Below are 57,671 nucleotides of genomic sequence, written 5' to 3'. Positions count from 1 at the left end.
CAATTCGCAGCAATAATAAGGCTCTAATGTTTACAAAGCACGCTTCCCCATCGACCTTTGTCTTATCTGCTATTTCAGCAAGTATTATGATGGCAAGCATGTCAGCAAATGCAGGTGATGCAATTACTTCTATTGGAGTAACTGAAGCTTCACCAGCACTAACTCAGTTAAAAGTAGACTTCGAAGGTAAGCCTAGCCTTCCCCAAGCTTATCAGCTTGATAATCCATCTCGCTTAGTACTTGATTTTGCAGAAGTTGAAAATGAGTTGCCAAGTCGACAGACTACTATTGGTCAGGGTGCAGTTAAAGAAGTTACCTCTTTAAATGGTGAGAGTACAACTCGTTTAATTATTGGACTGGATGCCCCTTCAAGTGATGCTAATACATATGCCACACAAATTGATGGTAATTCTCTACTATTAAATATTATGCCTTTAACAACACCAGTTGCTATTGAGTCACCTGTTATACCGGCAGTTGCTATTGATACACCAGTAGTTATTGAAAATTCAGCAGCACCAGTAGTGGTACAGCAGACGACTGTGGATGAAGTGGTACAGGTAGAAAAGAATGTACCAGAGCAAACAATGGTAGTTAAAGTTAACCCTTTATTGAATCCTGCGGCTGCTTCAACAGTATCACGTCAGTATAATTATGATGGATTATCTTCATTAGATTATAATGGTAATGGACAAGGTGGTGGGAATGTTAATATTGTCCTAGCTAATGAAAGTGTTCCTATCGATCTTCAGCGTCAGGGAAGTAAACTTGTTATTCGTATGACGGGTGCAACTGTACCTAGAAACTTGGTGCGCCGACTTAATGTTAATGGTGGTTTGGTATCCTCCATTGATACAAAAAATCAAGGACAAAATGGTGTTGTTACCATTAATATGTCTCAAGACTTTGAGTATCAGGCCTATCAAACTGGCAATCAGTTGAATATTAGTATTGAGCAGCCTGAGCTTTTGCGTCCACCAACTTTAGAAGAAAAAGTATATACAGGTGAGCCAATTTCTTTTGAAATTCAAGATTTGCCAATTCGCTATGTTTTAGATTTACTTGCAGATGCAACGCAAATGAATATTGTGGCTAGTGATAGTGTTTCTGGTAATATGACTTTGCGTTTGTATAATGTTCCTTGGGATCAGGCTCTAGATATCATCCTAAAAAGTAAAAGTTTGGGGATGCGTGAGAACGGTAATGTTATCTTGATTGCACCAGCAACAGAGCTGGCTGAGCAAGAAGCGGCAGAGTTGGAAGCACAACAAAAAGTTGATACTTTCTTACCACTACGTACTGAGTATATTCGCCTGAGTTATGCGAAAGCATCGGATGTTCGTAATCTAATTTCTCAAGGTCGAGGCTCTAATGCAACAGTAAATGGTATCCAAGATACAGGCTCATTGCTATCTGACAGAGGGACAGTAACAGTAGATGAGCGTACGAATACACTGATTGTTCAGGATACAGCTGACAGTATTGAAAATATTCGTGAATTAATTACCCAAATTGATATTCCTGTACGTCAGGTAATGATTGAAGCGCGTATTGTCAGTGCAAATGACACTTTCAGTAAAGAGCTGGGTGTACGTTGGGGTATCTTGTCTAATGGTGCCGCTAATAACCGCAACTTATTGGTAGGTGGTAGTAACCAAACATTATGGGATCTGAAGAAGTTTGATGTTCAAACAACAACAATTAATGGACAACAGGTCTCTTATCCAAGCTATGATATCAGTCGTCCAGATAATCTTAATGTTGATTTAGGCGTGGCAAACCCAGCAGGACGTATTGCTTTTGGTTTGTTAAGTATGTCAGATTTGATGTTGGATTTAGAGCTGTCTGCTATGCAAGCGGATAACCGCGGTGAAGTAATTTCCACACCAAAAGTTTTAACTGCGGATAAACAGACTGCTAAGGTATCGTCAGGAACACAAATTCCATACCAAGAAGCATCTGCCAGTGGGGCAACAACAACAAGCTTTAGAGAGGCTGCATTAAGTTTAGAGGCAACTCCAAATATCACACCAGATGGTAAGATTGGTTTAGAGCTAGTAGTTAAAAACGGTACACCAACAACTTATAATGGAACAATTGCTATTTCTGAAGACTCTATCAGTACTAATGTTATTGTTGAAGATGGACAAACCATCGTTTTAGGTGGTGTGTTTAAAAATCAAGTTTCTAATGGCGTGGAAAAAGTTCCATTCTTAGGTGATTTACCTTATGTTGGTCGTTTATTTAAGAGCGACATTAGACGTAATGATAAACAGGAGTTATTAATCTTTATTACTCCAAAACTGATTAATGATGGTGTAAGTCGTATTAATTAGTGACAATATTGGTTCTTTAAGATGTTGGTCATATTGATTTGACTGGCATCATTAAGATAGTAGCGTATATTGTCCTTGTAGCCTTGAATATATAATAAAAAAGCAATCTATATATAGATTGCTTTTTTATGTTTGGTTGGTTCGAAAGTGATATTTTATTTTTTATCATCCTATTTTTAGTAATCTATCAAACATCTATAGAAACTTTCTAGTCTTTAAGGACATCTCGTTGTATTATGAGGTATTTAATTAGAGATAAAATTATGCAAGATGAGATGCCTTCTATTTTTATTATAGGTCCAATGGGGGCAGGTAAGACGACAATCGGACGTTTATTAGCAAAACAACTGGGTCGTGAGTTTGTTGATAGTGATTTATTTATAGAAGCTCAGACAGGTGCTGATATTCCTTGGATTTTTGCTAGAGAAGGGGAAGATGGTTTTCGTGAGCGTGAAAGTCGAGCTATTGATGTGTTAACGCAACGAGAAGGAGTCGTTTTGGCGACTGGTGGTGGTGTGGTTATGCGGGATTGTAACCGCCAGTGGTTACGTGACAGGGGAGTTGTTATTTATCTGAGAGCTAATGTAGAAACACAGATGCAACGCACCATGAAGGATAAATCAAGACCGTTATTGCAACAACCTAATCCCAAAAAAGTATTAAGTGATTTGTTTGATATTCGTGATCCATTATACCAAGAGATTGCAGATATTACGATTGTCACTGGACATGCGTATCCACGTCAGATGTTAACACAGATCATGGCTGAGTTAAGTAGGTTATATCCTTATCTGAATATATAGAGCTTTCTTAGGTATAAGGGGTCTATGAAGTAATATTGTTATACTACTATCTGAATGTATCAAATGATGATAGATAAGGTTGAGCAGGCTCTTTATAAGGATGTAATGACATGTGAGCATGTGGTTGGTATTTATTGTGTTATATGGTGCATTCTAGACTATTAGGTACATATTTTAGCTTTTAGTGTATTTATGCGTGTCATACTTTTTAAACTTATGTGTTTGTCGTTTGATTTTTTATAAGGAGTTTATACGGATATGTCTGATAAGCTGATTGTGGATACTCCCAGTCATCAGTATCCAATTTTCTTTGAATCTGCGTGTGATATGGCTGAGTGGGTTATGCCATTCATTCAAGGAAAACAGGTATTGATTGTTACGAACGAGACAGTCGAGCCTTTGTATCTTCAGGCTTTACAGACAGGATTGGCGGAGAGGTTTTTTGTAGAAGTTTGTGTGTTACCAGATGGTGAAGTGTATAAAACTCAGCAATATATTAATCAGATTTATGATGTGTTAATGGCACGGCACTTTAATCGTGATGTTACCCTAATTGCACTGGGTGGGGGTGTGATAGGTGATATGACAGGATTTGCTGCTGCAACTTTTATGCGTGGGGTTAATTTTATTCAAATTCCAACGACCTTGTTGTCTCAAGTGGATTCTAGCGTTGGTGGAAAAACAGGCATTAATCATCCACAAGGTAAGAATATGATAGGTGCATTTTGGCAACCACGTATGGTGTTGGCAGATATGCATACATTGAAAACTTTACCAAAGCGAGAGTTGTCAGCAGGTATGGCTGAAGTGATTAAGTATGCGTTAATCATGGATGTGTCATTTTTATCATGGCTTGAGGATAATATGTCTGCATTAATGCGTTTAGATATGCAAGTAATGAAAGAGGCAGTTGCTCGCTGTTGTCAATATAAAGCCAAGATTGTGGCAGAAGATGAACGTGAGTCTGGAAAGCGTGCTTTATTAAATTTTGGGCATACTTTTGGTCATGTGATTGAGACACATGAGGGTTATGGTAAATGGTTGCATGGTGAGGCTGTGGCAGTAGGTATGCTACAAGCAACGCAATTATCTTATAAAATGGGTTGGTTGTCTCAACAAGATGTTTTAAGAGTACGAAATATATTGCAAGCAGCTAATTTACCTATTGAGCCACCAAAAATTACAGTGGCACAGGCAAAAACGCTAATGAGTCATGATAAGAAGGTGAAGTCAGGACAATTACGTTTAATTTTGTTAAAATCACTAGGTAGTGCTGTGGTAACAGCAGACTTTGATGAAGCTTTACTTGATGAAGTATTGGATTCTACTCAGTAGGACGTTTGTTGATTTATGCTATGATGAAAGGGGTACAGTTATGCCACGATGTAGCATAAGTAAATGGTGCTGTGGTTGATCTCTATTTTCATTTATTGCTTCTATCTTTTATATTTATTTTAAATTTCATAGGCTGCTTTTTCTATGGCATCAAATCAAACCTCTCTTACATCAATGACAAAAGAAAGACAAAAACGCAGTCGGTACCGTCGTGTGCAGGTGTTGCTATGGTTAATGATGGCTTTAGTCATGGGGGCAGTTACTTTATTACTCTGGATGGCAGAAGCTTCATTTGCCTCACAGTCACCAAGTAATAGTCAGTCAGCCATTCATAACACCATGGCAACTGCCAAGTTTGATGCGCCTCTTGAGATTTCTGAGTTAAATGAGTTGAGTAAGGAAGTTGAGCCAATTACGTTTGATGCATTAGTACGAGATATGCGTCATTATCCTGATGAATTTAAAGATAAGCAGTTCTTGAAGAAAAACTCAGGAAAGTGGACAGTCCAAGTTATGGATGTTTCTGAGTATGATATTGTGACAGACTATCTAAATAGTCGTGATGATCGCAGTAAGTTTTCCTTCTTTCGATACTTAGATGAAAATGACCAGCCACGTTATATCTTACTTTATGATGTATTTCCATCTGCTCAGATGGCAATGGGTGCTTCTAAGTTGATAGATTTTGATTTGCCAGAAAATGTGCGTGTGATACCAGAAGAAATAGACCGCTATAATACTGTGATTGAAAACTATGAGCTGTCTGAGCCAATGCGAAGTGTCAATATTGAACGTGTTCGACAGGTGAAGCTACAGCCAACACGTCATGAAGTACCAGCTCGTCCACAAGTCAGTCCTAGTGAGACTGTCATTGATGCAACACCAGAGCAAAATTCTCAGGAGTCATCAGCGACAGAAAATAGTCATGTAAATACCCCTCCACCAAAACAGACGATTAAAGGTTCAGTCGATGATAAGGATACATTGGCTGTCAATGAGGCTCGTAGAAAAACGCCAGTGAATGAGGTGCCAGCGGCTACAGAGCCGAGTCAAAATAGTCGTGCTGAGTCAAACCCTCCATCTAATAATGCTAAGGTAAAACCAAAACAAGAAGGCGGTGGCACAAGCAAAGCTAATGAGTCTGTTGCTGAAAATAAACCAACTTCTGCACCTGCATCAAGTGCTAACAGTGGCAATAGTGGTGATAGTATCCGTGCATTGATTGAAGAGAAATCAAACTAATTTCGTTAATATTGTGTCACAGATATTGCGATAATTGACCAATATGTGACGGATAGTTCATCTATACACAAAAAATAAGACTGGATTTTACCTAACTCATTGTCTAATATGTGAGGTTGCCAGTGTTTTGTAGTGTGATGATAAGTATTTTCTTTATTGATGCTGATAGACGATGAGTATCTTGAAAGTTACTCTACTTATAAGATTGCCTATTTAACAGAAGTTTAAGTTTGGCACTGGTAGTATGAATGACTGTCGTCTTATTATGGTAATAATTTAATAGTGATAATAGTCATGCCGTAACTTGCGTGAAGACAATCTAAACAATGTTTAAATAATGTTTTTTGATAGTGCATCAGTAAGCTCTAATTTTAGAGGTGTATCTTATCGCTAAAAATAACAGCTTAAATGACATGTGAGTTCGCTGAAAGTTATGATTTATTTCTGCTTATCCATGTGTGATTTAAGATGCATCCATAACATCTATGTCTTAGGTATGCCCTTGCTTCCCAGATGAGATTTCATCAATAGACAAACAACCTGATGTTATAAACTCTAATGTTGTACTATAGTTTCCGCAAAGATAAATAGCCCGTTCTCACAGCAATAAACAGGCATCTGTATTTAGATGCTAGCCCCTGTAGCCCCATTTGTAAGGACAAGCCATGTCAATGATTTCGCAACACAGCCATTTGGCGACCCCAGAAGATTTTTCAGATAATTGTGGTTTTGGATTGATTGCTCATATTGAAGGCACACCAAGCCATGATTTGGTACAGACGGCAATTCATAGTTTAAGTTGTATGACGCACCGTGGTGGTGTTGCAGCAGATGGAAAAACAGGGGATGGTTGTGGTTTATTATTGGCAAAACCTGCTGATTTTTTCCAAGATATTGCAAAGGAATTAGATTTTAATTTAGCAAAAAACTTTGCTGTGGGTATGGTATTTGTTAATTTGGATGAATCTTTAGCAAAGCGTAGCCAAGAAGTACTCACTGAGCAGCTAGAAGCACAAGGATTAAGTGTGGCAGGCTGGCGTGATGTGCCAGTGGATTTGGATATCGTTGGTGAGATTGCTCAAGAGACACTGCCTCATTTTACTCATGTATTTGTTAATGCGCCAGATGATTTGGTGGCTGAAGATTTTAACCGCAAGCTATTTGTAGCACGTAGAAAAGCTGAAATCGCTTTGGCTGATGATGAGCTATTTTATGTGACATCATTAAACTGTCAAACCGTTATTTATAAAGGCTTGGTTATGCCAGCCGACTTACCTGCATTTTTCTTAGATTTACAAGACAGTCGTTTGGCATCACATATTGTTGTATTCCATCAGCGCTTTTCAACCAATACATTACCTCGCTGGCCATTGGCTCAACCGTTTCGCTATTTGGCACACAATGGTGAGTTAAATACGATTACAGGTAATCGTAACTGGTCAGTGGCACGTACGCCTAAGCTAAAGTCAGAAAAGCTACCAGAGTTAAATGAATTACATCCTTTAGTAAATCGTACAGGTTCAGATTCTTCTAGTTTGGATAATATGCTAGAAGTGTTGCTGTCTGGTGGTATGAGCTTATTTCATGCCATGTCGATTTTAGTGCCACCTGCTTGGCAGAATGTCGATAGTATGGATATGGATTTGCGAGCTTTTTATGAGTTTTATTCGCAACATATGGAAGCATGGGATGGTCCAGCAGGGTTGGTAATTCAAGATGGACGTTATGCAGTTTGTATGCTGGATCGTAATGGTTTGCGTCCTTCACGATGGGTAACAACAAAAAATGGCTATATTACTGTCGCTTCTGAGATTGGTACATGGGATTATGACCCTGCCGATGTGATTGCAAAAGGTCGTGTAGGACCAGGGCAGATGCTAGTCATTGATACCTATAATGGTGAGATGATGGACTCAAGTGTGATTGGTAATCGCTTGAAGAAGAGTAATCCTTATCGCAAGTGGCTTCGGGAAGAGGCGACTCGTATTCGTGATGATGAACGTTTAGAAGAGCAGTTAGAAGAGCAAGCCTATCGTGGTGAGCAGTTAAAAACATTGCAAAAAATGTTTAACATTACCAATGAAGAGCGTACAGAGCTGATTCGCCCAAATGCTGAGAATGGTCAAGAGCCAGTAGGCTCTATGGGTGATGATACTCCAATGGCAGTACTGTCAAAACAAGTGCGCCATATGGCAGACTTTTTCCGTCAGCAGTTTGCTCAGGTAACCAATCCACCAATTGACCCACTGCGTGAATCTATCGTGATGTCTTTGCAAACCTGTTTGGGTGCAGAGACAAATATCTTTAAGCCATCTGCTCGTGATGCACACCGTATTGTCTTGGCATCTCCAGTGCTGTCTGCCAGTAAAATGAGTCAGCTTGAGTCTATGGATGACCCTGCATTCCAGTCCCAGCGTATTGACTTAAACTATGAACAAAGCTTGACGCTGGATGAGGCAATTTATCAAATTTGTCATCAGGTAGAAGAAGCGATTGAAGCGGGTAAAACGCTGATTATTCTATCAGATAAAGCCGTTGAAAAAGGTAAAGTACCAGCCAATGCAATTATGGTAACAGGGGCGGTGCATCATTACCTGATTGAAAAGGGTATCCGTACCGATGCTAACTTAATCATTGAGACAGGTTTGGCTCGTGACTCGCATCAAGTGGCTGTGTTAATTGGCTTTGGTGCAACCTGTGTTTATCCTTATTTAGCTTATGATGTGATTACAGACTTGGTGAGTACTGGTGAGTTACTAGGTGACCCGTTACAGTCTAGAGCAAATTTCCGTAAGGGACTTGATAAAGGATTGTTAAAAATACTTTCAAAAATGGGTATTTCTACCATTGCTTCTTATCGTGGTGCGCAGTTATTTGAAGCCATTGGTCTGTCTGAAGAAGTGGTTAATCTTTGCTTTAAGGGTGTGCAAAGCCGAATTAAAGGCGCAAGGTTTGTTGATATTGCTCAGGATCAAGCGTTGTTGGCAAAAAATGCCTTTAGTCGTCGTACCCCTCTAGACCAAGGTGGTCTGCTGAAATTTGTCTTTAATAAAGAATATCATGCCTTTAACCCTGATGTTATCCGTACATTACACAGTGCAGTACGAACTGGTGAGTATGAAAACTATCAAGAATATGCCAATTTGGTCAATTCGCGCCCCATTGCGACATTGCGAGATTTATTACAGATAAAAACGGATAATAGTATTGATATTGAGGAAGTGGAAGGTATTGATAAAATCTTACCTCGCTTTGACTCGGCAGGTATGTCTTTAGGCGCTTTATCACCTGAAGCACATGAGGCAATCGCCTTGGCAATGAATACTATTGGTGGTCGTTCAAACTCAGGTGAGGGTGGTGAAGACCCAGTACGTTATGGCACGATGCGTAACTCAAAAATTAAGCAAGTTGCTTCAGGTCGATTTGGTGTCACACCTGCCTATCTACGCTCAGCGCAAGTGATGCAGATTAAGGTTGCACAGGGTGCAAAACCTGGTGAAGGTGGACAGTTACCTGGTGGTAAAGTGAACTCTTTAATCGCGCGTTTGCGTTATTCTGTACCGGGTGTAACCTTAATTTCTCCACCACCACACCATGATATCTACTCTATTGAAGATTTAGCGCAGTTGATTTTTGACTTAAAACAGGTGAATCCTGATGCTTTGGTATCAGTCAAACTGGTATCTCGCCCCGGTGTGGGCACGATTGCGACGGGTGTTGCTAAAGCCTATGCAGATTTGATTACTATCTCAGGTTATGACGGTGGTACAGCAGCATCACCATTATCTTCTATTCACTATGCAGGTTCACCATGGGAATTGGGGTTAGCAGAGGCGCACCAGTCGCTACGTGTTAATGGTCTACGTGACAAAGTGCGAGTACAAACAGATGGTGGTTTAAAAACAGGTCTTGATGTGGTCAAGGCAGCTATTTTAGGGGCAGAAAGTTTTGGTTTTGGTACGACGCCAATGATTGCTGTTGGTTGTAAGTACTTACGTATTTGTCATTTAAATAACTGTCCAACAGGTGTTGCCACACAGCAAGCACGTTTACGCGATGAGCATTTCATCGGTGAAGCAGAGATGCTGATTAACTTCTTTAAGTTTGTTGCAACAGAAACTCGAGAGTGGTTAGCTGTATTAGGCGTACGTACCATGGAAGAGCTGGTTGGGCGTACTGACTTGCTAGAAATTATCGAAGGGCATACTGAGAAACAAAAACAGTTAGACTTATCGCCTTTATTATATAGTCATCCTGCTGCTCAAGGGCGTCCTCAGACTTGCCAAGTGGAGCGTAATGAGCCGTTTGATAAAGGTCTGTTAGCTGAGAGAATGGTTGAAGATATGCTTGCAGATATTCGCCAAGGTAATGGTGGTGAGTTTAGCTATCGTATTGGTAACTGTGACCGCTCTATCGGTGCTCGTATTTCTGGTGAAATTGCTCAAGTTTGGGGCAATGTTGGTATGAGTGATAAGCCAATCAAACTACACTTAACTGGTACGGCTGGTCAGAGCTTGGGTGTGTGGAATGCTGGTGGTCTAAATATTGAGCTAGAAGGTGATGCCAATGACTATGTGGGTAAAGGCATGGCAGGTGGTGAAATTGTTATTTATCCACCACTTGGCTCATCATTTGCGACGCAAGACACAGCCATTATTGGTAATACCTGTCTGTATGGTGCAACAGGTGGTCGCCTCTATGCGGCGGGTACAGCAGGTGAGCGTTTTGCTGTTCGTAACTCAGGTGCACATGCTGTGGTAGAAGGTACCGGTGATCACTGCTGTGAATATATGACAGGTGGTGTAGTCACTGTCTTGGGACGCACTGGCTTAAACTTTGGTGCAGGTATGACAGGCGGTTTTGCCTTTGTACTAGATACGGAAGGCGATTTCTTTGACCGTTGTAACCATGAGCTAATTGATTTGCACCGTATTTCCAGTGAGCAGACAGAAGAGCATCGTATTTATCTGCAACAAATTATAGAAACTCATGTTGAAAAAACAGGTAGTGCATGGGCAAGACAGATTTTGGCAGACTTTGAGCATTACGTGCGTAAAGTCTATTTGGTTAAGCCAAAAGCCGCTAATATGGCGTCGTTATTAAAAAGTACGACCGCAGACCCACAATAAATATTGTGCATATAGCGCAGTTATTGAATGAGGTATCAGTCAAAAATCTATCATTGACAGCCAAGATGTTTAAGTATTTTTAGATAATTAGGCTGTCATGATAGCAACAGCATAGTCAACACAGAGACAAAACCCCCTTGCGGCAGGTGGAGTAGATGTAACAATGGCAAAGCATTGCCTAGTATTTAGGCAAGATAATGATTGGTGATATTTGTCATTGATTCAACACCTCCTCACCCACTTTAGGAGAATTTAGCAGAATGAAACGGTTACACAACAACTTTCAGTTTTTAGACGTGGCGCGCAGTGAGCCCGAGAAAAAAGATATTGTGACTCGTGCTACTGAGTTTGTGGAAATTTATCAACCGTTCGATAACCAACAAGCTGCTCAGCAGGCACATCGCTGTTTAGAATGTGGTAATCCTTATTGTGAATGGAAATGTCCAGTCCATAACTATATTCCCAACTGGTTAAAACTAGCAACAGAAGGGCAGATATTCCAAGCTGCTGAGCTGTGTCATCGTACCAATACCCTTCCAGAAGTATGTGGACGCGTTTGTCCTCAAGATAGATTGTGTGAGGGTGCATGTACGTTAAATGATGGGTTTGGTGCAGTCACAATTGGTAATGTTGAAAAATATATCAATGATACTGCTTTTGCTTTAGGCTGGCGTCCAGATATGAGTGATGTGATTTGGACGGATAAAAAAGTTGCAGTGATTGGTGCTGGACCTGCTGGCTTGGGCTGTGCGGATATCTTAGTGCGCAATGGTGTTAAGCCAGTAGTATTTGATAAACGCCCAGAAATCGGTGGTTTGCTGACCTTTGGTATTCCTGAATTTAAGATGGAAAAAGATGTCATGCGCAATCGTCGTGAGATTTTTGAAGGCATGGGTGTTGAGTTCCGTCTCAATACAGAGATTGGCACTGATGTCAGTATGGAGTCTTTATTAGCAGACTATGATGCAGTCTTTATGGGTATGGGAACATATACTTATATGCGTGGTGGATATGCTGGTGAAGAGCTAGATGGGGTATATGATGCACTCGACTTTCTGATAGCAAACGTCAACCGTTGTAATAATTGGGAAGAAAATGCAGAAGAATATATTGACCTAAAAGGTAAAAAAGTAGTGGTACTTGGTGGTGGTGATACGGCTATGGACTGTAACCGTACCAGTATTCGTCAGGGTGCTGAACGGGTTATTTGTGCTTATCGCCGTGATGAAAGTAACATGCCCGGTTCTCGTCGTGAAGTAAAAAATGCAAGAGAAGAAGGTGTTGAGTTTTTATTTAATCGTCAGCCAACTGAAATCATTGGACTCAATGGTAAAGTGAACGGTGTGCGTGTGGTAACAACACAATTGGGTAAACCTGACAACCGTGGTCGTCGTCGTCCTGAGCCAATTCCAAATTCGGAAGAAATACTAGCCTGTGATGCGGTAATTATTGCTTTTGGATTCCGTCCTAGTCCTGCTGACTGGTTTGCTGATTATGAAGTAGAGATGGATGATTCGGGTAGAGTTATTGCACCTGAGCAACAAACCTATAAATTCCAGACCAGTAATCCAAAAATCTTTGCCGGTGGTGATATGGTACGTGGTTCAGATTTGGTTGTGACTGCCATTTGGGAAGGTCGTCAAGCTGCTGAAGGTATTTTGGATTATTTAGAGGTATAAATAGGCACACAGTCTGATAAAATAGCAAGGTAACTTGTCATGATAATCACTTGAATCGTTTAACTTTAAGTGGTTATTGTGATTGATAAAGATATAATACATATATAGCCAGCCATATTATTTGCAACAGTTTCAGGGAATATTATCTTGATGACTGACTGCTAATAGTAGGCTGGTTCTCTTTTTGTCTAAAATAAATGTGAGAATGGTTGTGAAACGTTCTTTATCCAAGATAGCGATGCCACTTTGGCAACGTTTACGTGCGCCATGGGTTGAGCCATATTCTCGCTATCAACACAGCACTATCCTACATAGTTTGCGTTTAGGCTGTTCTATTATTGTGGCATTGTTATTTAACCAAGTGACTCATTTGCCACATGGTGAGTGGACAGCGATTACAGTTTTTATTATTTTGGGATTGCTACAGTATCAGGGCGCTATTTATACCAAGGCTTATGAGCGAGTATTAGGAACAGTTTGTGGTATTATTATTGGTGGTGTTTTATTGTGGTGCTACCATCATGGATTAAGTCAGCTACCCATTTTATATTATTTATTGGTGGGTTTGGTTAGTGCTGCTATTGGCTATATGGCTGTCAAAAACTTGGGCTATATTGGGCTATTGACTGGTATTACGATGTGTATGATTATTTCTTTACCAGAAAATGCTGGCTCAGATGGGATGATTCGTGCGCTTAATGTGCTTATTGGTACAGTGATAGCCGTTTTAGCGACTATTATTTTGCCATTAAAGTCAACGCTGATGTGGCGGTTTTTATTGGCACAAAACTTAATGGCATGTAGTGATATTTATTCTGGTATTCATCACCACATTGAGCAGCAAGAAGAAGTCGAAGATAGGGTGGATAAGCTGTCTAGCTATATTCCTGAGACATTATTACCACATGATATCCCAGCAGATAGTCGTCAGCGTCCACTAGACTCACCATTATCAACGCCAGTCAATGCGACACTGATACAAGCACTGCGTCAAATTAATAAGAGATTATTACAGGTGAGGTCTCATATTGCTGCAACAGCAAAAGAGACGGGTATTAGTGAAGATGAGCTTGAGCATATTCAGCATACTCATCGCAATATTATTGGAACGATAGACTTATTGTTATCGGCTACTCCACGATTAGCAACTACTGCTTTAGATAGTGATAATCAGCAGTTGCTTATTCATTATCAAAAAGAGCTAAATCAAGCGATGCGTCATATTGCTGCTGTCCTACAAAGCCCGAGTGATGAGGTCTTTCGCCCCATTACTCGTATTCAAGTTTCTGAGTACCCTAGTATTCATCACCTTGCTTTTGAGTGGCAGGGATATTTTTGGCTGACACAAACGCTACAGGTACAATTGCAGACTTTAAGTGATGCTTTGCAACATACCAAACCACTATGGTACAAAGCATCTGGTTTACGCTATCAACGCCGAGAGCAGAAACGCGCTCAGCGGAGCATAGAGAGCTAGTCTTTGCGATAGATTAAGTCCCAGACACCATGACCTCTATCAATTCCGCGTTTTTCAAACTTGGTCATGGGGCGGAAGTCTGGGCGTGGGGTGAAGTTTCCTTGGCCGGCAGTGTTACTCAAGCCATCGAAGTCATCTAGGACTTCTAACATCCAAAAGGCATAATGTTCCCAGTCTGTAGCGGTATGAAACCAGCCTCCCTTTTTTAGACTACGAGTGACGATTTGCATACGCTCAGGGCTAACAAAACGGCGCTTGTGATGGCGCTTTTTTTGCCATGGGTCAGGGAAGTATAGTTGAATACGGTCTATATGATTTTCAGGCAGTTGTGCCAGTAATTTAATGGCATCTCCATTGATGATTTTGATATTTTTAAGTTGATGCTCATCAGCCATATAAGCACATTTACCAATACCTGGCTCATGTACTTCGATACCGACAAAGTTACGAGTAGGCTCGGCAATCGCCATTTCAATCAGTGAGCTACCCATTCCAAAGCCAATTTCTAAGGTAAGCGGGGCATCTATCCCATTGGGTGTTTGCTCTGTATCTGCAAATAATGCGCGTAAATCTTGAATACCTTCAATATTTGCATCACTGTCATTGACTAAATAGCGCTGAAATTTGGGGTCAGAAAGGGCGAGTTCAGCCTGCTTATTCATATGTGTGCGTCGCTTCATAAAGGTATTAATAAAGCGAGGATGTTGAGGTGGTGTCTTGGTCGTATTTTCAGTCATGGTATCTGTTGTTTCTGTGGGATGTTTGGTGTTGGTTTGATTCATGGTGGTGTTCATATACAATTAAAAAAAGAATAAGTAAATAACCTATTTAAAAAGATAGCAAGTCGCTTCATTCACTTGCTGTACTGATAAAAAATAAAATATGGCGTATTATAACGATAATCCTACTAAAAGACAGGGCATTACAGAATGAAGTGCAATAGAGTTTAGTTTGCTTTAGCCATGATTTTGATAGTGCGTGTTCTTATTATTGTGGCTAGTTGCCACTAGAGCAGAGAGTATCATGCTATTTATTGAAACAACATCGCCACCGCCATTTTATCAGTCACAACTGACACCCGCACAGCGTACCCAGTTGGATAAGTGGTTTATTGGTAATCGCTCACAGGCTTATTACCTCAAACGTTTTGAGCAGTTCGATAAGCAGGGATATTTGTCTCCCAAATGGCACTGGGCTGCTTTTTTTATGACGTTTGGCTGGCTATTATATCGTAAGCGTTATTTAGATTCGATTGTATATAGTGTTGCTGGTTGGTCTTTTATCCAGCTAAATATCACCATTATCTTAGTGGCGTTTGAGTTTTTGGCGATGCCATTTGTACCTGAGCTATACCAGATGCCAACACGGATTGTGATTGCTCTTGCGGTTTGGTTGTTTTGGTCGGTGATGGTCGCACGTTGGACAGATGCTTATTATTATCGTATGGCTCGTCGAGAGATTGCTGATGCCATTGAGATGTATCCTCGTCAAGAAGAAGCACAAAAAGCCCATTTACAAAGAGAGGGTGGGGTAAGTCAGTTTGGCTTGGCTTTGGCATTTGCTTTGTTTGCATTTGCACTATTTATTATTCAAGTACAGTTTTTACCTTTATATGCAAAGCCAAAAGCGCAAGCTATTTTGTATGAAGCATACAATATGACACAAGGGGCAAAAAATCGAGTTGAGCTGATTTACCAACAAACAGGACATTGTCCTGTAGATTTACCATTGACAACAGCAGAGCAAAAAGTCCGTTTAAATGTGCAAACACAGGCAGATGGTGTGCCAGCATCTTCTTGTATGGTGGTAGCAACGGTACAAAACATCTCATTTCCTAACCGTTATTTAAATGGTCAGACCCTCATTATGTATCGTATTGAGCCGACAGACACACAGACAACGGCAAGATGGGGCTGTGTGTCATCTTTAAATAAAAAACAAATTCCTAAACGCTGTGTAGAAAATTGATTTTTCTCATTATTTTATAATGAGCTACTTTGATAATGAGCTATGTTGATGAGTTATTTTGAAACGTCAGTAGGTTTGCTTAAGCCAACGGCTGTTTCAATTTCTTCAAGGTCAATCTTTTTGGCGACTGTGTGGTCTTCATCAAACAGACTTTCTAACTCAAGGATAGCCGACTGTACAGACTCAATCAGTTGTGCTTCATCATCAAAAATGGCTTGTTGTTTTTCTATCAGCTCATCATCATATTCACGGAACATCTTGACGGTATCACGGGCTTTTTCTGGACTGATACCAAGTACCTGTAATGCTTCACGAGACATATCCAAAGAAGACAGGTAAGTCTCACGCCAGATATGACGTACGCCAACTTCTCGAAGACGATAATAATGCTGACGGTCTTGTGCGCGTGCCAAGATGGTCAAATCAGGGTAATGTTGATGCAAATATTCTGCGGTGGTAATTGAGCGGTCAATATCATCAACAGCAAGGATAAAGAGGCGGGCGTTATTTATGCCTGCTGCTCTTAATATTTCAGGGTTTTTGGGGTCGCCATAATACACCTGATTACCAAATTTGCGCACAAAATCAACACGGTGAGCAGATTTCTCAATAGCGGTAAACTCAATATTGTGCATGCGCAAGACCCGTCCGATAATCTGCCCAACCCGTCCAAATCCTGCAATGATGACAGGATGTTCATGGTCGGGAATGGTGTCATATTCTCGTTTGGGTGTACGCTTGGCAAAGATAGGTTCGCCTATCTTATCTAATAAGAAAAATGCCAATGGTGTCATTGCCATTGAGATGGTGACAATCAATGTGAGCGTATTAGCAAGCTCGGGACGCATTAGGTTTTGGGCGCTGGCAGAGCTAAATAGAACGAATGCGAACTCACCGCCTTGAGCCAGTGTTACCCCTAAGCGAATACTGGTCGGTAGACGATTGCCAGAGAGTTTGCCAATGATGGATAGAATACAAAATTTGATAAGCATCAGTGCTGCTGCACCACCGATAATCAGTAATGGCTCACTAGCAATTAGCTTGAGGTCGGTGAGCATACCAACAGACATAAAAAACAGCCCTAACAGCAAGCCTTTAAATGGCTCAATACTTGCCTCAAGCTCATGGCGGTACTCTGAGTCAGCAAGTAGCACCCCTGTTAAAAATGCCCCCAATGCCATTGATAGTCCAATCTGACCCATCAGTAATGACACACCCATAACAATAAATAATGCCACTGCGGTCAGCAGTTCAGATGCACCACTTGATGCGACAAATTTAAAAAATGGTCGTACAATATAGCGGCTAGCGATAATTAATCCAATAAAGACAGCAGCGACCTTGGCAAAGTAGATAATGTCATAAGTCTGGTCACGCACGCCCGATAAAAAGGGAATAACAGCAAGTAGAGGAATAACGGCAATATCTTGGAATAATAAAATTGTAAAGGCTTCGCGCCCATGCGTGCTGGCAAGTTGCTGTTTTTCAGTTAATATCTGTAATACAAATGCAGTCGATGATAATGCCAAGCCAAAGCCGACAATAAATGCAGTATCCAACTTAATGCCAAAAAACTGATAGGCGATGCCCATTAGCACCAGTCCTGTGACACCAACCTGTAAGCCCCCTAGTACAAAGATAGAGCGTCTTAATGCCCATAAACGGGAAGGTTGCAACTCAAGTCCAATAATAAACAGTAGTAACACAACCCCAAATTCGGAAAAATGCAGTAAAGACTCTGCATCACCGGCAATATCGAGTCCACTAGGACCGAGTATGAGTCCTGTAATCAAATAACCCAAGACAGTGGCAACACCCAAGCGTTTACCAAGGGGGACTAATAATAAAGCAGCGCCTAAAAAGATAGTCGCTTGTAACATAAGACCTGTCGAGCCGACAGCGGCGGCGAACATAATATTTCCTAATTAAGATAAGTGAAAAAATAAAGCTTAGAGTTTGTTGAGCTTTCACCCCATCAGGCTAATATCTACAAGGAATATAGCTGTTTTTTACTTTCGTGTAAAAACTGGCTAAATTTGCCTGCTGATGTGAATAAGTAGTGCGTTAATAAACTTGTTAATATTCTGCCTTGATATAAGCCATCAGCGTTCGTTGTCTTGATTAAGACACTATTTGTGAAAATTAGTATCTCAATTTTTCCTATGAAGATGAATGCTCAACAGACCCTAGTGAAAGGGTGCGAATTAGGCAAAAGGATAGTGAAAAATGGCGCAATGGTAAAGTAATGAATAGTAATAATCACACCATATTCACCAGTTTTTTTATGGCTATCAGCATACTGCTGATGAAGAAGAACAAATTTATTTTTTCTTATAGACTTTCCAAACCCCATTATCTGCAATGGGATTGCGATAAGCATCATTGCGACGCTTGCGTGGTTTTTGCCGACTGTCCACCACTTTAAAGTTGGGTAGGGCATGCACAATCAGCCCTGTGCGATAAAAGCGGATACGCTCAGGCTCAAGCATCTCCCCTTTATTATCACGACAAAACACATAGGCACGTAGGTCGATAAACTCACGATGTGCCACCAGTCTGGCTGTCTCATCTTTTTGTAAAGTGCTTTCCATTGCCATCATTTCAGCTTCTGTAAACTCACCGCATTTATCAACTAATGCACCGACTGAGCCAAAACTTTTGGACTCTTTGGCACGCGTTTTGGTGAGATGTAGCTTTTGTACATGAAATACAAACTGAGGTATCTCCAAGCTGGCAGGCAAGGGCAGATAATCAGGTGGCAGATAAGCGGCAGGATAAAAGCCAATGGCTCTATCAATAAGTGGTTGCCAACGCTGATGGTAGGCTTGCACTTCATCATGATTGCCTTGATAAATGGGCATGTCACGTATTTGAGTCAAAATATCTGGCGGAAACTGCTCATCTCGGAAGCTGGCAATATCTTCTTGTAGGGTGGATAGCAGTGCCTTTGCCTGTTTTTTTCCCTCTTTTGAGGTTGGGCTGTCAATATGGTCGGGGGCAACAAAAGGGGCAGAGCGTCTGGTCATGGTTTCGTTAGATAGTCTCGTTTGTGTGATTTAAAGAAAGGTTAGCTCTTTGACGATAGCATATGCATTGTACTATGACTCATTATGAATTGATAAGCAAGCTTCTATTGATTGGAGCAGGCAATATTAGCTAGCTACTACACGAATAAATATTTAACTTTTAGATTAAAATAATTTACCAATATCTTTAGTGCTAGGGTTTGATAGGGAGGACATTAAAACAATTGTTTTTATCTTATGTATAACAATTGCTGTGAGTGCGCACTTTACTTTATTAATAAAGACAAAGTTGCCTATTATTTAACCATTATATATCAAATTCTGGTTTCTAAGATCTCATATTGTACTAATAGGGTGAAACATAAAAATAGGTGGTGTGAGTAGATTTGGTTAATAAGTAGTCAAATGGTGTTAATAATATCTAATATGGATATTCACTGAAACGTCATATTTTCTTATTATTATTTTTAATGATTGATAGTTATCAATAAGATACTATCAAGCTGAGCCTTTTGAGGAACAAGAGTTTCACCAATATTTTCTATTTTAATATATGGGTGTTTTGTTTTAGGGTGGAGTTATTCTATTTTAAAAATAACAATATTGTTTTATTTGTTTGGTGAAAGGTGTTAATTTTGGGATATGTTATATTTTTAATAAATATTAACTTTATGCAGTTATTTTTTGTATAACTGGTATTTTGTTTTTATTTTGGTTTTTAATTTTTTTATTGATATTATTTATTATTTTGCTAATCATTTTTTTATATATTTATTTTATTTTTTATCAGGGTTTTTTGTTTTTATAGTTGTATTATATTTTTTAATATGTCTGCTTTTATTTAAAACCCTTTAGTTATCAGGGTTTTTGTTGTTTTGGTTGGAGTTATAGTTTTTAAGGTTTGGCTATATTATATTTAGTTGAAAATCGTCATTTTTTCTTATAAATAATAGGGTATATGGGTATTTTTAAGTTTTCGTCAATAGGTGTTTGAATACTTGTTATTCTGTATTTGTTAACTATTCTCATTTGTATTGTTGGTGATAGATGGTAGTATATAATGGTTATTCTGCCATCTAGAAAATATCATTATTAAAATAGTACATTTGTATTATTGATATTGGATAGAAGTTATAGAATAGTTTTATAGGTCTACTCAAAGAAAATTATTAATCATTTTACATTTATAAGCGTTAGTTAATTAGGAAGTTTTCAGAGTAGATATTTGAGTTGCATCATCTATAACTTATGGCTCTTTTATAAAGTAATCAAACTACCTTTTTATATAAGATATTCTTTATGTTGCATTAGATTATCTTATTAATAACTCATGGGCTTTGTTATGTGGTCAGTATTTACTAAATTATCTCGGTTTAAGTCACTCTTTTTATCATTATTGGCATTTCTACTGTTGATAGCTGTGGTGTTATTGACCAACTATTTTGTGTCAAATCAGGTAGAGCGTGACTCCGGTATTATTGATGCAGCAGGAGAGATGAGTGATCAGTTCTACAATCTTGCTTTGGATATCCAGCAGTTAAGCATTGTGCCAGATGATGAGCGTCAAGATATTATTGAGCAGACTATAGAGGCGCAACAAGAGATTAATACATTGATGTTATTGCTGGATACTGGTGGGCGCTATGATTATGGTGATGGTAGCTATATTGATGTGGCTCCGGTGAGTTCAGAGACCAGCCTTGAAGCTTTAGAGCAGTTACATGAAATTTGGAATGACTATCAAGTTAAGCTGATGCCAGTAGTAAGTAGTGATGCTAGTACAGTAAATGGTGGTATATCGTTAGCGCAGTTTGCATTTGATAATAAAGATACAATCTATGAAACCATAGATATGATTTATGTTGACCGTTTTGATAATAGTCAATACTGGGTAGCGCTGGCAAAGTATGTATTGATTGGAGGTATGGTCATTGCTGTCTTGTATTTTGCATGGTTTGTATTTTACTTTATGCGCAAGCTGTTACATTCAGAAAATAAGTTACAGGAATCGCGTCAACAGACACAAGATATTTTATCCACAATCAATGAAGGGTTATTTTTGGTTGATAAAGATTTGGTTATTGCTGGGCAGTATTCAGATCGCTTAGAAAGCTTGATGCAGACTCGTGATATTGCGGGTAGAAAGATGACGCAGTTGCTAAAAAATAATATCAGTGCAGAGGATCTGGAAAATACACAGGATTTTGTTGAACAGCTGTATAGTCCATGGGTGGTTGAGGAGCTAATTGGTGATTTAAATCCACTCAAACGTATTAAGGTTGCCAGTAAAAATGAGGATGGTCAGCCACAGTTTCGTTATTTAGATTTTAACTTTATGCGAGTAATGAAGCAGGAGGAAGTGGATAGGGTATTGGTTAGTGTTCGTGATGTGTCTGAGGCTGTCCATTTGGAGCAGCAGTTAAGCAAAGAGCAGGCGCAAAACTCTCGTCAGATGCAGATGATATCTAATTTGCTGTCTGTAGATGCTAAGTTACTTAACCAGTTTATGATGACAACATATCAGCGCTTAAATAATATTAATGATATTTTGAAAAAGTCTGGTTCAAAAGCAACGATGATGCAGAAAAAAGCACAAGAAATATTCCGACAAGTACATAGCTTAAAAGGAGAGGCTTCTGCGCTGAAGTTAACAACATTTGTGGATTTGGCTCATCAAACTGAAGAGCAGGTGAAGCCATTAATGCACAAAGAAGATGTGATGGGAAATGACTTTTTGAGTATGGCAGTGAGTATTGATTCATTATTTGAGCTGACTCAATTTGTGGAGCGTTTGGCAAAGCAGTTAAATTTGTCTGTGGAAACGACGACACCTCATACTAGTATAGGGACAGACACAGGGACTGTTAATACTAAGATACAGCAGATATCGTCAACGTCTACGAACAACTCTGTAAGTACACAGGACTTTGGCAGTAAAACGGAGCTGGATGGTGGTGATGAGATGTCATCCAGCGATGAAGAGCTGTATGGACAAGAAAATATTAGGCAGGTTGTTCCCATGTCAGAGGTAGAGGTGGATGAGGCACAGACATCATCGTCAAGCCTGCCAGCACATTTTGCTAGTTTTGTACAAGATATCGCAAGTAGACACCATAAGCAGGCACAGTTAGTGTGTTCAAACTGGGACGATGTATATTTATCTGACTCGCTAGCTTTGTCCATACAAGATATCTCAACCCAGTTACTGCGTAATAGTGTGGTGCATGGTATAGAGCTACCACAGGTACGTGAACAGTTGGGTAAGCCAGTAATAGGAACAGTGACATTAGAGTTGAAGCATGAGCCAGATAGTCATACTGTGTTATTGAGTTGCATGGATGATGGACAGGGGCTGAATCTTAAAAATATGATTAAGTCAGCAGTTGCTAATGGTATTTTGACACAGCAACAGGCACAATCTTTGACAAAAAAAGAAGCATTAAACTTGATGTTTTATGCTGGGGTATCTACTGCCAGCAGTACTAATGAAGATGCTGGACAAGGTATGGGTATGGATGTCATTAAAGCTCAAGTTCAGAGGCTGGGTGGCAAAATGTCTGGGCATAGTAAGTTGGGTCAGTTTACAAAGTTTGAGATTCGTATTCCTTTGTCATAAATATCTATGATAGATAAAGTAGGGTTTGTTGAATGTTCATCTGTATAGGAAAGTAGCTGTATCCCTTGTAGATACTTTCCTGATGGGAACAAACCCTAAACTGATAAGCAGAATTTTTATTGAGGTTTTAGGACATAATATGCATAAGCTGATGGTAGTTGATGATTCTAATATTATTCGTAATAGGATTGAACGCAGTTTTACAGCCGATAACATTGAAATTGTGGCGACTGCCACAAATGGCTTAGAAGCAATACAGCAGTTTGATATTCATCAGCCTGATCTGATTACTATGGATTTAACCATGCCTCATATGGATGGGCTAGAGTGTATTCGACGCATTGTGGCTAAGCAAACAGGTGTTAGTATTTTGGTTGTATCTGCACTATCAGATAAGGCAACCGCATTAAAAGCTTTAAAATATGGCGCTAGAGGTTTCTTATGTAAGCCATTTAATGAAGAGGCATTAACACAGGCACTCAATAAATTGCTCCAATATAAGGTTGTTAAGTAGTTGAGATAATATAAGAGGCATATAGATCGGACTGTATTCACTTGGGGCTAAATAGGATGACTATTTAGCCCCAGTTTACTTTGGTATGGCTACTTTCACACGTCTAGTGTATTGTCAGCTTTTATGAGGGGTTATTTTTATTGGTGTATCAGCATACAGGATTGATACCATTGTCATAGGTTGTTCACATTGACCCATGTCCGGAAGTATGGCTAAATAGAAAGAACGATGGATACCCACTTAATAAATGATAACAAGGAGAGAGCGATGTCAACCATTACGACCGATAAAACCTACCGTATCATGCGTGATAACTGTCAAGCAATGCTGATTGATGTGCAAGAAAAACTCACCCCGCATATTTATCGTCATCAAGAAGTGGTCGAAAATATTGTGACTTTAATTCAGGGATTGCAAGCATTAGATGTACCAATTATGCTCAATGAGCAGTATAAAAAGGGGCTTGGAGAGACAGTACCTGAGATTATGGCAGTATTAGAGAATACGCAAGGAAGGCAGTTTGAAAAGGTGAGCTTTAGCGTTTGTGATAATGATGAAGCGTGGAATTATCTGGCACAACAAAACCGCAATGCAGTTTTGTTATTTGGGATAGAAACGCATGTGTGTGTGATGCAAACTGCTTTGGATTTGCTAGATAATGGCATGCAACCCATTATTATTGCTGATGCGTCTGGGTCACGCAATACCTATGACCGTAAGCAAGCGATACGTCGTATGCGCCGAGCAGGGGCAGTGATTACCACGACTGAGGCAATACTATTTGAGCTATGTCGTAGCGCTAAAGACCCTGCATTTAAGACAATCAGTTATTTGGTGAAATAGATGTCGTCAGTTTCGGTGAATGGCAATGGATACACTAATAATAGTGTAGTAAATAATACCAAAGAAAATGGGGTGGATAGTGCGGATACAATGCACGATATCACCCAGTTTCTGCTACAGCTTGATGCTCTTAAACATATTGAACGGCGTAGCTATATCACAGGTGGCACTCGGCTTGAGAATTCTGCTGAGCATTCATGGCATTTGGCAATGGCATCTTGGGCGATAGCGACTTATTTTAACTTGCCCATCAATCATGAGCGTTTATTAAAAATGGCGTTGGTGCATGATTTGGGTGAGATTGATGCGGGTGATACATTTTTGTATGCACCTCAGCGTAGTGAAGCCCATCTTGCTGAGCGTCAAGGTGTGATGCGTCTGCAAAATCACTCAGGGCATGGCATCAGTGATTTAGTAGAGATATGGGATGCGCAAGAGTCTGGTGTGAGTGCTGAGGCAAAGCTGGTAAAAGTGGTTGATAGGTTGCTACCGTTTTTGCTGAATATCAGCACTCAGGGCAGGACATGGCAAGATTTGGGCGTTACTCGTACTCAGGTTGCAGGGGCGCATGCGTTTATTTCATCTGATTTTCCACCGATTCATCATTGGATACAAGCACAAATTGAGTATGCAACCAAAATGGGCTGGCTGATTGATAAGTAATGGTAGCGGATAAGTGATAAATCAGTGATGGATAAATAATAGACCTTCATAACGACAGGTGAGATGAGACAGTGATACCCACAGTGACAGCCACAGCCTTAAAGACTAGAGTGATTACTTTATTGCTTATGGTAATACTGAGTGTTGGAATTGGCTTGAGCATGGTGCAAACAGCGCAAGCAGACGTGGTCAGTCATGGTGAAAAACTGGCTTATGATGCCAAAAAACAAATTGGAGTCACTGTAGGCTATGACCCTGCGTATCGTAAGATAGAGTTTCCAAGAGGTGATGTTCCTCAGCATACAGGGGTTTGTACCGATGTGGTTATTCGTGCTTATCGCCTACAAAATATTGACCTGCAACAATTGGTCAATCATGATATGAAAAATAACTGGTCGGTTTATCCTAAAATCTGGGGACTAAGCCGAACTGACAGTAATATTGACCATCGTCGGGTACCAAACTTAGAGGTGTTTTTTGCCCGTCATGGACAAAGCCTATCACTGACGGATAAAGACAGCTTTAAAGCTGGGGATATTGTGACGTGGCGACTACCTAATGGTAATTTACCTCATATTGGGATTGTCTCTGATAAAAAGGCTTTAAATGGCACACCACTGATTGTTCATAATATTGGCAGAGGCACACAGGAAGATAATATCCTGTTTGCCTATCCAATAACGGGACATTTCCGTTATTAGTTGATTGGCTGTTAGTTTATTAACTATTAGCTGATTAACCGTCCCTAATCACTTGGCATTAGGTTTTTAACATTGTTTATAGATGCTTATTGTTCAGTGGTTCCTAAAAGCTGTCCCATTTGAACCACAGAGCCATGTTGTAGCTCATCTAGCCAGTGAGTGCCTGCCCCTTCTGGCATAATCACAATGGCAGTTGAGCCAAGATAGAAGCGTCCTAACTCGTCCCCTTTCTTTAGTACTAGCTCATGGGTTTGTTCTTGGATACCCTGCCCACGACTTAGCCGACCCGTAGCGACCGTCTCAATCCCTGCAACAATCATTGCACCCACCATTACCACAGCAGTCATACCATATTTGGTTTCAAATAGGCAGACCAATCTTTCATTACGGGCAAATAAATCCAGAACCCCATCAGCAGTGGTATTATTAACAGAAAAAAGTGTGCCAGGCATATATCGGGTTCGAACTAAGGTGCCATCAAACGGCATATGTACACGGTGGTAGTTACTGGGTGCTAGATAAACTGTTGCAAAGTTGCCGTTTTGAAAATATCTGCCGTCTTCATGTGAGGCGAGTAAGTGACCAATCTCATAGAGCCTACCTTTGGCTTGTAGCACTTGGTCATGGTCAATATGACCAATCTGTGAGATAACCCCATCAGCAGGTGAGGCAATACCATTATCAGTATTGTCTATTACTCGGGCATTGGGGGCAAGTTCACGAGTAAAAAAGTCATTAAAACTCTCATATTCATCAAGCTGTTTGCGTTGATATTCGTCTAAATGAATGTCGTAGGCTTTAGCGAAGGTATGCACAAAAGTCTTTTTAATAAGAGGGTTTGTGCTAGATGCCAGTTTACCAACCGCAGTGCTAAGTTTTTGCTGAGGTATGATGTGTTGCACAGTGGTAAAAATATTGGCTTTGGTGAGTCGAGATTTGATTTGCTGTTTTAAGGACATAAGCTTGAGGGTATAGTATTAGGATGGATTTTGGCATATTTTATCATGTTTTTACAAAAAAATAGATGAGGTCACTATGAAAGCAGTCATTCAACGGGTAAAACAAGCCAGTGTGAGTGTGGAGGGAAAAATCATTGGCGAGATTGAGCAAGGTATTTTGGCATATATTGGTTTGGGACATGAGGATACATTTGAAACTGCCAAAAAATTAGTAGATAAAATATTAACTTATCGTATTTTTGCAAATGAGGTGGGAAAGCTAGACAAAAATGTACAAGAAGTGGGTGGTGGCTTATTATTGGTATCACAGTTTACCTTGATGGCAAAGACCAATAAAGGTCGCCGTCCAGATTTTGCCCCAGCCATGCCCCCTAATGATGCTGAGGTGTTATTTGCTGAGCTAGTGCAGTATGCTCAGACACAATATTCACAAATAAAGACAGGGGAGTTTGGTGCGGATATGCAGGTCATGGCACTCAATGATGGTCCGATTAATTTTATCTTGGAAGTAGTGTAAAAGTGGTGTAGAAGTGACGTTGCAATTTGAGAGATAAATTAAAGGATAAAGTGCTTTGTCATATCTTTGTCATATTGATGCGTTGTAATATAACCGTCATAAAACGCCAGTATAGAAGGATAAAATATGAGTAATGATATGGTTTTAGTGGTGGAAGATGAACCTGCCATTCGAGAGATGATTACTACCACTCTTGAGATGGCAGGGTTTGACTGCTTGCAAGCAGAAGATGTGCAAACTGCACATCAGCAAGTGGTAGACCATCGTCCTGCTATTATTTTGTTGGATTGGATGTTAACAGGTAGCCAGTCAGGAATTGATTTGTGTCGCCGTCTAAAAAAAGATGAACTTTTAGCGGAGATTCCCATTATTATGCTGACTGCAAAAGGGGAAGAAGATAATAAAGTTCAAGGTTTGGATGCAGGTGCTGATGATTATATTACCAAGCCATTTTCTACTCGTGAGCTGATTTCACGTATCAAAGCCGTATTACGGCGTAGTAGTGCTTTGTCTGGAGATAAGCCAATAGAAGCTGAAGGCTTGAGTCTTGACCCAGTCAGTCAGCGAGTGTCAGCAAATGGCACACCTGTAGAGATTGGACCAACCGAGTATCGTTTATTGGCATTTTTTATGAGTCACCCAGAGCGAGCGTATACACGCACTCAGCTACTTGACCAAGTCTGGGGTGGCAATGTTTATGTTGAAGACCGTACTATAGATGTACATATTCGTCGTCTACGTAAGGTGCTAGAGCCTTATGATTATGCAGGATTTATTCAAACGGTACGTGGTACGGGATATCGGTTTTCAACTCAGTTGCACGGATAATGGTTATTACTGGTTATAATTAGTTGTAATCAATAAACCCTATAATAAATAGTCGCTATAAAATAGCGCTTAGAAACAGTTATTATAAATAAGTGATATCAGGCTACCCAGCAATAAAAATAGAGCATGGCAGAGAAGCAATGATGGATAAACAGTGATGATTAAATAATGATGGTTAAATAATGATGGTTAAATAATGATGGTTAAATAATGATGGTTAAATAATGATGAGCGATAAGCATACTAGCCAAAATTCCAGCCCAGATATCGCTGAAACATCTGTAAAAATAGAGCGTGGGCTACATAGCAAAAGTTTGTTTTGGGCAGACTTTAAGTGGTTACTTTTTTGGTTATGTATGGGTACTGTCTTGGGTGCTTATCTCAGTGTGACCCACAAAAGTTCGTTTGCTTGGGGGTTGGTTGCAGGCTTACTGATTTATTATGTGTGGCGACTGTTTGCGATGCAACAGTTTTATAATTGGCTTAGTCGTTCTTTGACTCTACCTCCCCCTGAGTTTTCGGGAGGACTGTCGTTTGTTGCCAGTGAGTTATACCATAGCAAAAAACAAGAGCAAATCACCCATCAAAAGATGATGGGATTAATCAAAAAAATCCGTAGCTCATTGTTAGCACTACAAGATGCTGTGATTTTATTAGATAAAGATGATTGCTTGGAATGGTGGAATCAGTCAGCAGAAAAGCTGTTACAGCTACGCTCAGAAAATCAAGGTAGTAATATTTTAGATTTGATTAAAGCTGATGAATTTTATGAATATTACACCACTGCTGAGTCCCCTAATGATGGCTTGCGTATCCAGTCGTGGCAAGACCCAGAGCGGTTTTTGCAATGTGAAGTGACGCATTTTGGTCAGGAAAAACTGCTAATAATCTATGATGTGACCCGTTTGCAACATTTAGAGCAGATGCGCAAGGACTTTGTGGCGAATGTCTCTCATGAACTGCGTACCCCATTGACCGTGATTATGGGTTATATCGAGACGTTTTCTGACCAGCCAGACCTTGACCCCAAGTGGCAACGAGGCTTTAGCTTAATGTCTCAGCAGACACGGCGGATGAATAGTATTATCAATGATTTATTATTATTATCAAGATTGGAAAATGAGGAAATTGCGCCAACAGAATGTGTAGATATGCCAAAAGTATTGGCACATTTATTTGATGATGCACAGGCTTATAATAAGGAATATGGGCATTTAATTGATTTACATATTGATTCGCAAAAAAATCTTTATGGCTCTGAGATGTACTTAAACAGTGCCTTATTAAACTTAGTCACCAATGCGATTAAATATACGCCAAAAGGTGGTGAAATTAGTATTAGCTGGCAGGAAGTCAAAGACGGTTGTTTGTTTGCAGTTAGTGATAATGGTATCGGCATTGCACCCGCCCATATTGAGCGGTTAACTGAGCGTTTTTATCGTGTTGATAGTGGACGTAGCCGAGCCACGGGAGGTACAGGGCTGGGTCTTGCCATTGTTAAGCATGTGTTGTATCAACATGATGCTACTTTAAAAATCGAATCAACTGAAGGACAAGGCTCTACCTTTAAGGTATTTTTCCCACTAGAGCAAGTATGCTGTGAAGGTAGTTGTCATGCTTCTAAAGATGGCACATGCCCTAAGAAGACTTAATTAGCAGAGGGTAGGGATTGACCGCTTTACCCTGAATATAAATACCATAATGAACATGTGTTGGCGTTCCCTTAGCATTGCCACTATCACCGACATAGCCAATAATATCACCTTGCTCTACCCAGTCACCTTCACGGATATCACCATATTCCTCAAGATGGGCATAATAATGCCCAGCACCACCCGGCCCTATGATACTGACTACATTCCCTCCCAATCTATCAATACCAACTTTACGCACAATACCGTGTGTGGTGGCATGAATGGGTGTGCCTCGAGGTGCAAAGATATCAATGCCTTCATGCTTGCGTCCGCCACTACGTGCTGCACCCCATGTATCGGTGAGGTGGCGAGAAGGTAAGGGGTTAGGTAGGCTATTTTCAGTTGGTAGGTCTTGTTGTAATAGCTGATGATATTGGCGTAAATGGGTGATTTGACTGATGGTTTGGTCAATATAGGGTAAGACAGTTTGCCGTATTGGTGGGACACTAAAGATAAGTATCGCCAGTAATGATAACCATAAAATAAGTTTGAATAAGGCAGTAAGCATCCGACCAATAAACGTTGCAGTTGCTTGGGTTAGGCTCATTGGTGGATGCTCTTTTCTACTTTTAAGTTAAACAAAGCTGTTAAGTTAAAAAAATGTTATTTACTCAGGATAATTAATCAAATAGTTTGCCTTTATTCATGATGCCATTGGGGTCAAATACCTGCTTAATTGCTCGTAAATATTCAATTTCTGTTTGGCTACGGCTGTAATGCAAATAGGGTTTTTTGGTCATACCCACACCATGTTCAGCAGAGACAGAGCCTTGATATTTTTGAACTACTTCAAACACATGGTCATTCACTGTCTGGCATTTTGCAAAGAAGTCTTCTTTAGAAAGTGACTCAGGTTTTAGGATATTAAGGTGTAAGTTTCCATCACCGATATGACCAAACCAGCAAATCTCAAAATCAGGATAATTGCTATTAACCACGCTTTCGATATCGTGGATAAAGTTTGGCACATGGCTAATCAGCACTGAGACATCATTTTTGTAAGGGGTAAAGACTGAAATGGTCTCAGAAATATACTCGCGTAATTTCCATAGCTCAGTAGCTTGAGCGATACTTTGGCTCATTACTCCATCAATGACCCAGCCATTTTCCATACAATGCTCAAAAATTTGCATGGCTTTATCCATAATGGGTTCATATGGTGCTTCAAATTCAATCAGGGCATAGTATTTTGTGCGAGTCTCAAACGGCTCTTGAACATGTCCCGTTGCCAAGACTTTATCAATAGCCACACTGTCAAAAAACTCAAAGGCAGTAAGGTCAATCTGTGCCTGAAAAGCAGATAGAGTTTGCATAATATGGTCAAATTCATCGACACCCAAGACCATCACTGTCAAATCTTGTGGCGCACGCTCTAACTTCACTTGTACCTGTGTGACGATACCCAGTGTACCTTCAGAGCCAATAAATAAATGACGTAAATCATAACCTGTGGCATTTTTTATCATTCCACGGTTAAGGTGCAAAATATCACCTTTACCAGTGACCACCGTCAAACCCAATATCCATTGACGGGTCATACCATAACGGATGACTTTGATACCACCTGCATTGGTGCCGATATTACCACCAATCTGGCTTGAGCCAGCAGAGGCGAAATCCACTGGGTAATATAAGCCTTGCTCCTCAGCAAACTGTTGTAGTTGTTCAGTGATAACACCTGCCTCCACCTCAACCATACGGTCAGCAGGATAAAACTTGCCAATTTTATTCATTTTATCAAGGCTAACGACCATTTCCCCACGAGACGCAACGGCACCTGCTGATAATCCTGTACGCCCACCGCTTGGGGTTAGGACGATATGATGTTCATTGGCAAGGCGAACAATAGCTTGTACCTGCTCGGTAGATTTTGGAAATAAAATCGCAGAGGGGGCAGGGGCAAAGTGCTTTGTCCAATCTTTACCCCAGTATTCTAGGCTGTCGGAGTCCGTTTTGATTTGGCTGTCATCAAAGCCATACTGCTCAGTTAAAGCCGTTAAAATAGACTGAATAGCAGATGTACTGACATTTGAAGTATTAGCGTCTAGTATGCTTGTCGAATTGTCATTAGTTGTATCGGTGTTAGCGTTTTGTTGCTCAGAAGCGTGGGTGCGCTCATGGGCAGGTTGTGGTGAATGTGGTGCAGATTGAGATTGTGTGGTCATAGAATTTCCCATCAAAGTCTTTTTTATATTGTGAGCTCAGATATTATGAGTTTAGTCATTTAACTAAAAAATATCTAAAAAACAAGAGATTATAGCGGATTATTTTGGTTGTAGATTAATCACCTGACCACGTACGCCGATACTGTCATCACTCATCAAGCACACATAACCTGCCATGATGTCTTCAGGCGTTTTTAAGGTCATTGGATTTTCACCAGGGTAAGCATGGGCGCGCATATTGGTACGGGTTGCCCCAGGATTGATACAATTAAAACGTAGGTTGGTGGTATTTTGCGTCTCTTGTGTAAAGATGTCACTCATACCCTCGACCGCTTGTTTGGACAGTGCATACGCTCCCCAAAATGCCCGAGGATGTGTGCCAACTGAGCTGGTGGTAAATACAACAGAGCCATGCGCTGATGACTTTAATAAAGGTAATAAAGACTGGGTCAGCATAAAAGTAGCGGTACAGTTTACCTTCATTACTTTGTTAAAAGTATCAGTATCATACATCTCAAGCGGAGTTAGCTGACCCAAAATACCAGCATTATGCAAGACACCATCTAAGGTGTTAAACTCTTTTTCAATCAAAGTTGCAAGCTGTTGCATTTCTGCTTGTGTTGCTGACTCAAGGTTCATTGGAAGCATGGCAGGTTGTGCGCCACCAAAACCTTCGATTTCATCATAGACATACTCAAGTTTACTGGTGGTTTTTCCCAATAATAATACAGTCGCACCATAGCGGGCATAAGTAAGTGCGGCTACTCGTCCAATACCATCACCTGCCCCTGTGACCAAAATATTTTTGCCTTTTAAACAATCTGTTGGTGCATCATAATGACGGATTTGTTCATGGGTGAATGCTGTTTGAGTTTTTATTGATGTTGATGATGCTGAGGTGGTGTTATCCATAAAGTTTTCCAAAATTTTTCTCAAAAATAAGTCTTAAAATAATCTATTTGCAACAAAACTATCCATTTCTTCAGGGCTATTGACAATAAAGTCTGCCCCCCAAACGCTTAAATCCTCTTTATCCTCAGGGGGAATATAGCCATAACTGGCAAGCACCGTTATCATACCTGCCCGATTGCCTGCCTCAATATCTCGGATATGGTCGCCTACATACACACATTGATTTGGCTCAACGCCCAACTGCTGACAGGCTAAGAATAACGGCTCAGGGTCAGGCTTGGTATTTTTAACATCATCAGGGCAGACTAATACACTACAGCGTTGGTTTAAATCTAGCTTTTCTAACAATAGCTCTGCTAAATATCTGGGTTTATTGGTGACAATGCCCCACGGTAGATTATCTAGCGCTTCGATGTTGTCTAACATCGAGGCTAACCCTGAAAATAACTGACTATCAACGCAAATATCTGCCTCATAAGTATCTAAAAACTCTTGCCGATATGCCAATAACTGTGGATTATCATTGGATATATCAGCAAACTTGTCGCCAAACATTAATCGTACCATTGCAAATGACCCTGCCGATACTTGCTCACGGATAGCAGTTTCACTGGGGCAGGGGTGTTGATATTTAGCGCACATTTTTTTGATGATACGAATAAAATCAGGTGCCGTATCAATCAATGTGCCGTCCAAATCAAATAAAATGGCGTGAATGTCTTTGGTATTTTTATCTTTAGTGTGCATTTATTTATCCCTAAACAACATCAAACAACATTCATAAATTAAGATGACTGCTCATCAGGCTTTTTAACCGCCATCATATAATTGACATCGACATTTTGTGCCAGCCAATAGCGTTTGGTAATGGGGTTATAATGCAAACCAATCAAATCTTGGCGATTAAAGCCAGCATTGACTGCCATTTTATCCAGCTCCGCAGGGGTGATAAATTTGCTATAGTCATGTGTGCCTCTATCTAATAATCGCAGTACATACTCTGCACCAATGATGGCAAATAGATACGATTTTGGATTACGATTGATGGTCGATAGTACAAAGACACCATTTGGCTTGAGTAACTGAAAACATGCCTGCACAATGGCAGCAGGGTCAGGGACGTGTTCAAGCATCTCCATACAAGTCACCACATCAAATTTGCCAGCATTTTCTTCAGCAAACTGCTCAACACGAATATGCTGATAACGCAGTCGGTCACTTAGACCACTTTGATCAGCATGAATTTGTGCTGCTTTAAGGTTTTCTGCACCCATATCAATACCAGTGGCATCTGCGCCACGTCTTGCCATTGACTCGGTCAAAATACCACCACCACAACCAACATCGACCACAGTTTTTCCTGTCAGTCCAGACCCCATACCTGCAATGACATTTTCTTCAATCCAGTTGAGGCGTAATGGATTAATCTGATGTAAGGTAGCAAACGCACCTGATTTATCCCACCACTGATTCGCCAGCCGTGTAAATTTGCTGATCTCACCAGCATCGACATTAATGGTATTAGTAGTATCTGTATTCATATTATTGTTGTATGGTTGAGTATGACTCATGATGACTCCAAGCTAAAAAAGCATAAATAAAAAAGGCATGTGATTGGGTGTATGATTTTAGCTGTTATATTAGCATGCTTCGAGGCAGGCATCATCAGTAAGATTTTTTGTGCATGTTACCTTAATGTTAACCAGAGCAAAATTTGCTCACATCGTCACAACGGTTATTTAAGATTGTATATAGGCTTCACGGTTCACATCACTAGGTTAAATAAGGTATGATATGGAGATGCTTAACTTTTAATTGAAAAGATGGGGGTATGAGCGCTGTCGTCAGACCCATTTTGACCATAATATTATTTAGGTATTGTCAACATTCAGACAATACAAAAAACAAGCATAAGTGACAAGCTACTGAACTGAATCGTCTGCTTATAAGGAAAGATTGATGAAAATTAACACAAAATATGGTTTTGCATTAGCAACACTTGCTTCTGCTGTTGGGCTAGCTTCTTTGCCAGCCAATGCCGCCCAGTTTAATGCTGGAACAGACTATACTGTCTTGGATAATCCAGAAAACATTACAGGCGATAAAATTATCGTTCGTGAGTTTTTTTGGTATGGTTGTCCACACTGTTATAACTTAGAGCCATATATGCAAAAATGGGCAGCAACTAAGCCTAGCGATGTTGTATTTATGCAAACACCAGCAGCACTGAACCCAGTTTGGGAAGCCAATGCTCGTGGATTTTATGCAGCACAGTTACTTGGCTATCAAGACAAAACACATGAAGCCTTATTTAAGGCCATTCAAGTGGATGGTAAGCGTCTATTTGACCAAAATTCATTGGCTGAATGGTATGGCTCACAAGGTGTTGACCAAAAGAAATTTAACAGCTTATATAACTCATTTGCAGTCAGTACTAAGATTGGGCGCTCAAAAGCAGGTGCAAAACGCTATCAGCTAACAGGTGTTCCTGCTGTGGTTGTACAAGGTAAATATGTAGTACAAGGTGAAGGCGAAAAAGTACCACAAGTGGTTGATTTCTTAGTCAATAAAGTGCGTGCAGAAAAACAAGCAAGCAAATAAGTACGAACAAATAAGTACAAATTCACTAATGAGCTGATATGTTGATTATTTTAGCTGTCTAAAATCATATTAGCGTCATATAGAATAGAAAGGCTGAGGTATTCCTCAGCCTTTTTTGTTCTTGGGATAGTTATATTTTGTAGAGAAAGAACATGTTAAGCTGTGAGCATAATATTTGAATTTAAGCTATCTAATAAACTCTTAAAGATAAATATAAGGAATGATAATGCTATTACAGCTTGTTTTATTTTCTGGATTTGCAGGCATTACTGTTTTTATTGGTGGGCTATTAGCCAGTACTTTTGAGCATTATTTAGGGAGTAATCCATTTAAACAGCAGATTGTGCATACACTGATGTCTTTTGGTGCAGGTATTATTTTATCTGCTGTTGCTTTAGTACTGATACCTAAGGGTTTAGAAGAGCTGTCATTAATGGGTATGGCAAGCTCATTTGTGGTTGGTGCAGTACTGTTTATGTTTATTGACCGTTATCTGCACCAAAAAGGTGGACAAACTTCAACATTACTGGCAATGATGATGGATTTTATTCCAGAGTCGATTGCATTGGGTGCGGTGTTTGCGATTGAGCCGAGCATGGCAACCTTATTGGCAGTGTTTATTGGGCTACAAAACTTACCTGAAGCGTTTAACTCTTTTCGGGATTTGGTCCACAGTGGCTATACTGCCAAAAAGGTTTTGGTTATATTCTTCTTCCTAAGCTTTTTTGGTATTATCTCAGCATTGATTGGGCATTTCTTTTTACGAGAGCATACCGATTTGACAGCTCACCTTATGACCTTTGCTAGTGGCGGAATTCTTTATCTATTGATAGAAGATATTATTCCTGAGAGTAGTGAAATTACAGATAGCCATTTAACCTCATTAGGGGCAACATTAGGATTTTTGGTGGGGATTATTGGAGAGAAAATCTTGTAGGTTGTCTTATAAATACCTCAGTCTCTCTAAATTATGGTTTATTCCATATAGTAAAAAATCTTAATTAACAGAGATATATTAATATATTTAATGTATTATTAATAATAAATGTTAAATAAAGTTATAATAAAAAGTCATAATGGATAAGTACATTATGACTTTTTAATTGCATGAGCTATTTACTCAACCACTTCAACCCCACTAACATTTTGAAAGCCTCTGGGTAGTTGACTGCCCCGATTGCCGCGTTTACTGGTGTAATTTGCCAAATCCATTGGTTTTAAGGTGACATGACGTTTACCTGCGGTGATGGTCAAACTGTCCTTATGGTGTAAGGTTGTTACAGCCACAACTTCTTCGCCGTCTTTTAGATTAATCAGTTTGTTACCTTTACCTCGAGCCTGTTCGGGTAGTTCCTCTAAATCAAAAATTAACAGATAACCTGCTGATGTCACCACAGCCACTTGGTCTTGAGCAGGAGCATTTGTTTCGTCCGACTCGGCAGTTGCGTCTTTTGTGTCGATTTTGCAGACAGTGAGTAGCTGTGCATCATCGGCAAAATTAATGATATTTTTCCCCGCTTTTTGGTTGGTATCAAGGTTGCCAAGCTGATTGATAAAGCCATAACCTTGTGAGCTGGCAAGAATAATTCGCTGTTTATCATCGCCTGCTAAGAGTTGTTCAAATCTTGCACCTGCGGGTGGTTTTAAAATACTGGTCAAAGGGTCGCCTTGTCCCCGAGCTGAGGCTAGAGTATGTGCGTCAATACTATAACTGCGTCCTGTACTGTCTAAAATATAGATTTTTTCATTGGATTTGCCATTGACGTGGGCTTGATAACTGTCGCCTGAGCGGTAACTCATACCTGCTGCGTCCACATCATGTCCTTTGGCCGCCCGTATCCAGCCTGCTTTGGATAAAATAGCGGTGATGGGTTCACTGGGTACAAGGTCGGACTCTTTTAACGCTTGTGCCTCTTCACGCTCAACCACTGGTGATTGACGTTCGTCACCATGCTCTTTCATATCGGCGGTAAGCTCGTCAATCATCAGCTGAGTTAGGCTATCAGGATTATCGAGCAGTTCTTGGATTTTTGCCCGTTCGGTTTCTAATTCGCTTTGCTCTTGTTTTAGCTCAATTTCTTCAAGTTTTGCCAGTTGACGCAAACGAATGTCTAAAATGGCATTGGCTTGGATTTCGCTTAACCCATAACGGCTCATTAGCTCAGCTTTAGGGTCGTCCTCTTCACGAATGATACGAATAACTTCGTCAATGTGCAGATAAGCAATCAGCAAACCTGCCAAGATATGCAAGCGTTTATCAATTTTATCAAGGCGAAATTGCAAACGGCGAGTGACCACTTGTCGGCGAGATAATAGCCATTCACTTAATATCTCTTTAAGGTTTTTAACTTGTGGTTTGCCATTTAAGCCAATCATATTGAGGTTGACTCGATAGTTATTTTCTAAGTCGGTACTGGCAAATAAATGACTCATTACCCGTTCTACATCGACCCGAGTGGAACGCAACTCTAAAACGATACGGCAAAGATTTTCATGGTCGGATTCATCATGGATATCAGTGACCCACGGCAGTTTTTTATCGGTCATTAACTTAGCGATTTGCTCTTGGATTTTATTGCCCGATACTTGGTAGGGTAGGGCATCAATAATGACCAGATTTTTTTGTTTTTTATCAATATGATAGGTAGCACGCATTTTATAACTACCACGCCCCGTTTCATACATCGCTTGTAAGTCTTTTTTATCGGTGATGATTTCTGCTTTGGTCGGTAAGTCAGGGGCAGGAATAGATTGGGTTAATTGCTTGACCGACAGTTCTGGATTTTTTAGCAGGCGAATGGCAGCTCGTACCACTTCATTGAGGTTGTGTGGTGGAATGTCGGTTGCCATACCAACGGCAATACCTGTTGTACCATTGAGTAAAATATTGGGCAAGCGGGCAGGTAAGGTAACAGGCTCTTGCATTGAGCCGTCAAAGTTATCTTGCCAATCGACCGTTCCTTGCCCCAATTCTGTCAGCAAGGTATTGGCATAGGCGGACATTTTTGCCTCAGTATAACGCATGGCAGCAAAGGATTTTGGGTCGTCAGGGCTACCCCAGTTGCCTTGTCCAGTAATCAGTGGATAGCGGTAGCTAAAGGGCTGTGCCATTAGCACCATCGCTTCATAGCAAGCGGTGTCACCATGTGGGTGGTATTTACCCAAGACATCACCAACGGTACGGGCAGATTTTTTGGGCTTGGCAGAGGATTTTAACCCAAGCTCACTCATGGCATAGACAATCCGCCGTTGTACTGGTTTTAGCCCATCGGCAATATGTGGCAAGGCTCTATCCATGATGACGTACATGGCATAGTTCAGATAGGCTTGCTCGGTAAATTCGGCAACCGAACGGGTGTCAAGGGCGGGGTTGCTGGTAGTCGCTAAATCTGGCATAAAGGTCACTTGATTATAAATATAAAATAGGGGTTATGGATAACTTTGCATAATAGCAGTTATCCTAAAGCAAATTGAAGTAATAGAAAAGTCTATAAATATTATTGGCGACGCTGTTTGTCGTATTGTGTGATAGTCCATAGTTAAAGAGATATTATTTTCTTTTTATCTACTTGTATTAAGGTGCTATTTATTAGATTATGATACCTTCAGGAGTCCTTTGGACAGTATATATACGAGTCTTTATGATAATATGATAATGTTATTTTATAAGCAGTATTGCTATGAATAAATGGATATAAAGTTTATTTTTTTGACAATAGCTGGTATATATGAATCAGTACTCCCAAGGTATGGCATGCTATGGTGACAATGTGAATGATTGTTGATGAAGAAAGATAGGAACTGTTGAACATTCATCATCACAAATTTGTAGTTTGTTTACTATATCATGATGTTTTGCACTTCATATACTCAATAAATATTTTTGCACTTAATAATTAAAGGTATAACTATGCAGCTAACCATAAGAAATTCAACAAACCACTGGTTTGCTCAGCTCCCCAAAGTATTGCTTAGTGTGTCTGTGACACTGCTATGTTGTACTGCATGTAATCAGTCTACAACGAAGCAACAAGAAGAAACGACTTCAGAAACCAGTGATAATACGGTAACAAATAGCACTGCTGAAACGACGTATCGAGTGGTGAGTAATGCCAGCTACCCTCCTTTTGAGTATTTAGACGAGAAAGGAAATATCATTGGATTTGATGTAGATTTGCTTAAAGCAATCGGGAAAGAAGAAGGCTTTGATGTTGCGTTTCAGTCGCGCCCATGGGTAGTGTTATTTAGTGAATTAGAAGAAGGTAAGGCTGATATTATTGCATCCTCTGTGTGGATTACTGATGAGCGTCGCCAGAATTATGGTGTCTCTACGCCTTACTATAGCTCTCCAATGTCTTTATTAACTTTGCAAAGTTCTAATAAAACCAACCCAACTTCGTATCCAGATATTGAAAATGGTACCGTAGCAGTAGCGATTGGTGGTGAGAATGATGCATTTTTTGACGAGTTTTTTGCGGCAAAAAATAATAAAGTACAAAGTGACAGCAGTTACCTTGCTCTACAAGATTTAATGTCTGGTAAAGCGACGTATGTCTCAGATGCTGAGGTGCGTTTAGATTATGATATTTATCAGTATAAAGACCAGCTTAACAATGATGAGTCTTTCGTCATTGTCAAAGACCCACAGTTTCCAGTTTGGGAGTGGGGCTTTCTTGTGAAGAAAAGTAATGCAGGACTGCTAAATAAAATTAATAGCGGTCTAGAAAAAGTACATCAAAATGGTACTTATGATGAGATTTATGAAAAATGGTTCAACAAGAAGCCACCATTACCTGCAAACTCACAATAATTTATGAGGACTCATGTCTTTTATAATTAATGTTGCTTTGATTTACCCTAAATACTGGTATGACTTCATCATGAGTTTATGATGGAGTCTGCCAACCATGCAGGACCAATAAGTAAAAACTGTAAATCCTCAAAAAAAGAAGGCTTTTTTCCTTCTATCTTATGTCCAATAAATTGACCAATCCAAGCCACCACAAACAATGCTGCCCAAAACTTAAACCCTACAGGTAGTAGGGTAATAAGCAATAGACACAAAGACATAAAAATGCCCATTGCTAAAAATAAAGGTGTGGATAGGCGAATATAAAACAATAATACCAGTGCAGCGAGTATCAGTGTTAACCAAACAGAAAATGAAACTGACATGCCAGCAATACAAGTAAAGATGACAGGGACACAAACCCAGTGGATTTTTTTATTGATGGGGTGTTGATGGCTGAGTGCATAGTCTGCTAGCCACTGCTCAAGCGGAGCGTTTTGATTTGAAAAATGAACGAGCCATATTAACCTCCTTGTTAATATATGGATATATGGATAATTAAATGAGTTAATGTTCAATAGAGCTTAGGCTGGTCTAGGCTAGTATTTCGCTATCATCTTGCTCATTACGATACCATTCATATAACCCCACAATGGCATTAACCTGATATACCATGGTTTGAATCGCAAAAATATAATTACCTGTAATCAAGTTAACCGATAGCCATATCACATTAGAGATAATCCATAGCCACCAACTAAAGGCATAACGCATAATCATAGTTGCTTGTGCAGTAATGGCAACCACAAAGGCGGCGACATTTATCCAATAAAACTGGTCATTATCAATATTTAAAAACTGATACTGATCCATTAACTGATTAATATAGGGAAATAAGAACAGTCCAATCACAATAAAGGCAATGGTTACTAACCACACCAGCTTATTGGCAGATTGCGGTATCATCTGTCCGTCACCATCGCTGTGCTTACTCCAATAAAATAGCCCCGCCACATGGGTGGTTGAGTTAAATGCTGGTGTTAGCATCAAGCCGACCGCACCAGAAGTAAACTGGACGATAATTTCACCAATATTTGCTAATAATCCCAGACCATTGCCCAGAATGTTTTTACGAAATGACAGCGATACCACGCATAACAGACCAATAAAAGATACACCCAAATAAAACCAGTCTAATCCTGTATGTTGTGTAAACTTCCAAAATCCTGTTGATAGAGCGATAACACCAGCGATAAACCAGCCAATCGTCCAATGTACAGCCCATTTTCCAGTAATGTTATCTAATAGTTTAATACGCATCTGCGTCCTCGCTATATTGGTGTTAATAATAAGAGCTGACTTTATTTAATGTTAAATTGAATAATAGCAAACTATAAAAAATTAACAGCAATTATCATGTTAGCGATGGTAAACGTGACTATCAATATAAGCGATGGCTTGTTGATAACGCTCATCATAGTCAGGGCTACTGATACGATATGGCTCTATTTGATGGCGTGCAAAAATCTCACTCAAACGTGCCTCAAAACGCTCACGAGCATCTGTGTTACCTAATGAGCGCATACCATCAGCAACCCAAGGCGTGTTATTGGCTAAAAATAGGGTATGGTCAAAGCGAAACTCATCAATACATGCACTGACAAAAGGGTGAGTACGTCCTTCATATTCCTCACAAAATGCCTGTGTGGTAACAAAATCCGTATCAACAAGTGTGACAGGCGCAGGCGCACGATATTTAGCCATTCGTACTGCTTCGGCATGGTCAAGAGTAATGGGTGCATAGTCACTATATTGTAGTCCAATTTCACTGCCACCCAAGTCTGTATTGACATACAAACGTCCCATTTCTAATGCGTAGCTTGCACCATAGTAGTTTGCCAGCTTATGTAGCAGAGTCGTTTTGCCTGAGCTTTCACCACCCACTATGGCAACTGTTCTGGTGTAATTATAGCGAGCTTCAGGGTGAATTTTGTCCCAATGTGCAATCGGGTTTTGAGCAATATCAAATGAGTTAAAGTTTGGTTGTAGCGGTGTGCTGGCAATGGGTAAGTATAAGTCGGTATATTGTGATGCTTGTGCTAAAGGGTGGTTTTCGGCAACGAATAAGACAGCATCAGTCGCCTGCTCTTCGGTAATTGGTAGTGCAGAAAAGAGATGTTTAAGTTTGGCATTACTTTTATGTATATCAATATGTGCCGTATCAAAGCGGTCATGCACAGGTAGTGTAATTTCGTCACTGGTGTGAATTTGGATAAAGGGTAGATTGGCACAGGCAAGCTGTAGCCAGCGCGCTTTATCCTGTAGGGTCACAGGATAGTTAGGATTGGGGGCAGGGTGAGGAGTGATAATGACATGTAAAGTTTGTACTTGACCAGAGGCATGTAAAATACTACGCATTTGCCCAAGATGAAACGGCTCAAAATGTCCAATCATTAATCCTGTGGTTTGCATATGGTTGTTCCTATGATTGTAGTGCTGATGATTATTTCTAAACGTACTTGTATAAGTTGGCTTTTAGAAGTGACGGATATTATCAATATGTTGTTTGCAAATATTGTTATCAATTGACTATATCATTATTTTTGATGTTTTTAGAGGTATAGTTTTCAAATGGTGTTTTTTCATTCTGTCTTTGTTTGCATCAATGAAGTTTGCACGACATTTGTTTGGGCTAACGATACAGGAGATATGACATAATCCCCCAGATAGCCTTGATAAAGCGTCACTGGATAAGATTGTTTTTTTTGTAATGAAAAATTGAGATGCTGACTATAGACAGTAAAATATTTTGGCATTAATGGCAACTGTTCACTATCCCAATGTTGATAGTTGAATGATATATTTTGGCTTTCTAGTGTCGCTGTGATGGTTGTTGTAGGTAACTGTTCTTGTGTGACTTGATACTCATTGATGAGCATCACAATATTGGTCATTAGTAAAAATAATAGTGCGGGAGTTAATGAGTACCATAGAGATATGGTCATAGTTTTTAGCTGCTCAAGGGGGGTGTTTTTATACGACTTTTTGACAGCAGTTGCAGCAATTGATGATAAAAGAACAAAGACTAAAAGTCCCCATGATTGATAGTTAATATGTACCATTTGTTTGGCAAATATGGACAGTAGTAATAAAACGACTAATAACTGATTGACCCTAACTGCCCATTTTAATTTTTTATCATAATACTTAATTTGGGTAATATCTGGAGTGCAGTCAAATTTACCTTTAATATCAATATTTGGTATTCGTTGCCGTAGATCTTCGATTAACTGTGGTAGATAGTGACATTCACCTGTTGAAATATGAAACTTTAAAACCTGATAGCCTGAGACAAACATATCATCACGGTGCTGATAAATACATACATATTGCGTACCATCTTTATTTGGTTCAATCTCAATAGAAGGTGGTGGTGTATGAGTCAGTGGCATACTCTTTAATCGAACATGTCCAAAGTAATAACTGAGCCTATCTGCACTTAACTGCCAATACCCCTTCGCTCCAATATGCCAACCGTATATGATAAGTAGTAACCAAGCCCACCATGTACCATGCTGTAGTTTATTTAACAAAGCCATAAATAAAAATTGTGTGGTATCTTTTTGCAGATATAGCATGGTAAGCAAAAAAACTATTGAATGATAATTATAATGTTGCTTAGCATACCGTGTGGTCTTAGGCTTATTATCAGGTATGGTTGGGTATGTTGACATAGTTTTGCTATCCTAGCTTATAATTATCATTGTCTTTTTATTATTATTTATAATAAATACTTAATTATAAATGAAAAATAATTCCCCCTGAAATATTTTGAAATATCTTTTCTTAAATCAATAGGTTATAAGGAGGCAAGGATAGATTGATGTAAGCTAAGTTAGCATAACATGACAAACTTTGAGTAAATAGTGTACAGTTTTAGTAATAATGAGTAATAAATAACCTTTATAATCATGCCAATGATTGAAAATAACAGACCACCCCCTTATATCAGTTTATAAGAATATGACATTATCCTTTAACCCTTTATCATGGATTTTTTAGGAGACCATAATGAACAGACTGGTTAAGTTACATCGCTCTCGCCAACATCGTATGATTGCTGGTGTAATGGGTGGTATTGCAGAATATTTTGGCTGGTCACCAACTGCCACGCGGATTTTATTTGTTGTGATTTCTTGTGCAAGTGCTGCTGTACCCGGTATTTTAATTTACCTGATACTATGGCTTGTGATGCCTAATGCAACACCTGCATCTTACCAATCTTCCTAAGATTCCTAAGCTTCCTACGTCTTTAAAGATTAAATCTTTTAAAGATTTAGTTTCTCTGGATTATATCAATAAAAATTAGAGCAATTTTTGTTGATACATGTTTCCTCCTGCCCAGATGCTAACCCGTCTGGGTATTTTTTTATCCAATAACTTGCCAGAGTTGTGGAAAAGTTGAGAGAAGGTATGGATAAAATTGCTATTTTTTAGTAAGGTGGGCAACTAAAATTGCAATTTAAAAAATACGTGTAGATTTCTCTGATAGACCAGATAGTTTGGGTGTTATTAGTAGACAGTTGGCACTGGTATTCTCTTCAATTATCTAAATCTTATAATGGCAATGCTATGACCTTTCAAGAAATTATCTTAACCTTACAATCTTACTGGGCTGATAAAGGCTGTGTGGTACTACAACCCTATGATATGGAAATGGGCGCAGGCACATTTCATACTGCGACTTTTCTGCGCTCATTAGGTCCTGAAATCTGGAACGCTGCCTATGTGCAGCCGTCACGTCGTCCCACTGATGGACGCTATGGTGATAACCCCAATCGTTTGCAGCATTATTACCAGTTTCAGGTTGTCCTAAAACCAAATCCACCTGACATTCAAGAGCTGTATTTAGGCTCATTACAGGCATTGGGCATTGACCCATTGACCCATGATATCCGTTTTGTCGAAGACAACTGGGAATCACCAACGCTTGGTGCGTGGGGGCTTGGTTGGGAAGTATGGCTTAATGGTATGGAAGTGACCCAATTTACTTATTTCCAGCAAGTCGGCGGTATTGAATGTTTCCCAGTTACAGGTGAGATTACCTACGGGCTAGAGCGTCTGGCGATGTATATTCAAGGTGTGGATAGTGTGTATGACCTTGTATGGACAGATGGTCAGTTTGGTACGGTAACTTATGGCGATGTGTTCCACCAAAACGAAGTGGAGCAATCAACCTATAACTTTGAACATGCTGATGTAGCGAAGATGTTTGAGCTGTTTGATTTCTATGAACAGCAAGCAGATAAGTTAGTATTAGAAGGGCTACCATTACCTGCATATGAGATGGTACTAAAAGCCAGCCATACTTTTAATTTATTAGACGCTCGTGGGGCAATTTCGGTGACAGAGCGTCAGCGTTTTATTTTACGTGTGCGTACACTGGCTCGCAAAGTGGCGTTAGGCTATGTTGAGGCTCGGGCAAAACTTGGCTTCCCATTGGCAGATGAGGCTCATCGAGAAGAAGCTTTGAAAAAATATTTGCCAAAGGATACAGAGGCTGAGCCAGAAAAATAAAGTAGAGAAATGACGCATTATTGATGTTTTTAACTGACCTATTGAACCGATATACGAATATAAATAGAGAATCCCATGACCACCATTTTATTTGAACTTGGCTGTGAAGAGTTGCCACCTAAAAGCCTAAAACCATTACGTGATGCTTTACAATCAAGCGTTGAGATGCAACTTAAAGACGCTGATATTAGTTACCAAACGCTTAAAGCCTTTGCTGCCCCAAGACGGCTTGCCATTCAAATTGAAGGCATTGCTGATAAACAACCTGATAGAGTAGAGCAAAAAAGAGGTCCTGCATTAAAAGCGGCTTATGATAGCGAAGGAAATCCTACCCGAGCAGCACAGGGTTTTGCTCAAGGTTTGGGTATTGATGTTAGTGAGCTGATTACCATCAATACCGACAAAGGTGACTATATTGGTTATGAGCAGACCATTCATGGACAAGCAGTCACCGAGCTGTTGCCTGCCATTTTCCAAAAAGCCCTTGATACATTGCCCATCGCTAAGCGTATGCGTTCGGGGGCAAGTAGAGAAGAATTTGTGCGTCCTGTGAAATGGTTGGTATTGATGCAAGATGATAAAGTGATTGATGCCACCATTCAGGGGTTAAAAGCAGATAACAATACATTAGGTCATCGTTTCCACTCAGCAGATAAGTCCGAAATCACTCACGCTAAAGATTATGAGAGTGTGCTTGATTCTGCCAAAGTGATTGCCGATTTTGACAAACGCCAACAGATGATTGTTGAACAAGTTAATAAGTTGGCAGGTGAAGTCAATGCTACCGCCATCATGCCCCAAGATTTGCTGGATGAAGTCACTGCATTGGTTGATTTACCAGTTGCCCTGCGAGCCAGTTTTGAAGAGCGGTTTTTGCAAGTGCCACAAGAGGCATTGATTTCGACCATGCAAGCTGACCAAAAATATTTTTGCTTGACTGACAATGATGGCAAACTGCAACCTTATTTTATCTTTATCAGTAACATTGAATCCAAAGACCCAAGCCAAGTGGTTGCAGGAAATGAAAAAGTCGTACGTCCTCGTTTGGCGGATGCGGAGTTTTTCTTTTTACAAGACCAAAAACAGCCCCTATTTGCCTTAACTGAAAACCTAAAAAATCGTGTTTTCCAAGACCAACTGGGTACAATTTGGCAAAAATCAGAACGTATCGCCAAATTATCAGCATTTATCGCTACCCTGCTTAAAGAGCAAGGTAAAGATATTGACGTTGAACAAGCGACGCGAGCTGGTATTTTATCCAAAGCGGATTTGGCAAGTAGCTTGGTCGGTGAATTCCCTGAACTACAAGGGGTGGCAGGTACTTATTATGCGCGATTAAATGGCGAGCCAACTGCGATTGCAGATAGTATCGAAGAGCAGTATTTGCCCCGCTTTAGTGGTGATAAACTGCCACAAACACCGATTGGTATTTGCTTGGCACTGGCTGACCGTATTGATACCTTGGTGGGGATTTTTGCCATTGACCAAGCGCCGACAGGCTCAAAAGACCCGTTTAGTTTACGTCGTTCTGCTATTGGTGTGTTGCGTATTTTGATTGAAAACAAGCTACCTATTAACTTGGTGAGTTTGATAGAGCAAGCCATCAAAAATTATAACGCTGATGGCGATAATAAAGTGTCTAAGATGGGTGAGACCTTTACCAATGTGATGGAGTTTATCAATTCTCGCTATCGGGCGATGTATACCGAGCAAGGCGTAAGCGTGGATACCATTCAAGCGGTACAAGCGATTAACCCACATATGCCACTAGATTTTGACCAGCGTATTCGTGCGGTACAAGCCTTCCGTGAGCTACCTCAAGCGGCAACTCTTGCTGAAAATAACAAACGCGTTGCCAATATCTTGGCAAAAGCTGATGTTGAAGTAGCGGACAGTGTTAATGCCGATTTGCTTAATGAAACTGCCGAGCAAAACTTATATCAAGCAGTTGTGACGGCTCAGCAAACGCTTAATCCCTTGTTAGAAACTGCCGATTATCGTCAAATTCTGCAAACTTTGACTCAGCTTGCCGAGCCACTTACCGAGTTTTTCGATAATGTGATGGTCAATACAGACGATGCCCAGCTAAAAGCCAATCGTTTGGCTCTGCTCAAGCAGGTCCGTGCGTTATTCTTAACAGTTGCTGATGTGGGTGAATTGCAGATTTAGGAGGTTAGTCAACCAGCCGAATAGATTATTAGCGTGCTTATTATTGAATTTTAAAATGCGATATCTGGTTTCAGGTATCGCATTATTTTTATCGACTTATAAAAATGTAAGTAAAAGTTACAAGCGGATATTATTTATTTTCATAAACCTAGTGCATAATGATTATTCTTCTTCCACTCTTATTTTAATTGCTTGGTCTACTCAGCTATGATGGAACATTGGACAAAAGAATTGGTTATCCAGCGTCTTCTTGCCGTTACCTTATTGGTGGCACTCTTTATTTTATGCTTTCAGGTCATACAATTTTTTATTGTGCCTGCATTGTGGGCAGCAATATTAGCGTATGTAACCTTTCCAATTTATAAATTTTTTCATCATAAGGTTAAGTTTAGCCCTGATTTCAGTGCCGCTATCATGACGGTCACTATCTCTTTGATGATAGGTGTGCCATTAGTCATTGGAGTATTTATACTGCAACAAGAGGCAATTAGCTTATATACGACTTTAATCCATCGTATCAAAGTTGGCTATGTGGATTTGCCAGAGAGTATTAAAAACTTACCAGTGATTGGACAGCAGATTAAAGACACTCTATGGGAGATTAACAAAGACCCTGAAGGCTCGATGGCAGCCTTTAAAGCATGGATAAACTCACATCTGTATTATGGAAAAGTGGCATTGGATGTGGTGCTAAGTAGCCTTGCTAAGCTGGGTATGGCATTGATGACACTCTTTTTCTTTTACCGTGATGGTGTGAGTCTGGTGAAGCAAATTCGTCAAGCCCTACGCAATATCATTGGCAATCGTATTGATGATTATATCGACTCGGTGGGTGCAACCACCCAAGCGGTGGTGTATGGTATCGGTCTGACAGCATTGGCTCAGGCACTGCTGGCAGGGGTTGGTTACTTTTTTGCAGGTGCGCCCAGTCCGATTTTGCTGACCTTGATGACTTTTGTAGTAGCACTTATTCCATTTGGTACGCCGTTTGCGTGGGGTGGGGTGTCGCTATGGCTACTATCACAAGGTCATGCTACTGAAGGTATTGGCTTGGCACTGTGGGGTATCTTTGTGATTAGTTGGGTGGATAATTTGATTCGCCCGATTGTGATTAGTGGGGCAACCAAAATCCCCTTTATCATCATTTTTATAGGTGTACTTGGTGGTTTGACTGCATTTGGCTTTGTGGGTTTGTTTATTGGACCTGTGGTATTAGCGATTGGGCTGGCAGTATGGAGAGAATGGATTAGCCAGCATAAAAATGAGATTTTTGCCCCTAAAGAGAAGGTGCTAGATGATGAGCAAATGCTGGCACATGTACAAGCAGGCAGTGGTATTGTGGCAAGTGATGATGTGAAAAAAACAGATAAATAAAAATGGGAAGTGTTATAAATGTGATTGATGATACTATTGGGAGTATCAGATATGCTTTTATTGATTTGGATATTCGTATTTTGTTTGATTAGTATAGTCAATGCGTGGATAGTCTTCTTTGATGGGGCAAAGCGAATTGAAGGCTGGCTATCCGTTTTTGTTGTAGGTCTGGTGGCTTGGGATTGGAATGCCGAGCAAATTAAGCTATATGTTTTGATTACATGGTTTGGTGTGGCTGTATTATTTTTATATGGCTTATTTAATAGTGACTTTAGGGCTGAGTATTTGATGTATTAGTCATTAAATGAAGTATTAACAGGCAAATTAAAATATCAAAAGTCATTATTGATTTGGAAAAAATTTATTTGGCTAAAGTTGACAAATCACTAAACCTTAAATCAAAACGGGATAAACTGATTAAAGTTTATCCCGTTTTTTATAATAATATGAATGATTTAAAGATTAATCATATCATTGTAAAAATGGCAGTTGGGTAAATACCTGTAAAATCGTGGCATTTACAATATCTACAAAAAATGCCCCCACCATTGGCACAATCAAAAACGCTTTATGTGAAGGTCCATAACGGTCAGTGACCGCCTGCATATTAGCAATCGCTGTTGGTGTTGCTCCCATACCAAAGCCGCAATGACCTGCTGCCAGCACTGCTGAGTCGTAATCTTTACCCATGACTCGAAAGGTTACGAAGTAAGCAAAGGCAATCATTAGTACCGTTTGCGCGACCAAAATGAGTAACACAGGTCCTGCCAAGTCGGTCAATTCCCACAGCTTTAATGATAATAATGCCATTGCCAAAAATAGCGATAATGATGCGTTACCCAAAACATCAATGGCACGGTCAAACATATCAAAATCAAAAATGGTCGTTAGAGCATTACGGATAATCACCCCACCGCCCAATGCCCAAACGAAAGTGGGCAACTCAAACCATGTGCCTTTTGCCACCCCAGTCATCACATCAGCAAATGCCAATGCAGCGGCAAACAGTGCCAATGTCTCAATGGTTGATGAGGCAGTGATTAGGCGAATATTATCTGGCTTTTCAAAGACTTCTTTATTGGCACGGTCTTCATTTTCGCTATGTTGCGTGCTATATAAAGACTGCTCACCTGCTAATTTTTCGACACTACTTTGTTGCTCTGGTGCAGGTAGTGGCTGAACGCCTAACTTTTTAATCAAACGTTTTGCCACAGGACCACCGATTAACCCCCCTGCAACCAACCCATAAGTGGCACAAGCGATACCCAGTGTGGTTGCCCCTGCAATGCCATATTTTTCTTCAAAGACACCACCCCAAGCACCTGCTGTACCATGACCACCTGTCAGAGAAATAGAGCCAGTCACCAGTCCAAGTAAAGGGTCTTGTCCAATGAGTGCCATCAAGCTGACCCCGAGTAAATCTTGTAAAAAGATATAAACGGATACCACGACTAAGAATATCATCAGAGGTGTTCCACCTGCCTTTAGCCGTCCAAAATCAGCGCTTAGCCCGATTGAAGCAAAGAACATCAACATACAAGCCGTCTGTAGCTCTTGCTGAAAGTTAAAGCTATAGCCAAAGAATATATTTAATGCATAGACGATAATTGCCGCAACCAAGCCACCTGCCACAGGTTCAGGAATATTAAACTCTGATAAGAATTTAATTCGTTTGACCAAAAACCGCCCAAGCAACAAAACGAGGGTCGCTAGAATGAGGGTATAATACCCATTTAATGTGATTTCCATAAAAAGTTCACCTTTACTAACAAGTGGTTAGTAATATTTAGGAATTACCAATAAAAAGTAAAGGTTTTAGGGTAACGCATATTATTTGTAAAAGTAAATAGTATTTTTGGTGAGTTATGGGCAGTTTATGAGTAATAGAATAATTGTAATTGATTTAAGCAAAAGATAATATATATTTAATTAATAAGCAGGTGTTTGGTTAATTCATAAGGATATAGCTTCATAGGGGTATAGTCATGCAACAAAAAATGGTGATGGTACAAAGTTGCTCTAATGCTCAAACTTTTTATCAAAAGCCAAGTAATTGGGTTGCCATTAGCCTGATAGTCAGTTATGTTGCTGTTGCAATATTGATTTTTTTTGATTATATAGCTGTTGATGGCATATTAAAATATGCTTTATTTGTACTGTTTTTTATTATAACTTGCTATTTTTATCCTGTTATCAAAATAGATTCATCAGGAATAGGTATCTATCGAGGATTTGGGCGGTGGTGTTGGCGTTATGTACTATGGCAGGATATTAAGAAAATAACACTTGAAAATAAAAAACGCTCAGATCAGAAGAAAATCAATGATAAAGAATGTACTACCATTATTGTTATTAATACCAGTATTAAAAATAAGCTAGCAAATCAATATATTAAATTACCATTGTTTGACTATCTTAATTCAAAAGAGCTGTATTTTACTTTATTGCAATACTATCCTTTTGATAAAAAGCCTTTTTATAAACAACCTGTGTTGTATGATTATAAAAAAGAAGTATTTTATGAAAAGATATTAGTAAATTTATATTTTATTTTATTTTTAGTGATGTTTCTGTCATGGCAGATGAGTAATTATATCCATTATGAGCATATTAATGAAGTTTCAATCACCAGTCTATTAGGGTTTCATTGGTTGATGGGGGATATGGTAATTTTTATTGCTATAATGATAATATCCAGTATTATATTTCCTAATATTCCTGCACCATTTAACTCAGAAAAATCAAATATATTATTCACTATGGCTCTAATAATTTCTGCTGTTTTTATTATTTTGGTGCAAGGATTACAGTTATATAATGAGCAACACCCTTTAAAGGCAATCACTGCAAACTTTACTTATCAAGAGCAAACACAAAGTTCTCAATATTGGCAAGCTCAAAATCTAGCATTACGCCAAAATGATAATGAATTTTCTATCAAAAAATCCTCACCCATCGCCAACCCCAATCTTAAAGTGGGCAAAACCTACCAAATCCAAGTGTATCAAGGCAAGTATAGTGATTATTTTATCAAGCCTGATGGGTTTTATTATGCAGTAGTGGTTGCTGATAGGGCTGGTAATAAAAGTGAGTAATCAGAGTGAGTTATTTCTATATTATGTATTTTTTTAGGTATTTACTTTGCCCCTGCTTGAATAAGAATTTTCATGATGTTTTTATTTCTGGCAAGATAGGCTTTATATAATGCAGTATTACCATCTTTATCTTTTGCATTGACATCAGCCCCTGCTTGAATTAATTCTTTAACAATGGTGGTATATCCTAGTATAGCGGGAAACATTAATGGTGTATTACCATCTTTATCTTTTGCATTAACATCAGCCCCTGCTTTGATTAATTCTTTAACACTGGCGGTATCTCCTATAAAGACAGAAACCATTAATGGCGTTTCCCCTTCTTTATTTTTTATATTCATATCAGCCCCTGCTTGAATTAAAGTTTTAATAATGGCTGTGTGTCCCATTATGCTGGCATTATGTAAAGCGGTGATACCAGCCTTACTTTGGGCATTAATATCAGCCCCATTGTTAAGCAAAACTTGTGTAGAAGGGACGTATCCATAGAAGGCAGCATACATTAAAGGGGTGTAACCACTATCATCTTTTGCATTGATATCTGCTCCTGCCTCAATCAATGCCTTTGCTTTTTTTATATCATCATTTTCTATGGCTAAATGTAATGGCGTAGTGCCATTTTCAACCACTTGTACGTTACTACTAGTCGTGGGGTTAGATGTATTGGCATAACTGATAGGTGAGATGATGGCGATAGAAATAGCCGTATATAAGACGGATAGGTGATAAAAAAACTTTGGTATGGTTGACATAAATATGTCCTAATGGTCAGTTATTGATTGTATTCAATGGCTTATTTAATATTAGTTATTTACAATAGTATAATCCCTATTTTTATTAAGTGTAGATGATAATAAATATAAAACCTATATTTAATAGATTATTCGAATTAGTCAATCAGGAATCCCCATGCTCACCATCATTGCCGACAGTAATATTGCCCATTTACACGATTATTTTAACGCTCAGACATTAGGGACAGAAGTTAATGTTATCGCCATGATAGGGCGAGAGATTAACGCTGAAATAGTGGCAAAATATCAGCCAGATGCCTTATTAATTCGCTCGGTAACACCAATCAATCAAGCTTTATTAGCGGATAATCATAGCGTCAAATTTGTTGGCTCAGCGACTATTGGTACTGACCATGTTGACCAAGCCTACCTTGCCAGTCGTGGTATTGCATTTGCTAATGCCTCAGGTTGTAGCAAACATTCGGTAGCACAATATGTATTAACCGCTATTTTGACCTTACGCCCGCAGTATTTATCTAATCAAAACCCATCATTAAACGCACAGCAAACTCCCTTAATTCCCACTACGCTAACAATCGGTATTATTGGGCTGGGTAATATCGGTAGCACATTGGCAAAATATGCCCAAGATTTGGGCTGGCAAGTATTAGGCTATGACCCCTTATTACCGCCGTCCGACATTAATAATGCCAGTTTGGATAAAGTGTTGATGGATAGCGATGCGATGAGTTTACATGTACCACTGACAACGATTGAGCAAAGCCCATATCCCACCTCTCAACTGATAAATAGCAAAACATTGGCAAAAATGCCTACGGATAGTTTGTTGATTAACTCTGCTCGGGGGCAAGTGGTTAGTGAAAGCGATTTATTGGCAGATATTGCTAAAACAGGGCGGTCAGTGGTGTTAGATGTTTTTGAACATGAACCTATGGTCAGTGAGCAACTACTATCCTCACTTGCCATCGCCACGCCACACATTGCAGGATATACTCTTGAGGGTAAACTACGTGGTACACAGATGATATTTGATGCGTTTCTTAAAGTATTTATGATTAGAAATGAGAATGAACAGATAGGCATTAACTTATTTAATCAACTATTACCACCAAACCCTTATCATTGGCATGATTTAAAACAGCAGTTAAAAGAACAGTCAAAACAGCCATTAAAATCTAGCCCTGAAAAATTAGCAGAATTTTATGACATTATGGCTGATGACAAATTATTGCGTGATGTTTTAGATAAACAAACAGGGCAAGTCAATGGAAAAGATTTTGATAAATTACGCAAAAATTATTTATTAAGGCGAGAGTGGTTGTTTGATTAGCTATCATTAATAATTTTATAAAATTAATTTGGGGTTTTTATGAATAAAAGTAAAATAAAATATAAAAAGATTAGAGGTATTAATCGGCGAATAAGACACATTCATCAATGGGGAGAAAATCATCTAAATTTAGATGTTGAGTATTTAAAGCAATATCAAAGAGATTATGTGAAATTTTGGGTCAAGCCTTGGGATAGTATTACATTGACCAATAGCATTTATCCTGAACCTACTGGTAAATGCCAGCAGTTATTAATAGAGTATTTGATAAAAATAATGCTATCTTGGCAAAAAACATTAAATATTCATTATCCAGAATTTTATTTAAATATTTGGCTGTTTGAAGGGCATATTAACCGTTCACAAGTGGTGTGTGCAGTGCAAGATTATGTGCACTTTTATGACAGGACATTTGAACCAATAAGTAATGATAACCATAACTTAAGCATTTCACAATCACAACATTATAATGACCATACAGACAGTCTTTTGGATAAATTTGAATGGTCACAATATCGAGAAATTCGTGGTTACAATTTAAATGATGATGAAGTTAAAATGATGTTGGAGGATTTTGAGCCATCAGCATTTTTAGCACAAAAGACCATCAATGGTACAGATTATCAAATGGTTGAAATAGATAGAGTGTGGTTGATTGATTGGCAAAAAACCAATGAAAATAAAACAGCAATAAAAGATAAATAGGGCAGATAAATCCATGACAAACCAAAGCTACCACCCCACAATCAGCCTTGAGATGGCAGTTAAACGGGCAGAAATACTGGCAAAAATCCGTCAGTTTTTTGCTCAGCGTGACGTTTTAGAAGTACAAACGCCGTTGCTATCGCAGGCAGGCAATACCGACCTATTTTTGCAATCCGTATCAGCAAATATCACCCACCTTGACCAGCCCAAAACTTACTATCTGCACACCTCACCAGAGTTTGCGATGAAACGCTTGCTTGCCAGTTGGCATGTGCCGATTTATCAGATTTGCCCTGTATTTCGGGATAATGAGGCGGGCAGTCGTCATAATATCGAATTTACCATGCTGGAGTGGTATCGCCCTGATTATAGCTTGTCGCAACTTGGCAATGAGCTTGCCGAGCTGTTGGCAATGCTGTATGGCTATCCTGTGATTTTTGACCATTACCGTTATGTTGATGCGTTTATGGATTTTGTTGGTATTCACCCATTTACCACTTCGGCTGAAGTGCTATCAGCAGTTGCTGAGGATAAGGGCATTGTCAGCGTGGGATTGGCAGAGGCGTTGGGTGATGACCGCCAAGCATGGTTGGATTTGCTATTTAGCCATGTGGTTGAGCCACATTTGGGCAAAGATTTACCCACGCTTATCACTGATTATCCGCCTGCCACTGCTTCATTGGCAAAAACTGCCACCGATAAAGATGGCAATCTGGTCGCCAAACGCTTTGAGCTATATATAAATGGTATTGAGATTGCCAATGCGTATGATGAGCTAGCCGATGGTCAGGCTTTACGCCAACGCTTTGAGCAGGATAATGCTGAACGAGCAAAACGAGGTTTACCTATCATGCCGATAGATGAGCATTTGCTACAAGCCTGTGATGATTTGCCCCCGTGTAGTGGCATTGCGGTGGGGATAGATAGGCTGTTGATGGTGCTGACAGGGGCAAGTTGTATTGATGAAGTGATTGGCTTTGGGGTGGGGAGGGCTTAGCAATAAATATTCTTAATAACTTGAATTTATATAACTCTAGGGTTATTATTTGTATGTGTTATCAGCAAAGTACCAGCAAAATAAATGATAGAAGTGAGCTAAATAAATATGAATAGCCGAGAGATAATTCAAAAGCTAGAATCAGTAGGCTGGTATGAGGTGCGTGTCAAAGGTAGTCATCATCATTTTAAACATAAAGTGAAGTCTGGTGTTGTTACTGTGCCTCACCCTAAAAAAGACTTACCCATTGGTACAGTAAGAAGTATCTTAAAACAGGCTGGTATTGAGTCGTAGTTAAGTAAATTATCGCACCTGTAAATTTAGGCATTAATAAAAGGTGCGTGGTCATATAGGCTGGTAATTAAGTAAGCCTATATAAACAAAATCACACCCAAACGGGTGAGGGGAAATAAAATGTTATATCCAATAGTTATCGAACATGGCGATGAGCAAACCGCATTTGGTGTGATTGTGCCTGATATTGCTGGCTGTTTTTCAGCTGGTGATACGCTTGATGAGGCAATGGAAAATGTAAGAGAAGCCATTGCAGGACATTTAGAATTATTGGCAGAAGATGGTGAGGAAATTCCACTTGCCAAAACAGTGGCTTATCATGTTAATAATCCAGAATATCAAGGTATGACTTGGGCAGTGGTCGATATTGATGTCAGTCGCTATTTGGGCAAAACTGAAAAAGTAAATGTCACCCTGCCAAGTCGCCTGATTCATCTAATTGATGAAAAGGTTGCCAGTGATAAAGCTCGCTTTAAAAGTCGCAGTGCCTATTTAGCAAGTTTGGCAGAAAAGGAATTGATACAGGGTTAGCAGTTTTAGGTGACAATTATCATAAAAAAGAGGCTATATGATGGCTACTATTACCGAAGAAATATACAATCAAGTGCAATCCTTACCAGAAAATTTGCAAATGGAAACTTTAGAATTTGTTAATTTTTTGCAGTATCGTTTAGCACAACAACAAAGCAAACAGCTTGATAATGTATCGTTAGCAGATATTTTAGAAGATATTAGTCAACATGGTACGACATTTAGCGATATCAAAGACCCTGTGGCATGGCAACGAGAACAGCGTCAAGATAGAGAGATATTAGGGCGAGAATAAAGCATGTTAATTGACAGTAATATTATTATTTATTCTTTGCAACCTGATTTTGCTTATTTACGTCAGCAAATTTTTAGTCAGACAGTATCAGTTTCTGCCATTAGTCAACTGGAAGTATTGGGTTATCATAAGTTGACTGACATTGATAAAAAAGGATTTGAGAAATTTTTTGCAGGTTGCGATATTCTTAATATTACCCCTTTAATTATTACAAAAGCAATCGAGTTAAGACAAGATAAAAAAATGTCTATGGGTGATGCAATTATTGCCAGTACCGCATTATGCCATCAAAAGACTTTGGTCACTCGTAATATCGCTGATTTTGATTGGATAGCTGAATTAAAAGTTCTAAACCCTATAAAATAAAAGTGAATCCAAATGAATGGACATAAACTCAGCATTTTAATCACCAAAGATGCCCCGATTGCCTCAATTTTCGGTGAGTTTGGCTAATAACTATTCACCACCTTTTTGATTTTCCTGCCCCTCTACCTCTTTTAAGGTTTTCATTATCTGACTTAACGTATCTGTGTTTTTATAAAAGGCACGACAGCCTTTGCACATCATAACATGGGTATGTAGTTGGAACTTTTCGCCAGTGCTTAATGGACGGTCTTGAGCGTCACTGGCAAGTTGGGTAATTTGTTGACAATTTTTCATAAAAAACGATTGCCTTAATAATCTTTAGATTAAAAAATAAGAAGATAGTTGTAAAGTAGTGTTTTAAAAAGTATGCTCCCCCTCCCTAACCC

The 57,671-nt window shown here is 39.5% G+C and carries 49 protein-coding genes (1 of these 49 running past the window's edge); 32 read left to right on the top strand and 17 right to left on the bottom strand.

Annotated features, from left to right (window positions below; translation table 11 throughout):
• From pilQ to FHK88_RS13915, 7 genes are all read left to right on the top strand, one after another.
• Window positions 1-2,336 carry the 3' portion of a type IV pilus secretin PilQ gene (pilQ, locus tag FHK88_RS13945; protein WP_227431324.1) on the top strand. The gene continues 4 nt to the left of window position 1, outside the view, so only the last 2,336 of its 2,340 coding nucleotides appear in the window; its start codon lies off the left edge, out of view; its stop codon occupies window positions 2,334-2,336.
• A gap of 263 nt (window positions 2,337-2,599) precedes the next feature.
• On the top strand, window positions 2,600-3,139 hold the full coding sequence (gene aroK / locus FHK88_RS13940; RefSeq protein ID WP_227431323.1) for a shikimate kinase AroK: 540 nt from the start codon (window positions 2,600-2,602) through the stop codon (window positions 3,137-3,139).
• A 258-nt stretch (window positions 3,140-3,397) separates the two neighbouring features.
• A complete protein-coding gene (gene aroB / locus FHK88_RS13935) occupies window positions 3,398-4,474 on the top strand; it encodes a 3-dehydroquinate synthase (RefSeq protein WP_227431322.1) in 1,077 nt (358 codons plus the stop codon).
• A 144-nt stretch (window positions 4,475-4,618) separates the two neighbouring features.
• Window positions 4,619-5,716 carry a hypothetical protein gene (locus FHK88_RS13930; RefSeq protein ID WP_227431321.1) on the top strand — a complete coding sequence of 366 codons (1,098 nt, stop codon included), beginning with the start codon at window positions 4,619-4,621 and terminating at the stop codon, window positions 5,714-5,716.
• Between the two features lie 665 nt (window positions 5,717-6,381).
• On the top strand, window positions 6,382-10,845 hold the full coding sequence (gene gltB, locus FHK88_RS13925; RefSeq protein WP_227431320.1) for a glutamate synthase large subunit: 4,464 nt from the start codon (window positions 6,382-6,384) through the stop codon (window positions 10,843-10,845).
• A gap of 260 nt (window positions 10,846-11,105) precedes the next feature.
• Window positions 11,106-12,524 carry an FAD-dependent oxidoreductase gene (locus FHK88_RS13920; RefSeq protein WP_227431319.1) on the top strand — a complete coding sequence of 473 codons (1,419 nt, stop codon included), beginning with the start codon at window positions 11,106-11,108 and terminating at the stop codon, window positions 12,522-12,524.
• A 211-nt stretch (window positions 12,525-12,735) separates the two neighbouring features.
• Entirely contained in the window at window positions 12,736-14,001 is a 1,266-nt protein-coding gene (locus tag FHK88_RS13915; protein WP_319800171.1) for an FUSC family protein, read from the top strand.
• Here the strand turns inward: FHK88_RS13915 and trmB are convergent.
• Window positions 13,998-14,738, bottom strand: coding sequence for a tRNA (guanosine(46)-N7)-methyltransferase TrmB (gene trmB, locus FHK88_RS13910; RefSeq protein WP_264480702.1), 741 nt, complete (start codon window positions 14,736-14,738; stop codon window positions 13,998-14,000). The genes FHK88_RS13915 and trmB overlap by 4 nt on opposite strands.
• Before the next feature lie 286 nt (window positions 14,739-15,024).
• Between trmB and FHK88_RS13905 the strand changes: the two genes are divergently transcribed.
• Window positions 15,025-15,969 carry a pilin gene (locus tag FHK88_RS13905; RefSeq protein WP_227431343.1) on the top strand — a complete coding sequence of 315 codons (945 nt, stop codon included), beginning with the start codon at window positions 15,025-15,027 and terminating at the stop codon, window positions 15,967-15,969.
• Between the two features lie 53 nt (window positions 15,970-16,022).
• Here FHK88_RS13905 and FHK88_RS13900 read toward each other — a convergent pair whose 3' ends face one another.
• Both FHK88_RS13900 and FHK88_RS13895 read right to left on the bottom strand, forming a co-directional pair.
• Window positions 16,023-17,882: a monovalent cation:proton antiporter-2 (CPA2) family protein gene (locus FHK88_RS13900; protein ID WP_227431318.1), complete on the bottom strand. Its 1,860-nt coding sequence runs from the start codon at window positions 17,880-17,882 to the stop codon at window positions 16,023-16,025.
• Window positions 17,883-18,290: 408 nt separating this feature from the next.
• The gene (locus FHK88_RS13895; RefSeq protein WP_227431317.1) at window positions 18,291-18,995 is read right to left on the bottom strand and encodes a hypothetical protein; all 705 of its coding nucleotides are present in this window, start codon (window positions 18,993-18,995) and stop codon (window positions 18,291-18,293) included.
• Window positions 18,996-20,337: 1,342 nt separating this feature from the next.
• Between FHK88_RS13895 and FHK88_RS13890 the strand changes: the two genes are divergently transcribed.
• The 5 genes from FHK88_RS13890 (at window position 20,338) to FHK88_RS13870 (ending at window position 25,332) form a co-directional block, all read left to right on the top strand.
• The gene (locus FHK88_RS13890) at window positions 20,338-22,611 is read left to right on the top strand and encodes an Hpt domain-containing protein (protein ID WP_227431316.1); all 2,274 of its coding nucleotides are present in this window, start codon (window positions 20,338-20,340) and stop codon (window positions 22,609-22,611) included.
• A gap of 139 nt (window positions 22,612-22,750) precedes the next feature.
• Window positions 22,751-23,125 carry a response regulator gene (locus FHK88_RS13885; RefSeq protein ID WP_227431315.1) on the top strand — a complete coding sequence of 125 codons (375 nt, stop codon included), beginning with the start codon at window positions 22,751-22,753 and terminating at the stop codon, window positions 23,123-23,125.
• 267 nt (window positions 23,126-23,392) lie between these two features.
• Complete coding sequence (locus FHK88_RS13880; protein WP_227431314.1) at window positions 23,393-23,968, top strand: hydrolase; 576 nt, start codon at window positions 23,393-23,395, stop codon at window positions 23,966-23,968.
• Entirely contained in the window at window positions 23,969-24,631 is a 663-nt protein-coding gene (locus tag FHK88_RS13875; RefSeq protein ID WP_264480700.1) for an HD domain-containing protein, read from the top strand.
• Window positions 24,632-24,792: 161 nt separating this feature from the next.
• Window positions 24,793-25,332: a DUF1287 domain-containing protein gene (locus FHK88_RS13870; protein WP_227431341.1), complete on the top strand. Its 540-nt coding sequence runs from the start codon at window positions 24,793-24,795 to the stop codon at window positions 25,330-25,332.
• Between the two features lie 86 nt (window positions 25,333-25,418).
• Here the strand turns inward: FHK88_RS13870 and asd are convergent, their stop codons facing one another.
• Window positions 25,419-26,291, bottom strand: coding sequence for an archaetidylserine decarboxylase (gene asd / locus FHK88_RS13865; RefSeq protein WP_227431313.1), 873 nt, complete (start codon window positions 26,289-26,291; stop codon window positions 25,419-25,421).
• Window positions 26,292-26,367: 76 nt separating this feature from the next.
• Here asd and dtd point away from each other — a divergent pair, with 76 nt between their 5' ends.
• The 3 genes from dtd (at window position 26,368) to phoR (ending at window position 29,288) form a co-directional block, all read left to right on the top strand.
• Window positions 26,368-26,808, top strand: coding sequence for a D-aminoacyl-tRNA deacylase (gene dtd, locus FHK88_RS13860; protein ID WP_227431312.1), 441 nt, complete (start codon window positions 26,368-26,370; stop codon window positions 26,806-26,808).
• 126 nt (window positions 26,809-26,934) lie between these two features.
• Window positions 26,935-27,636 (top strand): phosphate regulon transcriptional regulator PhoB, encoded by a 702-nt coding sequence (gene phoB / locus FHK88_RS13855; RefSeq protein ID WP_227431311.1) that lies wholly within the window; start codon window positions 26,935-26,937, stop codon window positions 27,634-27,636.
• Window positions 27,637-27,860: 224 nt separating this feature from the next.
• The gene (gene phoR / locus FHK88_RS13850; protein ID WP_227431310.1) at window positions 27,861-29,288 is read left to right on the top strand and encodes a phosphate regulon sensor histidine kinase PhoR; all 1,428 of its coding nucleotides are present in this window, start codon (window positions 27,861-27,863) and stop codon (window positions 29,286-29,288) included.
• Here the strand turns inward: phoR and FHK88_RS13845 are convergent.
• The 5 genes from FHK88_RS13845 to ubiG all read right to left on the bottom strand — a co-directional run bounded on the left by FHK88_RS13845 (window position 29,275) and on the right by ubiG (window position 33,981).
• Window positions 29,275-29,877: a M23 family metallopeptidase gene (locus tag FHK88_RS13845; protein ID WP_227431309.1), complete on the bottom strand. Its 603-nt coding sequence runs from the start codon at window positions 29,875-29,877 to the stop codon at window positions 29,275-29,277. The two genes, phoR and FHK88_RS13845, sit on opposite strands and share 14 nt — an antisense overlap.
• A gap of 73 nt (window positions 29,878-29,950) precedes the next feature.
• Complete coding sequence (locus FHK88_RS13840; protein ID WP_227431308.1) at window positions 29,951-31,495, bottom strand: FAD-binding oxidoreductase; 1,545 nt, start codon at window positions 31,493-31,495, stop codon at window positions 29,951-29,953.
• A gap of 99 nt (window positions 31,496-31,594) precedes the next feature.
• Window positions 31,595-32,407: a YciK family oxidoreductase gene (locus FHK88_RS13835; RefSeq protein WP_227431307.1), complete on the bottom strand. Its 813-nt coding sequence runs from the start codon at window positions 32,405-32,407 to the stop codon at window positions 31,595-31,597.
• Window positions 32,408-32,440: 33 nt separating this feature from the next.
• Window positions 32,441-33,154: an HAD family hydrolase gene (locus FHK88_RS13830; protein WP_227431306.1), complete on the bottom strand. Its 714-nt coding sequence runs from the start codon at window positions 33,152-33,154 to the stop codon at window positions 32,441-32,443.
• A gap of 38 nt (window positions 33,155-33,192) precedes the next feature.
• A complete protein-coding gene (gene ubiG / locus FHK88_RS13825; protein ID WP_413680534.1) occupies window positions 33,193-33,981 on the bottom strand; it encodes a bifunctional 2-polyprenyl-6-hydroxyphenol methylase/3-demethylubiquinol 3-O-methyltransferase UbiG in 789 nt (262 codons plus the stop codon).
• Between the two features lie 385 nt (window positions 33,982-34,366).
• Here ubiG and FHK88_RS13820 point away from each other — a divergent pair, with 385 nt between their 5' ends.
• The gene (locus FHK88_RS13820; protein WP_227431304.1) at window positions 34,367-35,008 is read left to right on the top strand and encodes a thiol:disulfide interchange protein DsbA/DsbL; all 642 of its coding nucleotides are present in this window, start codon (window positions 34,367-34,369) and stop codon (window positions 35,006-35,008) included.
• 226 nt (window positions 35,009-35,234) lie between these two features.
• Entirely contained in the window at window positions 35,235-35,945 is a 711-nt protein-coding gene (locus FHK88_RS13815; protein ID WP_227431303.1) for a ZIP family metal transporter, read from the top strand.
• A gap of 179 nt (window positions 35,946-36,124) precedes the next feature.
• On the opposite strand, the gene parC is transcribed toward FHK88_RS13815, so the two are convergent.
• Window positions 36,125-38,404 (bottom strand): DNA topoisomerase IV subunit A, encoded by a 2,280-nt coding sequence (gene parC, locus FHK88_RS13810; RefSeq protein ID WP_227431302.1) that lies wholly within the window; start codon window positions 38,402-38,404, stop codon window positions 36,125-36,127.
• 514 nt (window positions 38,405-38,918) lie between these two features.
• On the opposite strand from parC, the gene FHK88_RS13805 reads away from it, so the two are divergent.
• On the top strand, window positions 38,919-39,818 hold the full coding sequence (locus FHK88_RS13805) for a transporter substrate-binding domain-containing protein (protein WP_227431301.1): 900 nt from the start codon (window positions 38,919-38,921) through the stop codon (window positions 39,816-39,818).
• A gap of 68 nt (window positions 39,819-39,886) precedes the next feature.
• Here the strand turns inward: FHK88_RS13805 and FHK88_RS13800 are convergent, their stop codons facing one another.
• The 4 genes from FHK88_RS13800 to FHK88_RS13785 all read right to left on the bottom strand — a co-directional run bounded on the left by FHK88_RS13800 (window position 39,887) and on the right by FHK88_RS13785 (window position 43,531).
• Window positions 39,887-40,321, bottom strand: coding sequence for a DUF962 domain-containing protein (locus FHK88_RS13800; RefSeq protein ID WP_227431340.1), 435 nt, complete (start codon window positions 40,319-40,321; stop codon window positions 39,887-39,889).
• Between the two features lie 70 nt (window positions 40,322-40,391).
• Window positions 40,392-41,117, bottom strand: coding sequence for a nicotinamide riboside transporter PnuC (pnuC, locus tag FHK88_RS13795; RefSeq protein ID WP_227431300.1), 726 nt, complete (start codon window positions 41,115-41,117; stop codon window positions 40,392-40,394).
• Between the two features lie 99 nt (window positions 41,118-41,216).
• Window positions 41,217-42,269, bottom strand: coding sequence for a multifunctional transcriptional regulator/nicotinamide-nucleotide adenylyltransferase/ribosylnicotinamide kinase NadR (gene nadR / locus FHK88_RS13790; protein ID WP_227431299.1), 1,053 nt, complete (start codon window positions 42,267-42,269; stop codon window positions 41,217-41,219).
• Between the two features lie 170 nt (window positions 42,270-42,439).
• Window positions 42,440-43,531, bottom strand: coding sequence for a hypothetical protein (locus FHK88_RS13785; protein ID WP_227431298.1), 1,092 nt, complete (start codon window positions 43,529-43,531; stop codon window positions 42,440-42,442).
• A 337-nt stretch (window positions 43,532-43,868) separates the two neighbouring features.
• Between FHK88_RS13785 and FHK88_RS13780 the strand changes: the two genes are divergently transcribed.
• From FHK88_RS13780 to FHK88_RS13760, 5 genes are all read left to right on the top strand, one after another.
• A complete protein-coding gene (locus FHK88_RS13780; protein ID WP_227431297.1) occupies window positions 43,869-44,087 on the top strand; it encodes a PspC domain-containing protein in 219 nt (72 codons plus the stop codon).
• Window positions 44,088-44,429: 342 nt separating this feature from the next.
• On the top strand, window positions 44,430-45,374 hold the full coding sequence (gene glyQ / locus FHK88_RS13775) for a glycine--tRNA ligase subunit alpha (RefSeq protein ID WP_227431296.1): 945 nt from the start codon (window positions 44,430-44,432) through the stop codon (window positions 45,372-45,374).
• A gap of 75 nt (window positions 45,375-45,449) precedes the next feature.
• Window positions 45,450-47,543: a glycine--tRNA ligase subunit beta gene (gene glyS / locus FHK88_RS13770; protein WP_227431295.1), complete on the top strand. Its 2,094-nt coding sequence runs from the start codon at window positions 45,450-45,452 to the stop codon at window positions 47,541-47,543.
• A gap of 207 nt (window positions 47,544-47,750) precedes the next feature.
• Window positions 47,751-48,917, top strand: a complete 1,167-nt coding sequence (locus FHK88_RS13765; protein WP_227431294.1) for an AI-2E family transporter — start codon at window positions 47,751-47,753, stop codon at window positions 48,915-48,917.
• Window positions 48,918-48,968: 51 nt separating this feature from the next.
• Complete coding sequence (locus FHK88_RS13760) at window positions 48,969-49,214, top strand: hypothetical protein (protein WP_227431293.1); 246 nt, start codon at window positions 48,969-48,971, stop codon at window positions 49,212-49,214.
• Window positions 49,215-49,388: 174 nt separating this feature from the next.
• Here the strand turns inward: FHK88_RS13760 and FHK88_RS13755 are convergent, their stop codons facing one another.
• Complete coding sequence (locus FHK88_RS13755) at window positions 49,389-50,666, bottom strand: sodium/glutamate symporter (RefSeq protein WP_227431292.1); 1,278 nt, start codon at window positions 50,664-50,666, stop codon at window positions 49,389-49,391.
• A gap of 236 nt (window positions 50,667-50,902) precedes the next feature.
• Here FHK88_RS13755 and FHK88_RS13750 point away from each other — a divergent pair, with 236 nt between their 5' ends.
• Entirely contained in the window at window positions 50,903-52,012 is a 1,110-nt protein-coding gene (locus tag FHK88_RS13750; RefSeq protein ID WP_227431291.1) for a hypothetical protein, read from the top strand.
• Between the two features lie 41 nt (window positions 52,013-52,053).
• On the opposite strand, the gene FHK88_RS13745 is transcribed toward FHK88_RS13750, so the two are convergent.
• Window positions 52,054-52,764, bottom strand: coding sequence for an ankyrin repeat domain-containing protein (locus tag FHK88_RS13745; RefSeq protein ID WP_227431290.1), 711 nt, complete (start codon window positions 52,762-52,764; stop codon window positions 52,054-52,056).
• Window positions 52,765-52,915: 151 nt separating this feature from the next.
• On the opposite strand from FHK88_RS13745, the gene FHK88_RS13740 reads away from it, so the two are divergent.
• The 7 genes from FHK88_RS13740 to FHK88_RS13710 all read left to right on the top strand — a co-directional run bounded on the left by FHK88_RS13740 (window position 52,916) and on the right by FHK88_RS13710 (window position 57,285).
• Window positions 52,916-54,097, top strand: a complete 1,182-nt coding sequence (locus tag FHK88_RS13740; protein WP_227431339.1) for a 4-phosphoerythronate dehydrogenase — start codon at window positions 52,916-52,918, stop codon at window positions 54,095-54,097.
• Window positions 54,098-54,136: 39 nt separating this feature from the next.
• Entirely contained in the window at window positions 54,137-54,802 is a 666-nt protein-coding gene (locus FHK88_RS13735) for a hypothetical protein (protein ID WP_227431289.1), read from the top strand.
• Window positions 54,803-54,815: 13 nt separating this feature from the next.
• Window positions 54,816-55,799, top strand: coding sequence for an EF-P lysine aminoacylase EpmA (gene epmA / locus FHK88_RS13730; RefSeq protein ID WP_227431288.1), 984 nt, complete (start codon window positions 54,816-54,818; stop codon window positions 55,797-55,799).
• A gap of 108 nt (window positions 55,800-55,907) precedes the next feature.
• Window positions 55,908-56,093: a type II toxin-antitoxin system HicA family toxin gene (locus FHK88_RS13725; RefSeq protein ID WP_227431287.1), complete on the top strand. Its 186-nt coding sequence runs from the start codon at window positions 55,908-55,910 to the stop codon at window positions 56,091-56,093.
• 120 nt (window positions 56,094-56,213) lie between these two features.
• A complete protein-coding gene (locus tag FHK88_RS13720; protein ID WP_227431286.1) occupies window positions 56,214-56,624 on the top strand; it encodes a type II toxin-antitoxin system HicB family antitoxin in 411 nt (136 codons plus the stop codon).
• 37 nt (window positions 56,625-56,661) lie between these two features.
• Window positions 56,662-56,919 (top strand): DUF2281 domain-containing protein, encoded by a 258-nt coding sequence (locus FHK88_RS13715; protein WP_227431285.1) that lies wholly within the window; start codon window positions 56,662-56,664, stop codon window positions 56,917-56,919.
• Between the two features lie 3 nt (window positions 56,920-56,922).
• Complete coding sequence (locus FHK88_RS13710; protein WP_227431284.1) at window positions 56,923-57,285, top strand: type II toxin-antitoxin system VapC family toxin; 363 nt, start codon at window positions 56,923-56,925, stop codon at window positions 57,283-57,285.
• 90 nt (window positions 57,286-57,375) lie between these two features.
• Here FHK88_RS13710 and FHK88_RS13705 read toward each other — a convergent pair whose 3' ends face one another.
• A complete protein-coding gene (locus FHK88_RS13705) occupies window positions 57,376-57,579 on the bottom strand; it encodes a zf-HC2 domain-containing protein (protein WP_227431283.1) in 204 nt (67 codons plus the stop codon).
• Window positions 57,580-57,671: the final 92 nt, after the last annotated feature.

The organism is Psychrobacter sp. I-STPA6b, assembly GCF_020662265.1.
Classification (GTDB): Bacteria; Pseudomonadota; Gammaproteobacteria; order Pseudomonadales; family Moraxellaceae; genus Psychrobacter.
The sequence above is the reverse complement of the archived record's forward strand: the minus strand, read 5'-3'. Positions and strand labels throughout refer to the sequence as shown.

What these genes read in the sequence shown, in the direction of transcription:
- aroK (WP_227431323.1), top strand. Translation starts at nt 2,600, where the DNA reads ATGCAAGATGAGATGCCTTCTATTTTTATTATAGGTCCAATGGGGGCA.
- aroB (WP_227431322.1), top strand. Translation starts at nt 3,398, where the DNA reads ATGTCTGATAAGCTGATTGTGGATACTCCCAGTCATCAGTATCCAATT.
- FHK88_RS13930 (WP_227431321.1), top strand. Translation starts at nt 4,619, where the DNA reads ATGGCATCAAATCAAACCTCTCTTACATCAATGACAAAAGAAAGACAA.
- gltB (WP_227431320.1), top strand. Translation starts at nt 6,382, where the DNA reads ATGTCAATGATTTCGCAACACAGCCATTTGGCGACCCCAGAAGATTTT.
- FHK88_RS13920 (WP_227431319.1), top strand. Translation starts at nt 11,106, where the DNA reads ATGAAACGGTTACACAACAACTTTCAGTTTTTAGACGTGGCGCGCAGT.
- trmB (WP_264480702.1), bottom strand. Translation starts at nt 14,738, where the DNA reads ATGACTGAAAATACGACCAAGACACCACCTCAACATCCTCGCTTTATT.
- FHK88_RS13905 (WP_227431343.1), top strand. Translation starts at nt 15,025, where the DNA reads ATGCTATTTATTGAAACAACATCGCCACCGCCATTTTATCAGTCACAA.
- FHK88_RS13900 (WP_227431318.1), bottom strand. Translation starts at nt 17,882, where the DNA reads ATGTTCGCCGCCGCTGTCGGCTCGACAGGTCTTATGTTACAAGCGACT.
- FHK88_RS13895 (WP_227431317.1), bottom strand. Translation starts at nt 18,995, where the DNA reads ATGACCAGACGCTCTGCCCCTTTTGTTGCCCCCGACCATATTGACAGC.
- FHK88_RS13890 (WP_227431316.1), top strand. Translation starts at nt 20,338, where the DNA reads ATGTGGTCAGTATTTACTAAATTATCTCGGTTTAAGTCACTCTTTTTA.
- FHK88_RS13885 (WP_227431315.1), top strand. Translation starts at nt 22,751, where the DNA reads ATGCATAAGCTGATGGTAGTTGATGATTCTAATATTATTCGTAATAGG.
- FHK88_RS13880 (WP_227431314.1), top strand. Translation starts at nt 23,393, where the DNA reads ATGTCAACCATTACGACCGATAAAACCTACCGTATCATGCGTGATAAC.
- FHK88_RS13875 (WP_264480700.1), top strand. Translation starts at nt 23,969, where the DNA reads ATGTCGTCAGTTTCGGTGAATGGCAATGGATACACTAATAATAGTGTA.
- FHK88_RS13870 (WP_227431341.1), top strand. Translation starts at nt 24,793, where the DNA reads ATGGTGCAAACAGCGCAAGCAGACGTGGTCAGTCATGGTGAAAAACTG.
- asd (WP_227431313.1), bottom strand. Translation starts at nt 26,291, where the DNA reads ATGTCCTTAAAACAGCAAATCAAATCTCGACTCACCAAAGCCAATATT.
- dtd (WP_227431312.1), top strand. Translation starts at nt 26,368, where the DNA reads ATGAAAGCAGTCATTCAACGGGTAAAACAAGCCAGTGTGAGTGTGGAG.
- phoB (WP_227431311.1), top strand. Translation starts at nt 26,935, where the DNA reads ATGAGTAATGATATGGTTTTAGTGGTGGAAGATGAACCTGCCATTCGA.
- phoR (WP_227431310.1), top strand. Translation starts at nt 27,861, where the DNA reads ATGATGAGCGATAAGCATACTAGCCAAAATTCCAGCCCAGATATCGCT.
- FHK88_RS13845 (WP_227431309.1), bottom strand. Translation starts at nt 29,877, where the DNA reads ATGAGCCTAACCCAAGCAACTGCAACGTTTATTGGTCGGATGCTTACT.
- FHK88_RS13840 (WP_227431308.1), bottom strand. Translation starts at nt 31,495, where the DNA reads ATGACCACACAATCTCAATCTGCACCACATTCACCACAACCTGCCCAT.
- FHK88_RS13835 (WP_227431307.1), bottom strand. Translation starts at nt 32,407, where the DNA reads ATGGATAACACCACCTCAGCATCATCAACATCAATAAAAACTCAAACA.
- FHK88_RS13830 (WP_227431306.1), bottom strand. Translation starts at nt 33,154, where the DNA reads ATGCACACTAAAGATAAAAATACCAAAGACATTCACGCCATTTTATTT.
- FHK88_RS13820 (WP_227431304.1), top strand. Translation starts at nt 34,367, where the DNA reads ATGAAAATTAACACAAAATATGGTTTTGCATTAGCAACACTTGCTTCT.
- FHK88_RS13815 (WP_227431303.1), top strand. Translation starts at nt 35,235, where the DNA reads ATGCTATTACAGCTTGTTTTATTTTCTGGATTTGCAGGCATTACTGTT.
- parC (WP_227431302.1), bottom strand. Translation starts at nt 38,404, where the DNA reads ATGCCAGATTTAGCGACTACCAGCAACCCCGCCCTTGACACCCGTTCG.
- FHK88_RS13805 (WP_227431301.1), top strand. Translation starts at nt 38,919, where the DNA reads ATGCAGCTAACCATAAGAAATTCAACAAACCACTGGTTTGCTCAGCTC.
- pnuC (WP_227431300.1), bottom strand. Translation starts at nt 41,117, where the DNA reads ATGCGTATTAAACTATTAGATAACATTACTGGAAAATGGGCTGTACAT.
- nadR (WP_227431299.1), bottom strand. Translation starts at nt 42,269, where the DNA reads ATGCAAACCACAGGATTAATGATTGGACATTTTGAGCCGTTTCATCTT.
- FHK88_RS13785 (WP_227431298.1), bottom strand. Translation starts at nt 43,531, where the DNA reads ATGTCAACATACCCAACCATACCTGATAATAAGCCTAAGACCACACGG.
- FHK88_RS13780 (WP_227431297.1), top strand. Translation starts at nt 43,869, where the DNA reads ATGAACAGACTGGTTAAGTTACATCGCTCTCGCCAACATCGTATGATT.
- glyQ (WP_227431296.1), top strand. Translation starts at nt 44,430, where the DNA reads ATGACCTTTCAAGAAATTATCTTAACCTTACAATCTTACTGGGCTGAT.
- glyS (WP_227431295.1), top strand. Translation starts at nt 45,450, where the DNA reads ATGACCACCATTTTATTTGAACTTGGCTGTGAAGAGTTGCCACCTAAA.
- FHK88_RS13765 (WP_227431294.1), top strand. Translation starts at nt 47,751, where the DNA reads ATGATGGAACATTGGACAAAAGAATTGGTTATCCAGCGTCTTCTTGCC.
- FHK88_RS13760 (WP_227431293.1), top strand. Translation starts at nt 48,969, where the DNA reads ATGCTTTTATTGATTTGGATATTCGTATTTTGTTTGATTAGTATAGTC.
- FHK88_RS13755 (WP_227431292.1), bottom strand. Translation starts at nt 50,666, where the DNA reads ATGGAAATCACATTAAATGGGTATTATACCCTCATTCTAGCGACCCTC.
- FHK88_RS13750 (WP_227431291.1), top strand. Translation starts at nt 50,903, where the DNA reads ATGCAACAAAAAATGGTGATGGTACAAAGTTGCTCTAATGCTCAAACT.
- FHK88_RS13745 (WP_227431290.1), bottom strand. Translation starts at nt 52,764, where the DNA reads ATGTCAACCATACCAAAGTTTTTTTATCACCTATCCGTCTTATATACG.
- FHK88_RS13735 (WP_227431289.1), top strand. Translation starts at nt 54,137, where the DNA reads ATGAATAAAAGTAAAATAAAATATAAAAAGATTAGAGGTATTAATCGG.
- epmA (WP_227431288.1), top strand. Translation starts at nt 54,816, where the DNA reads ATGACAAACCAAAGCTACCACCCCACAATCAGCCTTGAGATGGCAGTT.
- FHK88_RS13725 (WP_227431287.1), top strand. Translation starts at nt 55,908, where the DNA reads ATGAATAGCCGAGAGATAATTCAAAAGCTAGAATCAGTAGGCTGGTAT.
- FHK88_RS13720 (WP_227431286.1), top strand. Translation starts at nt 56,214, where the DNA reads ATGTTATATCCAATAGTTATCGAACATGGCGATGAGCAAACCGCATTT.
- FHK88_RS13715 (WP_227431285.1), top strand. Translation starts at nt 56,662, where the DNA reads ATGATGGCTACTATTACCGAAGAAATATACAATCAAGTGCAATCCTTA.
- FHK88_RS13710 (WP_227431284.1), top strand. Translation starts at nt 56,923, where the DNA reads ATGTTAATTGACAGTAATATTATTATTTATTCTTTGCAACCTGATTTT.
- FHK88_RS13705 (WP_227431283.1), bottom strand. Translation starts at nt 57,579, where the DNA reads ATGAAAAATTGTCAACAAATTACCCAACTTGCCAGTGACGCTCAAGAC.